This is a genomic window from Burkholderia sp. MSh2 (assembly GCF_000731655.1).
GTDB lineage: Bacteria > Pseudomonadota > Gammaproteobacteria > Burkholderiales > Burkholderiaceae > Burkholderia > Burkholderia paludis.
The window spans coordinates 114,144-171,626 of sequence record NZ_JPGM01000006.1 but is presented as its reverse complement, the minus strand read 5'-3'; the positions used below and the strand labels follow the sequence as shown (position 1 = coordinate 171,626).

49 protein-coding genes (2 of these 49 running past the window's edge) are annotated in these 57,483 nt (G+C 68.9%); 26 read left to right on the top strand and 23 right to left on the bottom strand.

The window, feature by feature from the left end; genetic code table 11:
- A protein-coding gene (locus GQ57_RS05360) for an MFS transporter (RefSeq protein ID WP_052001091.1) crosses the window boundary here: on the top strand, positions 1-993 show its 3' portion. It extends 219 nt beyond the left edge of the window; the window shows 993 of its 1,212 coding nt (coding positions 220-1,212); its start codon lies beyond the left edge, outside the window; the stop codon is at positions 991-993.
- Between the two features lie 345 nt (positions 994-1,338).
- Here GQ57_RS05360 and GQ57_RS05355 read toward each other — a convergent pair whose 3' ends face one another.
- The 7 genes from GQ57_RS05355 to cobA all read right to left on the bottom strand — a co-directional run bounded on the left by GQ57_RS05355 (position 1,339) and on the right by cobA (position 7,423).
- Positions 1,339-2,037, bottom strand: a complete 699-nt coding sequence (locus GQ57_RS05355; protein WP_031397620.1) for a fumarylacetoacetate hydrolase family protein — start codon at positions 2,035-2,037, stop codon at positions 1,339-1,341.
- A 126-nt stretch (positions 2,038-2,163) separates the two neighbouring features.
- Complete coding sequence (locus tag GQ57_RS05350) at positions 2,164-3,105, bottom strand: helix-turn-helix transcriptional regulator (protein ID WP_031397619.1); 942 nt, start codon at positions 3,103-3,105, stop codon at positions 2,164-2,166.
- Between the two features lie 204 nt (positions 3,106-3,309).
- Positions 3,310-4,095, bottom strand: coding sequence for a YkgJ family cysteine cluster protein (locus GQ57_RS05345; RefSeq protein WP_034197303.1), 786 nt, complete (start codon positions 4,093-4,095; stop codon positions 3,310-3,312).
- A 70-nt stretch (positions 4,096-4,165) separates the two neighbouring features.
- Positions 4,166-4,765 carry a uracil-DNA glycosylase family protein gene (locus GQ57_RS05340; RefSeq protein WP_031397617.1) on the bottom strand — a complete coding sequence of 200 codons (600 nt, stop codon included), beginning with the start codon at positions 4,763-4,765 and terminating at the stop codon, positions 4,166-4,168.
- Positions 4,766-4,886: 121 nt separating this feature from the next.
- Complete coding sequence (locus GQ57_RS05335) at positions 4,887-5,939, bottom strand: CmpA/NrtA family ABC transporter substrate-binding protein (RefSeq protein ID WP_031397616.1); 1,053 nt, start codon at positions 5,937-5,939, stop codon at positions 4,887-4,889.
- Between the two features lie 5 nt (positions 5,940-5,944).
- Positions 5,945-6,541, bottom strand: a complete 597-nt coding sequence (locus GQ57_RS05330) for an ANTAR domain-containing response regulator (RefSeq protein ID WP_031397615.1) — start codon at positions 6,539-6,541, stop codon at positions 5,945-5,947.
- Positions 6,542-6,661: 120 nt separating this feature from the next.
- Positions 6,662-7,423 carry a uroporphyrinogen-III C-methyltransferase gene (cobA, locus tag GQ57_RS05325; protein WP_034197302.1) on the bottom strand — a complete coding sequence of 254 codons (762 nt, stop codon included), beginning with the start codon at positions 7,421-7,423 and terminating at the stop codon, positions 6,662-6,664.
- Positions 7,424-8,067: 644 nt separating this feature from the next.
- On the opposite strand from cobA, the gene GQ57_RS05320 reads away from it, so the two are divergent.
- From GQ57_RS05320 to GQ57_RS05305, 4 genes are read left to right on the top strand one after another with little or no spacing between them, the layout of a single operon-like run.
- Positions 8,068-9,396 carry an MFS transporter gene (locus GQ57_RS05320; protein WP_034197301.1) on the top strand — a complete coding sequence of 443 codons (1,329 nt, stop codon included), beginning with the start codon at positions 8,068-8,070 and terminating at the stop codon, positions 9,394-9,396.
- 21 nt (positions 9,397-9,417) lie between these two features.
- The gene (gene nirB, locus GQ57_RS05315) at positions 9,418-12,021 is read left to right on the top strand and encodes a nitrite reductase large subunit NirB (RefSeq protein ID WP_034197300.1); all 2,604 of its coding nucleotides are present in this window, start codon (positions 9,418-9,420) and stop codon (positions 12,019-12,021) included.
- A gap of 38 nt (positions 12,022-12,059) precedes the next feature.
- Entirely contained in the window at positions 12,060-12,407 is a 348-nt protein-coding gene (nirD, locus tag GQ57_RS05310) for a nitrite reductase small subunit NirD (protein ID WP_034197299.1), read from the top strand.
- Between the two features lie 16 nt (positions 12,408-12,423).
- Complete coding sequence (locus GQ57_RS05305) at positions 12,424-16,611, top strand: bifunctional nitrate reductase/sulfite reductase flavoprotein subunit alpha (RefSeq protein ID WP_034197298.1); 4,188 nt, start codon at positions 12,424-12,426, stop codon at positions 16,609-16,611.
- A gap of 175 nt (positions 16,612-16,786) precedes the next feature.
- Here GQ57_RS05305 and GQ57_RS05300 read toward each other — a convergent pair whose 3' ends face one another.
- Together GQ57_RS05300 and GQ57_RS05295 are read right to left on the bottom strand one after the other, a co-directional pair.
- The gene (locus tag GQ57_RS05300) at positions 16,787-17,563 is read right to left on the bottom strand and encodes an SDR family oxidoreductase (RefSeq protein WP_034197297.1); all 777 of its coding nucleotides are present in this window, start codon (positions 17,561-17,563) and stop codon (positions 16,787-16,789) included.
- Positions 17,564-17,567: 4 nt separating this feature from the next.
- Positions 17,568-18,005 (bottom strand): GlcG/HbpS family heme-binding protein, encoded by a 438-nt coding sequence (locus tag GQ57_RS05295; RefSeq protein WP_034197296.1) that lies wholly within the window; start codon positions 18,003-18,005, stop codon positions 17,568-17,570.
- Between the two features lie 95 nt (positions 18,006-18,100).
- On the opposite strand from GQ57_RS05295, the gene GQ57_RS05290 reads away from it, so the two are divergent.
- From GQ57_RS05290 to GQ57_RS05260, 7 genes are all read left to right on the top strand, one after another.
- A complete protein-coding gene (locus tag GQ57_RS05290; protein ID WP_031397607.1) occupies positions 18,101-19,015 on the top strand; it encodes a LysR family transcriptional regulator in 915 nt (304 codons plus the stop codon).
- A 79-nt stretch (positions 19,016-19,094) separates the two neighbouring features.
- Positions 19,095-19,529 (top strand): hypothetical protein, encoded by a 435-nt coding sequence (locus tag GQ57_RS05285; RefSeq protein ID WP_031397606.1) that lies wholly within the window; start codon positions 19,095-19,097, stop codon positions 19,527-19,529.
- A 526-nt stretch (positions 19,530-20,055) separates the two neighbouring features.
- Positions 20,056-21,495, top strand: a complete 1,440-nt coding sequence (locus tag GQ57_RS05280; protein WP_034197295.1) for a UbiA family prenyltransferase — start codon at positions 20,056-20,058, stop codon at positions 21,493-21,495.
- 14 nt (positions 21,496-21,509) lie between these two features.
- Positions 21,510-22,697: a membrane protein gene (locus tag GQ57_RS05275; RefSeq protein ID WP_031397604.1), complete on the top strand. Its 1,188-nt coding sequence runs from the start codon at positions 21,510-21,512 to the stop codon at positions 22,695-22,697.
- Positions 22,697-23,035: a hypothetical protein gene (locus GQ57_RS05270; protein WP_031397603.1), complete on the top strand. Its 339-nt coding sequence runs from the start codon at positions 22,697-22,699 to the stop codon at positions 23,033-23,035. Before GQ57_RS05275 ends, GQ57_RS05270 begins: the two co-directional genes overlap by 1 nt.
- A gap of 468 nt (positions 23,036-23,503) precedes the next feature.
- Positions 23,504-26,098: a bifunctional lysylphosphatidylglycerol flippase/synthetase MprF gene (gene mprF, locus GQ57_RS05265; protein ID WP_031397602.1), complete on the top strand. Its 2,595-nt coding sequence runs from the start codon at positions 23,504-23,506 to the stop codon at positions 26,096-26,098.
- Positions 26,095-27,375: a virulence factor family protein gene (locus GQ57_RS05260; protein ID WP_031397601.1), complete on the top strand. Its 1,281-nt coding sequence runs from the start codon at positions 26,095-26,097 to the stop codon at positions 27,373-27,375. The genes mprF and GQ57_RS05260 overlap by 4 nt, the downstream gene beginning before the upstream one ends.
- A 45-nt stretch (positions 27,376-27,420) precedes the next feature.
- Here GQ57_RS05260 and GQ57_RS05255 read toward each other — a convergent pair whose 3' ends face one another.
- From GQ57_RS05255 to GQ57_RS05230, 6 genes are all read right to left on the bottom strand, one after another.
- Positions 27,421-28,320, bottom strand: a complete 900-nt coding sequence (locus tag GQ57_RS05255) for a hypothetical protein (RefSeq protein ID WP_152603198.1) — start codon at positions 28,318-28,320, stop codon at positions 27,421-27,423.
- Positions 28,321-28,350: 30 nt separating this feature from the next.
- Complete coding sequence (locus GQ57_RS05250; protein ID WP_034197330.1) at positions 28,351-29,823, bottom strand: hypothetical protein; 1,473 nt, start codon at positions 29,821-29,823, stop codon at positions 28,351-28,353.
- A gap of 559 nt (positions 29,824-30,382) precedes the next feature.
- Entirely contained in the window at positions 30,383-30,814 is a 432-nt protein-coding gene (locus tag GQ57_RS05245; protein ID WP_034197294.1) for a DUF934 domain-containing protein, read from the bottom strand.
- Positions 30,811-32,595 (bottom strand): nitrite/sulfite reductase, encoded by a 1,785-nt coding sequence (locus GQ57_RS05240; protein WP_034197293.1) that lies wholly within the window; start codon positions 32,593-32,595, stop codon positions 30,811-30,813. The genes GQ57_RS05245 and GQ57_RS05240 overlap by 4 nt, the downstream gene beginning before the upstream one ends.
- Positions 32,596-32,791: 196 nt before the next feature.
- Complete coding sequence (locus GQ57_RS05235) at positions 32,792-33,187, bottom strand: hypothetical protein (protein ID WP_034197292.1); 396 nt, start codon at positions 33,185-33,187, stop codon at positions 32,792-32,794.
- Positions 33,188-33,287: 100 nt separating this feature from the next.
- Entirely contained in the window at positions 33,288-34,721 is a 1,434-nt protein-coding gene (locus GQ57_RS05230) for an aminotransferase-like domain-containing protein (protein WP_034197291.1), read from the bottom strand.
- A 388-nt stretch (positions 34,722-35,109) separates the two neighbouring features.
- On the opposite strand from GQ57_RS05230, the gene GQ57_RS05225 reads away from it, so the two are divergent.
- Positions 35,110-36,141: an energy transducer TonB gene (locus tag GQ57_RS05225; protein WP_160257502.1), complete on the top strand. Its 1,032-nt coding sequence runs from the start codon at positions 35,110-35,112 to the stop codon at positions 36,139-36,141.
- A 69-nt stretch (positions 36,142-36,210) separates the two neighbouring features.
- On the opposite strand, the gene GQ57_RS05220 is transcribed toward GQ57_RS05225, so the two are convergent.
- Positions 36,211-37,521, bottom strand: a complete 1,311-nt coding sequence (locus GQ57_RS05220) for an MFS transporter (protein WP_034197289.1) — start codon at positions 37,519-37,521, stop codon at positions 36,211-36,213.
- Between the two features lie 70 nt (positions 37,522-37,591).
- Entirely contained in the window at positions 37,592-38,662 is a 1,071-nt protein-coding gene (uxuA, locus tag GQ57_RS05215; RefSeq protein ID WP_174923136.1) for a mannonate dehydratase, read from the bottom strand.
- Positions 38,663-38,921: 259 nt separating this feature from the next.
- Between uxuA and GQ57_RS05210 the strand changes: the two genes are divergently transcribed.
- The 3 genes from GQ57_RS05210 (at position 38,922) to GQ57_RS05200 (ending at position 42,707) form a co-directional block, all read left to right on the top strand.
- On the top strand, positions 38,922-39,644 hold the full coding sequence (locus tag GQ57_RS05210) for a FadR/GntR family transcriptional regulator (RefSeq protein WP_031397593.1): 723 nt from the start codon (positions 38,922-38,924) through the stop codon (positions 39,642-39,644).
- Between the two features lie 157 nt (positions 39,645-39,801).
- Positions 39,802-40,932, top strand: a complete 1,131-nt coding sequence (locus GQ57_RS05205) for an extracellular solute-binding protein (protein ID WP_034197288.1) — start codon at positions 39,802-39,804, stop codon at positions 40,930-40,932.
- On the top strand, positions 40,929-42,707 hold the full coding sequence (locus GQ57_RS05200) for a GGDEF domain-containing protein (protein ID WP_031397591.1): 1,779 nt from the start codon (positions 40,929-40,931) through the stop codon (positions 42,705-42,707). Before GQ57_RS05205 ends, GQ57_RS05200 begins: the two co-directional genes overlap by 4 nt.
- Positions 42,708-42,806: 99 nt before the next feature.
- On the opposite strand, the gene GQ57_RS05195 is transcribed toward GQ57_RS05200, so the two are convergent.
- From GQ57_RS05195 to GQ57_RS05185, 3 genes are all read right to left on the bottom strand, one after another.
- Entirely contained in the window at positions 42,807-43,106 is a 300-nt protein-coding gene (locus GQ57_RS05195; protein ID WP_031397590.1) for a DUF4148 domain-containing protein, read from the bottom strand.
- Positions 43,107-43,405: 299 nt separating this feature from the next.
- Positions 43,406-43,663 carry a hypothetical protein gene (locus GQ57_RS05190; RefSeq protein ID WP_031397589.1) on the bottom strand — a complete coding sequence of 86 codons (258 nt, stop codon included), beginning with the start codon at positions 43,661-43,663 and terminating at the stop codon, positions 43,406-43,408.
- A 53-nt stretch (positions 43,664-43,716) separates the two neighbouring features.
- Complete coding sequence (locus GQ57_RS05185) at positions 43,717-45,042, bottom strand: D-serine ammonia-lyase (protein WP_034197287.1); 1,326 nt, start codon at positions 45,040-45,042, stop codon at positions 43,717-43,719.
- 109 nt (positions 45,043-45,151) lie between these two features.
- Here GQ57_RS05185 and GQ57_RS05180 point away from each other — a divergent pair, with 109 nt between their 5' ends.
- Positions 45,152-46,102 (top strand): LysR substrate-binding domain-containing protein, encoded by a 951-nt coding sequence (locus tag GQ57_RS05180; RefSeq protein ID WP_034197286.1) that lies wholly within the window; start codon positions 45,152-45,154, stop codon positions 46,100-46,102.
- Between the two features lie 355 nt (positions 46,103-46,457).
- Here the strand turns inward: GQ57_RS05180 and GQ57_RS05175 are convergent, their stop codons facing one another.
- Complete coding sequence (locus GQ57_RS05175) at positions 46,458-47,300, bottom strand: sulfite exporter TauE/SafE family protein (RefSeq protein WP_034197285.1); 843 nt, start codon at positions 47,298-47,300, stop codon at positions 46,458-46,460.
- Between the two features lie 314 nt (positions 47,301-47,614).
- Here GQ57_RS05175 and GQ57_RS05170 point away from each other — a divergent pair, with 314 nt between their 5' ends.
- Together GQ57_RS05170 and GQ57_RS05165 are read left to right on the top strand one after the other, a co-directional pair.
- Positions 47,615-48,511, top strand: coding sequence for a LysR family transcriptional regulator (locus GQ57_RS05170; RefSeq protein WP_034197284.1), 897 nt, complete (start codon positions 47,615-47,617; stop codon positions 48,509-48,511).
- Positions 48,512-48,637: 126 nt separating this feature from the next.
- The gene (locus GQ57_RS05165) at positions 48,638-49,270 is read left to right on the top strand and encodes a LysE family translocator (protein WP_031397584.1); all 633 of its coding nucleotides are present in this window, start codon (positions 48,638-48,640) and stop codon (positions 49,268-49,270) included.
- Positions 49,271-49,324: 54 nt separating this feature from the next.
- Here GQ57_RS05165 and yddG read toward each other — a convergent pair whose 3' ends face one another.
- Complete coding sequence (gene yddG, locus GQ57_RS05160) at positions 49,325-50,269, bottom strand: aromatic amino acid DMT transporter YddG (protein WP_034197283.1); 945 nt, start codon at positions 50,267-50,269, stop codon at positions 49,325-49,327.
- Positions 50,270-50,544: 275 nt separating this feature from the next.
- Here yddG and GQ57_RS05155 point away from each other — a divergent pair, with 275 nt between their 5' ends.
- Positions 50,545-50,898: a TonB family protein gene (locus GQ57_RS05155; protein ID WP_152601635.1), complete on the top strand. Its 354-nt coding sequence runs from the start codon at positions 50,545-50,547 to the stop codon at positions 50,896-50,898.
- Between the two features lie 184 nt (positions 50,899-51,082).
- Here the strand turns inward: GQ57_RS05155 and GQ57_RS05150 are convergent, their stop codons facing one another.
- On the bottom strand, positions 51,083-52,774 hold the full coding sequence (locus GQ57_RS05150; RefSeq protein WP_031397581.1) for a purple acid phosphatase family protein: 1,692 nt from the start codon (positions 52,772-52,774) through the stop codon (positions 51,083-51,085).
- A gap of 320 nt (positions 52,775-53,094) precedes the next feature.
- On the opposite strand from GQ57_RS05150, the gene GQ57_RS05145 reads away from it, so the two are divergent.
- The 6 genes from GQ57_RS05145 to GQ57_RS05115 form a co-directional block, all read left to right on the top strand.
- Positions 53,095-53,394 (top strand): YXWGXW repeat-containing protein, encoded by a 300-nt coding sequence (locus GQ57_RS05145; protein WP_031397580.1) that lies wholly within the window; start codon positions 53,095-53,097, stop codon positions 53,392-53,394.
- A gap of 232 nt (positions 53,395-53,626) precedes the next feature.
- Complete coding sequence (locus tag GQ57_RS05135; RefSeq protein ID WP_081896594.1) at positions 53,627-54,391, top strand: RNA polymerase sigma factor; 765 nt, start codon at positions 53,627-53,629, stop codon at positions 54,389-54,391.
- The gene (locus GQ57_RS05130) at positions 54,388-54,810 is read left to right on the top strand and encodes a hypothetical protein (protein WP_034197282.1); all 423 of its coding nucleotides are present in this window, start codon (positions 54,388-54,390) and stop codon (positions 54,808-54,810) included. The genes GQ57_RS05135 and GQ57_RS05130 overlap by 4 nt, the downstream gene beginning before the upstream one ends.
- On the top strand, positions 54,807-55,310 hold the full coding sequence (locus GQ57_RS05125; protein WP_031397576.1) for a periplasmic heavy metal sensor: 504 nt from the start codon (positions 54,807-54,809) through the stop codon (positions 55,308-55,310). Before GQ57_RS05130 ends, GQ57_RS05125 begins: the two co-directional genes overlap by 4 nt.
- 469 nt (positions 55,311-55,779) lie before the next feature.
- Positions 55,780-57,183, top strand: coding sequence for a DUF1800 domain-containing protein (locus GQ57_RS05120; RefSeq protein ID WP_031397575.1), 1,404 nt, complete (start codon positions 55,780-55,782; stop codon positions 57,181-57,183).
- Between the two features lie 2 nt (positions 57,184-57,185).
- Positions 57,186-57,483 carry the beginning of a DUF1501 domain-containing protein gene (locus GQ57_RS05115; protein ID WP_034197281.1) on the top strand. It continues 860 nt past the right edge of the window, so 298 of the gene's 1,158 nt are visible here — the first part of the coding sequence; its start codon is at positions 57,186-57,188; its stop codon lies off the right edge, out of view.

The window sequence follows — 57,483 nt, the reverse complement described above, 5'->3', positions numbered from 1 at the left end:
GACCGGTTCGGGCGGCGGCCGATCGTGCTTGCGAGCGTCGCCGTGTTCACGCTCGGCTCGCTCGTCTGCGCGACGGCGACCGACGTTCGCGTGTTTCTGGCGGGCCGGCTGATGCAGGCGGCGATCACGTCGGTCTATCCGGTGTCGATGGCGACGATCCGGGACACCGACGGCGGTGCGGGCGCGGCGAGCCGGATCGGCTATGCGGCGATGGCGGCCGCATTCGCGCCGATGGCCGGCCCGACGCTCGGCGGCGTACTCGCGCAGACGGCCGGCTGGCGTGCGAGCTTCTGGTTGCTCGGCACGGTCGGCGTCGCGCTGTTCGCCTGGTGCGCGGTCGATCTCGTCGAAACCCATGCGAACCGGTCGTCGAGCCTCGTGCAGCAGCTTCGCGCGTACCCGGCGCTGCTCCGGGCGCGCCGGTTCTGGGCCTATGCGCTCTGCATGGCGTTTTCGACCGGTGCGTTCTATGCGTTCCTGGCCGGTGCGCCGCTGGCCGCGCAAACGGTATTCGACATCCCGCCGGCGGAGATCGGCATCTACATGGGGAGCGTCACGGCCGGTTTCGTGTGCGGCAGCTTCCTGGCCGCGCGTTGCGCAAGCCGCTACGCGCTGGCCACGACGATTCTGTGCGGACGCGTGGTCGCATGCGCGGGGCCGGCGATCGGCCTCGCGTTCGCGATCGGCGGGGCGACGCATCCGGTCGCGTGGTTCGGGCCATGCGTGCTGGTCGGCATCGGCAACGGGCTGACAAATCCCGGCGCGCATGCCGGTGCCGTATCGGTGCGCCCGGCGCTGGCGGGCAGCGCGTCGGGGCTGGCCGGCGCGATGACGATCGCCGGCGGCGCCGCGTTGTCGTCGTTGACGGGGGCGGTGCTGACCGCCGGCAACGCGGGCTATGCGCCGCTCGCGATGATGTTGCTGTCGGCCGCGCTCGCGCTGGCGGCGGCCCTCTGCGTGCGGATGTTCGACGCGCGGGAGGCCGCGGCGTGAAGGCCGGTGCGACGAATTTCCGTTTGGTGCGATCGGCGGAAAGGGGGCGACGGGAGGCCGAATCCGCCGCTCCCGATGCCGGGATTCGCGGAATCTTCTCGGCTACCGAGCGCGGCGCGATCGACGCGTTTCGCGTGCCTGGTCGCGACGGCCGGTTCGGCCCGGGCGGACCGTCATGCGGATCGTGTCGGGGGACGGCTGCAACGCGGGTCGAAGCACGTGAAAACGCATCGACGAACGCGTTGAAACCGCCCTGACTGTGGCGCATGCCGGCGCCGCCACGATCCGGCCGGTATCGGGAAATCGCAAGGCGGCCGCGGACGCGCCACCGCCTTGCGAATGCCGTTACGGCTTCGGGCCGACGACGAACTCGAAGGTCGCGACGCCGTCGACGCCGCCCGTGACGCGGTCGCCGGGCTGCAGCGCGCCGACGCCGGCCGGCGTGCCCGTGAAGATCAGGTCGCCGGCCTTCAGCTCGACCGAGCGCGACACGTAGGCGATGACGTCGGGCACGGGCCAGATCATGTCGGCGAGGTCGCCTTGCTGGCGCGTCTCGCCGTTGACCGCGAGCCAGATGCGGCCGCTGGCCGGATGGCCGGTGGCGGCGGCCGCGCGCAGCGCGGTCACGGGACCGGACGCGTCGAAGCTCTTGGCCCAGTCCCACGGACGGCTCAGCTTCTTCGCTTCGGCCTGCAGGTCGCGGCGCGTGAGGTCGACGCCGACGGCGTAGCCCCACACGTGGGACAGCGCGTCGGCCGGGTCGATCGACCGGCCGTCCTTGCCGATCGCGACGACCAGCTCGATTTCGTGATGAAGATCGCCGGTCAGCGGCGGATAGGGGACGGTGCCGGCGGCGGGGACGATCGCGTCGGCCGGCTTCGTGAAGAAGAACGGCGGTTCGCGGTCGGGATCGGCGCCCATTTCACGGGCGTGGTCGGCGTAGTTGCGGCCGACGCAGAAGACGCGGCGCAGCGGAAAGCGCGCGGACGACTGTTCGACCTCGACGGAAGGACGCTCGGCAGCGTCGATGACATAAGCGGACATCGGATGGCCTCGTTCGGTGGGAAGACGGATGCCGGCGCCCGGGCGGCGCACGGGCCGGCATGCATGCAACGATACCCGACGCGCGGCCGGCAGGATGCGACGCAAGTGCGTTTTACCGGGACAAAACTACGCGTCGGCCGCCGCCGGGGGATCGTCGCCGTCCGGCAGCGCGGCGTTCGCGTCGCGGTACGCCTTCGGCGACACGCCGACCCGCGCGCGGAAGCGCCGCGCGAAATACCCTTCGTCGCGGAAGCCGACCGAACGCGCGATGTCCGCGATGCGCCGGCTCGTGTGCGCCAGCAGCGACTGCGCGAGCGCGATCCGGCGCTCGGTCACGAGATCGGTGAAGGTGCTGCCGGTTTCCTTGCGCACCAGGTGCGCCAGGTAGTTGGGCGACAGGAACGCGGCCTCGGCGGTCGCGGCGAGCGTGAGGTCCTCGCGGGTCAGGTTCGCCCGCACGTGCCGCAGCACGCGCGCCAGCGCGTCGCGCCGGCCCGCGCGCTGGGCGCCGCGCTGCGCGAGCTTGTCGAGCGCGCCCGCGTACTGCGTGCAGACCAGCCCGATCAGCTGCAGCAGGTAGCCGCGCAGCAGCGTCGTGGAGCCGAAGGTGCGCACGCGATCGGTGTCGAGCATGCACAGCGCGAGGCGACGCGCCTCGTCGTAGGTGTCGCCGGTCAGGATGAAGTCGAGGTGCTCCTGGAAGCGGAACGGCGTCAGCTCGGGAAAGCGGTGCGCGGGCACGTCCTCGAGATCGAGCGGATCGACGTCGAGATCGGCGCGCAGGAACGCCTGGCTGAAGTTGATCACGATGAAGTGCGCGCCTTCCGGGTGCGGGATCAGGTGCTCGCGGTGCGGCAGCACGAACGCGAGCGCGCCGCGCGGAAACGGCCGCGTGACGCCGCCGATCCGCTGCTCGGTGTCGCCGCCGAGGTTGAACTGGATCTGGAAATACGCGTGCCGGTGCGGCTCGGTGATCGCCTGACGCGACGCCTGGTCGCGGATGTAGAAATCGAGCCGGTCGCTGCGTTCGGGCATCCCGTACAGGCGCGGCGGGGCGGTGGAGGGCATGAAGGATTCTGCTGTTCGTGACGCTGTCGAGTCGCGATGGTACAGCGAACCGGCCGTCACCGGAATGCGCGGGGCCATCGCCGGGCGATCCGGCACGGGGCGGGCAGCGAACGGGCGATCGCGAACCGGCACGCTCGGCGGCGGGCGGCAGCGGCAACGAACCGGTGCGCCGCCCGTGCCGCCCCCGGTGCAGACGGATGCCGCCTATGCGTCGGGATGGAAGCCGAGGTAGCGCTGGGGCGCATCGCCGCCATCGCTCGTCGTGAGCCGGGGCGACGCGCTGACCGAGGCGAGCGCATCGGCCGTCGCGCTCCGGTTGGTCAGCAGCGTCCACGTTGCGGTGTCGCTGCCGCCGGCCGCCTCCGGCTCGCGCAGGGCCGTCAGCGCGGCGAGCAGCGTGGCGGCCGGCGGCGCATGAATCGCGAATCCTTCGTTGGCGACGGCCGCGGCGTCGATCCCCAGCATCGCGCACAGTCGCGCGCGCAGCGGCGTTTCCGCCTCGCTCGCCGCGCGCGAGCGCGCGATGCTGTCGCGGGTGGCCGCATCGACGATCGTGCCGCCACGGACGAACGGCGCCTGCTGCCACACGTCGGGCGAGCATTGCTTGCCGCCCGGCGCCAGCGGCACGAACGGGTTCACTTCGGCCGGATAGATCCGGCACACGAGCGGGCGCTCGTCGTAGATCGCGCAGCGCAGGTCGTCCTGCAGGTTCGGGCACGGCCCGGCGTGGGCCGCGGTGAGCATGACGGTGACGCGGACGGGCAGCGAGCCGCTGAGCGCGGCGCTCGAGCGTGCGCGCTTGTACGCGGCGAACGCGTTGTCGGGCGCGGGCTCCTCGAGCCAGGGCATCGCATCGCACAGCAGTTCCACGTGGCCGCCGCGCTGCAGCCACGCGATCGCTTCGTCGATCGTCAGCGGAATGCGCAGGTCGCGGCAGCATCCGCCGCAGCCATTGCAGGAAAAATCGAGTTCGGTAGGGGTGTCGTTCATTCTGGGTCGATGGGGATGGCGGGTGTGGCGTGAAGTGTCGCGCCGCCGCCTGCGGTTTCGTTCAGCCCGTTCAGCCGGCGGCCAGCCGTGCCACGCGACGGCGCAGCTCCGGCACGACGTCCGCGTCGAACCAGGGATGGCGCTTGAACCACGCCTGGTTGCGCGGCGACGGATGCGGGAGCGGCAGCACGGCGGGGCCGTAGTCGCGCCATGCGTGCACGGTGTCGGTCAGCGTGGCCTTGCGCGTGTCGCGCAGGAAATGCCGCTGGGCATACTGGCCGATCAGCAGCGTCAGCCGGATCGACGGCAATTCGGCGAGCAGCCGGTCGAGCCACAGCGGCGCGCATTCGGGGCGCGGCGGGTTGTCGCCGCTCGCGCCGCGCCCCGGGTAGCAGAAGCCCATCGGCACGATCGCGAAACGCGTCTCGTCGTAGAAGGCGTCGGCGTCGACGCCGAGCCAGCCGCGCAGGCGCTTGCCGCTCGCGTCGTCCCACGGAATGCCGCTCGCGTGGACGCGTGCGCCCGGCGCCTGGCCGACGACCAGGATCCGCGCGTCGCGACGGGCGCGCACGACCGGGCGCGGGCCGAGCGGCAACGCGGCCTCGCAGGCACGGCATGCGCGGATTTCGGTGAGCAGCGCGTCGAGCGGCGCGTGCGTTCGTTTCTGCATCGATTCGTATCGGGGACGGATGGGGCGCGCGGCGCCGCCCGGGTGAGGCGTGCCGGCCGCCGGCTGGCGGCCCGGACAGGCGTGGCGCGGGGGCGCACCGCCGGTCGTCACGCGGCGCGCATCATGCCCGTGACGGGGCCGGCGCGCCGCCTTCGGCGACGGCAGCATCATACAACGCGGTCTGTGCAATTGCCGTGGCAATTCCCGCGTCGTCGTGCGATCCGTCGAGCATGCCCCAGCGCCGGTATTGGGACAGGAACCACCGGGCTTCATGCGGATCGGGCCGGTTCACCGCGCCGCCGTCGTGGAAACGGATCGGCAGCGGCGGCGCGGCGAACGGCCCCGCGCCGTAGTCGCCGAGCAGGCGCGGCGCGATCAGCCGGGCCGGCACGCCGAGCGCGTCGGGCGACGCGAGCCAGTCGGCCGCCTCGCGGCGGTGCGCGGCGCCGTCGAGCCACGCGCAGGCATCGACGAGCGTGCGGATCAGCGCGCGCGCGGCGGCCGGATACAGCGCGACGAAGTCGCGCCGCGCCGCGAGCACCTTCTCCGGATGATCGGGCCAGATCTCGCTGGTGACGGCGACGGTCCGGCCCGCGCCGCAGGCCTCGGCCACCGCGTGCCACGGCTCGCCGGCGCAGAAGCCGTCCAGTTCGCCGCCGGCGAGCGCGGCGACCATCTCGGGCGGCGGGATCACGACGCTGCGCACGTCGCGCAGCGGATCGACGCCGTGGGACGCGAGCCAGTGGTTCAGCCACATCGCATGCGTGCCGGTCGGGAAGGTCTGCGCGAGGAGCGGCTTGCGGCCGAGCGTCGCGAGGGCCGTGCGCACGCTGCCGCTGTCGCGATACGCGTCGGCGAGGCCGCGCGACAACGAGATCGCCTGGCCGTTGCGGTTCAGCACCATCAGCGCGGCCATGTCGGCCTGCGGGCCGCCGATCCCGAGCTGCAGTCCGCAGACGAGCCCGTACAGCGCATGCGCGGCGTCGAGCTCGCCGCTCAGCAGCTTGTCGCGCACGGCGGCCCACGACGGCTGGCGGCTGAGTTCGAGCGTGAGGCCGTGCGGCGCGCCGAGGTTCAGGCGCTGCGCGACGATCAGCGGGGCCGCGTCGCTCAGCGCGACGAACCCGAGGCGAAGATGCGCGCGTTCCGGCGCGGCGGGCGGGAGAGTGTTCATGGCGGTCATGGCTGGGGTGACGCGTCGAGCAGTTGCCGCGCGACGTCGACGATGCGCAGGCCCTGATCCATCGCGCGCTTGCGCAGCGCCGCATACGCGTCGTGCTCGGACAGCCGGCGCTGGTCCATCAGCATGCGCTTCGCGCGGTCGATCAGCTTGCGCTCGGCGAGCTCGCGCTCGACGTCGGCGAGGCGGCGGCGCAGCGCGTCGTCGTGCGAGAAGCGCGCGAGCGCGACTTCGAGGATCGGCGCGAGGCGCTCGGCCGACAACCCCTCGACGAGATACGCGCTGACGCCCGCGCCGACCGCCGCGCGGATCAGCGTCTGGTCGGCGTCGTGGCTGAACATCAGCACGGGGCGCGGCGCGGTGGCGTGCATCACCGCGAGTTGCTCGAGCGTGTCGCGCGACGGCGAATCGGTATCGATGATCACGACGTCGGGGCGCTGCTCCTCGACGGCCGCCGGCAGGCGCGCGGGCGTCGCGACGTCGTTCAGCATCTCGTAGCCGAGGCGCGCGAGCGCGTCGCCGAGATCGCCGATCGGCTTGTCGGTATCGGTGACGAGCAGCACGCGCAGGCGGGCGGACAGGGCGGGCGAACTCATGAGGCGGGCAACGGGGGCAGCGGCACGTCGAGGCTGCGTGCGAACGAGGGCAGCCGGCCGCGGGGGCGGCCGGCAGCGACGGGAAGGAGAGGCGGCCGACGCCGCGCGCCGTCGCGCATGTCAGGCCGCGCGCGACAGCGCCGCCGCGGGCACGGTCTCCGCGTGACGCACGGCCGCTTCGCCGATCGCGCCGCCGACGAGGATCACGGCCGGGCTGCCGAGCCCTGCCGCGGCGACGCCGCGGGCAAGCAGGCCGAGCGTGCCGGTCCAGCGGCGTTCGTCCGGCGTGCCGGCCCATTGCACGGCCGCCGCCGGCGTCGACGGCGGCAGCGCGGCGAGCAGGCCGGCCGCCAGGCTGTCGACGCGGCTCATCCCCATGTAGATCGCGAGCGTGGTGCCGGCGGCCGCGAGACGCGCCCAGTCGGGTTCGCCGTGATCCTGCCGGTGCGCGGTGACGAACGTGACGCCGTGGCAGTGCGCGCGGTGCGTCAGCGAAATGCCGAGGCTCGCGGCGGCCGCGAATCCCGACGAGATGCCGTTGACGATCTCGACCGGAATCGCGGCGGCGCGCAGGGCGGCGAGTTCCTCGCCGGCGCGGCCGAACAGCAGCGCGTCGCCGCCTTTCACGCGCACGACGTGCGCGCCGCGCAGCGCGTAGCGGTGCATCAGTTTCTCGATGAACGCCTGCGGCGTGGAGCGGCAGCCGCCGCGCTTGCCGACGCGGATCACGCGCGCGCGCGGTGCGAGTTCGGCGAGGCCGGGCGCGACGAGATCGTCGAGCAGCAGCACGTCGGCGGCGGCCAGCACCTTCGCGGCCTTCAGCGTCAGGAGATCGGGGTCGCCGGGCCCGGCGCCCAGCAGCGTGACTTTACCAGTCGTCATGTCGTGTTCCAGTGTCGCCCGCGAGGTGGCGGCGGTCGATAGCGCGCGGCCTGCGCGGCGGCGGGCGCTCGAAGCGCAACTGCCGCCGGGCCGTGCCGCGCACGGTGGGGACGCCGTTGTCCGGATCGGCCCGCCGTGGCCGGCGGGCAGGGTTTGCGGGGACTGCTCACCGGCGCCGTTGCCGGTGTGATGCAACGGATTCAGCAATATCCGGGCCAGCCGGCACGACGTGTGCGGAGCGGCGCGTCGCCCGTCGCCCCGCGCGCAGGCGGCCGAGACGGACGGGCCGCCGCCGCGCCGCGTCGGCATGCATCGTGCCCCGCCGGCGCGCACCGCGATGTCGCACGGCGGCGGTGCTGCAGTGCACCACCTCTGTGCCTCGCTGCATCACGACGCATCGTGCGCCGTGGGCCGCCGTGCGTCGCGCGCGGCCCGGCGAGCCTTGCGCGGCGCGGCTGGCGGGCCGGTCCGGGCCGACATGGCACGGCGCTTGCGTCAGCCGGTTCGGACGGATCAACGGCGATTCGTCCGCAGTACCGATTACCGACGCGCCCGGCAACGGGCTTCATGGGCAACGGCGTCCTACGCATCGGGTCTCGACGAGACCGGGTGCGCAGGACGCCGTTTTTCGTTTGGCGGATGACATGACCGACAAAGCTACCCGTATCGATCTCTTCAGCCTCCGCACCGCGCCGATGCGCGCGTTCCACCTGACGTGGATGGCGTTCTTCGTGTGCTTCTTCGCATGGTTCGCATGCGCGCCGCTGATGCCGCTGATCGCACGCGAATTTCACCTGACGGCGGCGCAGGTCGCCAACATCAACATCGCGGCGGTGGCCGCGACGATCGCCGTGCGGCTGCTGGTCGGCCCGCTGTGCGACCGCTTCGGCCCGCGCCGCGTGTACGTCGGCCTGCTGCTGCTGGGCGCGATCCCCGTGTTCGCGGTGTCGTTCACGCACGACTACCTGTCGTTCCTGATCTGCCGGCTCGGCATCGGCGCGATCGGCGCGGGCTTCGTGATCACGCAGTACCACACGTCGGTGATGTTCGCGCCGAACGTGGTCGGCACCGCGAACGCGACGACGGCCGGCTGGGGCAATGCCGGCGCGGGCGCGACGCAGGCGCTGATGCCGCTGCTCGTCGCGGCCGGCCTGATGCTCGGCTTCGGCGACGATGCGTCGTGGCGTGTCGCGCTGGTCGTACCGGGCGTCGCGATGCTCGCGATGGCCTGGGCGTACTGGCGCTTCACGCAGGATTGCCCGCAAGGCGACTTCGTCGCGCTGCGCAAGCAGGGGGTGACGGTCGACAGCGGCAAGAAGGGCGGCTGGGCGAGCTTCGTCGCGGCCTGCGGCAACTATCGCGTGTGGATGCTGTTCGTCACGTACGGCGCGTGCTTCGGCGTCGAGGTGTTCATCCACAACATCGCGGCGCTGTACTACGTCGATCACTTCAGCCTGTCGCTGAAGGACGCGGGTTTCGCGGTCGGCATGTTCGGGCTGCTCGCGCTGTTCGCCCGCGCGTTCGGCGGCTGGCTGTCCGACCGGATCGCCGCGCGCCGCAGCCTCGACGTGCGCGCGACGCTGCTGTGCGCGCTGATCGTCGGCGAAGGGCTCGGGCTGCTCTGGTTCTCGCATGCGCAAAGCGTCGGCGCGGCGCTCGTCGCGATGCTCGCGTTCGGCCTGTTCACGCACATGGCTTGCGGCGCGACCTACGCGCTGGTGCCCTTCATCGACCGCAAGGCGCTCGGCGGCGTGGCGGGAATCGTCGGCGCGGGCGGCAACGTCGGCGCGGTCGCCGCGAGCTTCCTGCTGAAGGGCGTCGGCGACGTGCAGTACACGCTGAGCCTGCTCGGCCTCGCCGTCACCGCGACCGCGCTGTGCGCGATGGCCGTGCGCTTCAGCGACGAACACAAGGCGCGCGAAGCCGAGCTGCGCGACCGCGCACTGGCCGCCGCCGCGAACGCCGCCAACTGATCGAGCGAAGGAATCGTCATCATGAAACTCATCGTCATCGGCCACGGCATGGTCGGCCACAAGTTCCTCGAATGCGTCGCGGCGGAAGCCGGCGAGGCGGGCGCGCCGCAGGTGACCGTGCTCGGCGAGGAACCGCGCCCGGCCTACGATCGCGTGCACCTGTCCGAATTCTTCGCCGGCAAGTCGGCGGACGACCTGTCGCTCGTCGAACCCGGCTTCTTCGCGCGTCATCCGCGGTTCGACCTGCGCCTGAATGCGCGCGTCGCGTCGATCGATCGCGTCGCGCATGCGGTCACGCTTGCGTCGGGCGAAACGCTCGGCTACGACAAGCTGGTGCTCGCGACCGGCTCGCGCCCGTTCGTGCCGCCGATGCCGGGCCACGATCGCGCGGGCTGCTTCGTGTACCGGACGATCGAGGATCTCGAGGCGATGCAGGCATGCGGCGCGCACGCGAAGCGCGGCGTCGTGGTCGGCGGCGGGCTGCTCGGCCTCGAATGCGCGAAGGCGCTGCGCGACATGGGGCTCGACACGCACGTCGTCGAATTCGCGCCTCGGCTGATGGCCGTGCAGGTCGACGACGGCGGCGGCAAGATGCTGCGCACGAGGATCGAGGCGCTCGGCGTGACCGTGCATACGGGCAAGAACACGCTCGGGATCGTCGACGGCGAAGACGGTGCGCACCGGATGACGTTCGCCGACGGCACGCACCTCGACGCCGACCTGATCGTGTTTTCCGCCGGCATCCGCGCACGCGACGAGCTGGCCCGCGCCTGCGGGCTCGAGATCGGCCCGCGCGGCGGCGTCGCGATCGACGACGCCTGCCGCACGAGCGATGCCGACATCTACGCGATCGGCGAATGCGCGGCATGGAACGGCATGGTGTACGGCCTCGTCGCCCCCGGCTACGACATGGCGCGGGTGGTCGCGAAGCAGCTCGGCGGCGATCCGGGCGGCGCGGCCCGCGCGGCGGCCGTGTTCGCGGGCGCCGACATGAGCACCAAGCTGAAGCTGATGGGCGTCGACGTCGCGAGCATCGGCGACGCGCACGGCGCGACGGCCGGCAGCCGCACCTACCAGTACGCGGACGAGCGCCGCCAGGTCTACAAGAAGCTCGTGGTGTCCGACTGCGGCAAGTTCCTGCACGGCGCGGTGATGGTCGGCGACGCGGCCGAGTACGGCACGCTGCTGCAGATGATGCTGAACCGCATCGAGCTGCCCGAATCGCCCGAATTCCTGATCTTGCCGTCGTCGGACGGGGCGGCGAAACCGGCGATCGGCGTCGACGCGCTGCCGGCGGCTGCGCAGATCTGCTCGTGCAACAACGTGTCGAAGTCGCAGATCTGCACGGCGGTTTCCGACGGCGCGACGAGCCTCGGCGCGCTGAAGTCGTGCACGGGCGCCGGCACGTCGTGCGGCGGCTGCGTGCCGCTCGTCACGCAGATCATGAAGGCCGAGATGAAGAAGCAGGGCCTCGCGGTCGACAACCATATCTGCGAGCACTTTCCGCATTCGCGCCAGGCGCTGTTCCACCTGATCCGCGTCGAGCGCATCACGACCTTCGACGCACTGCTCGCGAAGCATGGCCATGGCCTCGGCTGCGACGTGTGCAAGCCGGCCGTCGCGGGCATTCTCGCGTCGTGCTTCAACGAGTTCGTGCTGAAGAAGGAGCACGCGGGGCTGCAGGATTCGAACGACTACTACCTCGCGAACATCCAGCGCGACGGCACGTATTCGGTGGTGCCGCGCATGCCGGGCGGCGAGGTCACGCCCGAAGGGCTGATCGCGGTGGGCCAGGTCGCGCGGAAGTACGGGCTCTACACGAAGATCACCGGCGGCCAGCGCGTCGACCTGTTCGGCGCGCGCGTCGAGCAATTGCCGTCGATCTGGGAGGAGCTGATCGCGGCCGGTTTCGAATCGGGCCATGCGTACGGCAAGGCGCTGCGCACCGTGAAGTCGTGCGTCGGCTCGACGTGGTGCCGTTATGGCGTCGGCGATTCGGTCGGCCTCGCGATCGATCTGGAGAACCGCTACAAGGGGCTGCGTGCGCCGCACAAGATCAAGTTCGGCGTGTCGGGCTGCACGCGCGAGTGCGCGGAAGCGCAGGGCAAGGACGTCGGCATCATCGCGACCGAGAAGGGCTGGAACCTGTATGTGTGCGGCAACGGCGGGATGAAGCCGCGCCACGCGGAACTGCTCGCGTCCGATCTCGATCGCGCGACGCTGGTCCGCTACGTCGACCGTTTCCTGATGTTCTACGTGCGCACCGCCGACCGGCTGCAGCGCACGAGCGTGTGGCGCGACAACCTCGAAGGCGGGCTCGACTACCTGATCGACGTGGTCGTGCACGACCGGCTCGGGATCGGCGCCGAGCTCGAGGCCGACATGCAGCACGTGGTCGACACCTACGAATGCGAGTGGAAGAAGGCCGTCACCGATCCCGACACGCGCAAGCGCTTCCGCCACTTCGTGAACAGCGACGCGCCGGACACGACCATCGAATTCGTCGAGACGCGCGGCCAGATCCGGCCCGCGACGCCCGGCGAACGGACGGACGGCAAGCCCGTGTCGACGCCCGTCGCCGCCGGGGGCGCGACGCAGGTCCTGAGCGAACCCGCCACCGCCTGACCCTGACCGACACCAGCGTCTTTTCCAAGGAGCCTCTCATGAACGATCGTCTTCCTCTGTCCTGGACCCGCGTGTGCCAGCTCGACGACATCGTGCCGAACACCGGCGTGTGTGCACTCGTCAACGGCGAGCAGGTCGCCGTCTTTCACGTCGCGCATGCCGAAGACGGCGGCGTGTTCGCGATCGGCAACGTCGATCCCGTATCGCAGGCGGCCGTGCTGTCGCGCGGGTTGATCGGCAGCCTCGGCGAGCGCGTCGTCGTCGCGTCGCCGCTGTACAAGCAGCATTTCGACCTGCGCACCGGCGAATGCCTGGAGGCGCCCGGGCAGTCGGTGAGCGCGTATCCGTCGCGGGTCGAGGACGGCGTCGTGTGGGTCGCGGCCTGATCGCTCCGGAGCGCGCATGACCGCCACCCCCGTCAAGAGCGTGTGCCCGTACTGCGGCGTCGGCTGCGGAATGGTGCTGCACGTCGAGGACGGCGAAGTCGTCAAGGTGTCCGGCGACGCCGACCATCCGACCAACTTCGGGCGGCTGTGCACGAAGGGCGCATCGGCGCACGTCGCGCTGCGCCGCTCGGGGCGGCTCGACCGCGCGTTCGCGCGCCGCGCGCGGGAGGACGACCTGGTGCCGCTGCCGGCGCGCGACGCGATCGCCGAAACGGCGCGCCGCCTGCGCGCGGTGCTCGATGCGCACGGGCCCGACGCGCTGTCGTTCTACGTGTCGGGGCAGATGTCGATCGAGGCGCAATACCTCGTCAACAAGCTCGCGAAGGGCTTCGTCGGCACCAACAACATCGAGTCGAACTCGCGCCTTTGCATGGCGAGCGCAAGCACCGGCTACAAGCAGTCGCTCGGCGCGGACGGCCCGCCCGGGTCGTACCAGGACTTCGATCGCGCGAACCTGTTCTTCGTGATCGGCGCGAACATGGCCGACTGCCATCCGATCCTGTTCCTGCGGATGATGGATCGCGTGAAGGCCGGCGCGAAGCTGATCGTCGTCGATCCGCGCCGTACCGGCACGGCCGACAAGGCCGACCTGTTCCTGCAGATCCGGCCGGGCACCGACCTCGCGCTGACGAACGGGCTGCTGCACCTGCTGCATGCGAACGGCCGCACCGACGCCGCGTTCATCGATGCGTACACCGAAGGCTGGGACGCGATGCCCGCGTTCCTCGCCGAGTACACGCCCGAGCGCGTCGCGGCGATCACGGGGCTCGCGGAAGCCGACCTGCGCACCGCCGCGCAATGGATCGGCGATGCACCGGAATGGATGAGCTGCTGGACGATGGGCCTCAACCAGAGCACGCACGGCGTGTGGAACACCAATGCGATCTGCAACCTGCACCTCGCGACCGGGCGGATCTGCCGGCCCGGCAGCGGGCCGTTCTCGCTGACCGGCCAGCCGAACGCGATGGGCGGGCGCGAGATGGGCTACATGGGGGCGGGGCTGCCTGGCCAGCGCTCGGTGCTGTCCGACGACGACCGGCGCTTCGTCGAGCAGCTGTGGCGCGTGCCCGCCGGCACGCTGCGCAAGGAGACGGGGCAAGGCACGGTCGACCTGTTCGCGCGGATGGCGGCCGGCGACGTCAAGGCGTGCTGGATCGTCTGCACGAACCCGGTCGCGACCGTGCCGAACCGGCGGAACGTGATCGCCGGGCTGCAGGCCGCGGAGCTGGTGATCGCGCAGGATGCGTTCCTCGACACCGAGACCAACCGCTACGCGGACATCCTGCTGCCGGGCGCGCTGTGGGCCGAGGGCGACGGCGTGATGGTCAACTCCGAGCGCAACATGACGCTGATGCGCGCGGCGGTCGCGCCGCCGGGCGATGCGCTGCCCGACTGGCGCATCGTCGCGGAAGTCGCCCGCGCGATGGGCTTCGGCGAGGCATTCGATTACGCGTCGGCCGCCGACGTGTTCGACGAGATCGTCCGGTTCTCGAATCCGGCGACCGGATACGACCTGCGCGGCGCGAGCCATGCGACGCTGCGCGACGGGCCGGTGCAGTGGCCCGTCGCACCCGGCGCCGCGCGCGAGCGGCACCCGATCCGCTACCTGAACGACGGCGTGAGCCAGACGCCGCGTCCGGCGGCCGACGGGCGCGCCGCGCCGCGCATCGCGTTCCCGACGCCGTCGGGCAAGGCGCGCTTCCTCGCGCGTCCACATGCCGATCCGGCCGAGCGGCCCGACGACGCGTTCCCGGTCGTGCTGAACACCGGACGGCTGCAGCATCAATGGCACACGATGACGAAGACGGGCAAGGTCGCGATGCTGAACAAGCTCAACCCGCGCCCGTTCGTCGAACTGCACCCGGACGACGCGCGCGCGCTCGGCATCGTCGCGAAAGACAGCGTCGAGATTCGCTCGGCGCGCGGCCGCGCGGTGCTGCCGGCGGTTGTGACCGAGCGCGTGCTGCGCGGCAACTGCTTCGCGCCGATGCACTGGAACGACGTGTACGGCGACGACCTGTGCATCAACGCGGTGACGAACGACGCGATCGATCCCGAATCGCAGCAACCCGAACTGAAATACTGCGCGGTCGCGCTGCGGCGCGTCGAGACGGATGCGTTCGCGTCCGCCGGCGACGAGACGGCGCAACCCGATGCACGCGCCGACGACGCGCGGCCCGCGCCGGCGATGGTGCAGGCGACTGCTTCACAGGAATCCGACATGGCAGACCTCGACACTTTCGCGGCCGCGCTCGGCGTTGCCGACCTCGCGCCGCCGCCGCTGACGGACACCGAACGGCTGTACGTGGCCGGGCTCGTGAGCGGGCTGAAGGCAAGCGCCGGCCGGCGCGACGGCGGCGTGCCGGTGCTGCCGGCCGGCGCGCCGCTCACGCCGCCGGTGCGGTTCTGGCTCGACGGGATGCTCGCGGGCCTGTTCAGCCGCGCGTTGCCCGCCGGCACGCAGGGCGCCGCGGCGCCGGCGCCGCCGGCCGATGCCGGCGCGCCCGGCGGCGTGCGGATCGTGCGTGCGCGCCCGAAGGTCGTGCTGCTGTGGGCATCGCAGACCGGCAACATCGAATCGCTGACCGAGGATTACGCGACGCAGTTGATGAACGCGGGCTTCGAGATCCGCACCGCGTGCATGTCCGACTACCCGGCGGCGTCGCTCGCGGGCGCGCAATACGTGCTGCTGATGACGAGCACGTTCGGCGACGGCGACGCCCCCGACAACGGCAGCGAATTCTGGGAAGCGTTGCAGGCCGGCAGCGCCGCGCGCCTCGATGGCGTGCACTTCGCGGTGCTTGCGTTCGGCGATCGCAACTACGACCGGTTCTGCGGCCACGGCCGCCGGCTCGACGCGCGGCTCGCGGAACTCGGCGCGGCGCGTCTTTGCGCGCGCGTCGATTGCGACGTCGAATTCCAGCACGACGCCGACCAGTGGCTCGAACGCGTCGTCGCGCGGATCAAGGAGGCCGACGCCGCGCTGCACGCGGTGCCGTCAGACGGCCCGGGCCCGGCGGGGCTGCTGCCGTCGAAGGCGCATCCGGCGCCGTCGAAGCTCGTCGCGAACCTGCGGCTCAACCGTCCGGGCGCGGCCAAGGACACGCGCTGCGTGTCGCTGTCGACCGAAGGCGCGAACCTCGAATACGAAGCCGGCGATGCGCTCGGCGTGTGGCCGACCAACTGCCCGGAGCTGGTCGACGAACTGCTGTCCGTCACCGCGCTGAAGGCCGATGCGCCGGTGACGGTGGCGGGCGCCGGCGACATGCGCCTTGGCGATGCGCTCGCGCGCCACTTCGACATCACCCGCCCGCATCCGGACACGCTCGCGTTGATCGCGTCGCGCAGCGCGAACGGCGCGCTGAAGTCGCTGCTCGGCGACGACCGCAAGGGCGACCTGAAGCAATGGCTGTGGGGGCAGCAGCTCGCCGACGTGCTGCACGAGTTTCCGGTCGAGCTGTCGGGCGCGGAACTGGTCGGGATGCTGAAGCGGATGCAGCCGCGCCTGTATTCGATTGCGTCGAGCCCCAGCGCGCACCGGGGCGAGATCCACCTGACCGTGTCGGCGGTGCGCTATCACAACGGCCGGCGCGCGCGCAAAGGCGTCGCGTCGACCTTTCTGGCCGATCGCGCTGACGACGGCCGCGTGCCCGTGTTCGTGCAGAAGTCCGCGCATTTTCGGCCGCCGGTGAACGGCGACGTGCCGATCGTGATGGTCGGCCCCGGCACCGGCGTCGCGCCGTTCCGCGGCTTCCTGCACGAGCGGCAGGCGCGCGGCGCGCGCGGGCGCAACTGGTTGTTTTTCGGGGAGCAGCACGCGCAGACCGATTTCTACTACGGCGACGAGCTGGGCGCGATGCGCGACAGCGGCTTCCTGACGCGGCTCGATCTCGCGTTCTCGCGCGACCAGGCCGACAAGATCTACGTGCAGGACCGGATGCGCGAGCAGGGCGCCGAGCTGTTCGCGTGGCTGGAGGACGGCGCGCACTTCTACGTGTGCGGCGACGCCGCGCGCATGGCGAAGGATGTCGATGCGGCGCTGAAGGCCGTGGTCGCCGAGCATGGCCGCATGTCGGACGACGACGCGAACGACTACGTCGCGCGGCTCGCGAAGGCGCGCCGCTATATGCGGGACGTGTACTGAACGCGGGCGGCGCGGCTCGATGCGGCCCGCCGGCATGCGGGCCCGGCTTCGGCGACGAGCGGGCCTGCGACGGCCCGGGCCGTCGGGAGGGCCGTCGACGGCGAACGCCGCGCATGACAGTCCGGGCGGCGGGCATGGCGTTCCCGCGTGAACCTCCGGCCGCCGCCGGTTTGCATCACTGCTGGCGGTCCCACGCGCTTGCCTGCTCGGCACGGACGAAGGCTTCCGACGATTTCGGCAGCAGGTTGCGGAACGCGCCGCCGTCGCTTTCGATCACGTCGACCATTTTCGCGATCATCTCTTCCGGATCGTGCTGTTCGAGCGGGAACGTCAGCTGCTCGGGCGTCACGATGTGGACGGCCGGATCGCGCCAGCGCCGCGCCGTTTCCATCATCCGGTCGTTGAAGCCCGTGCTATACGGGCCGGGGTTCACGACCGCGACGCGGATCCCGTGCGGCGCCAGCTCCGCGTGCATCGCTTCGGCGATCGATTCGACCGCGTGTTTCGATGCGCAATAGGCGCCGGTAAACGGCCCCGTGATCAGGCCCGCGATCGACGACACGAACACGATCTTGCCGTGTCCGCGCGCAAGCATGCCGCGCGCGATTTGCTGCGTGAGTTCGAGCGGCCCGAACACGTTGACGTCGAACAGCGCGCGGACGATCCCGACCGGCAGGTCGACGAGCGCGCCGGCTTCGCCGACGCCCGCGTTGTTCACGAGCACGTCGGGGGCGAGTTCGGCCGCGCGGGCGCGATCGTGGGCCGACGTGACGTCGAGCTCGATGGCGCGCAGCGCGGCGCCGCGTTGCGCGGCGGCGGCCGTCAGTGCGTCGATCTCGGCGGCGACGCGTACGCCGGCCGTCACGTCGTGGCCGCCGGCGGCGAGGCGCAGCGCGACTTCGCGGCCGAAGCCGGTGCCTGCGCCGGTGATGAGGATGCGTTTTCGGGTCATATGCTTACCTGGTGGTGTGGAGGATGGCCTGCAAGCGGTCGCGACCATGCCGGGCGATCGCGGTGTCTTCGTCGACGCTGCCGCCCGACACGCCGATCGCGCCCACGCAGCGCCCGCTGCCGTCGAAGAGCGGTTCGCCGCCGCCGAACGTGACGAGCCCGCCGTGGCTGTGCTCGATCCCGCGCAACGGACCGTTGCCCGACAGCGCGCCGAGCGTGCCGGTCGACGTGCGGAAGCGGATCGCCGTCAACGCCTTGCGTTGCGCGAGGTCGATCGCCCCCAGAAAACAGTCGTCGGTGCGAACGAACGCGAGCAGGTTCGCGCCGCCATCGACGATCGCGACGGCGACGCCCTCGACCTGCAACGATGCGGCATGCGAGAGTACGGCGTCGATCGTGCGGCGGGCGGCCGCGAGCGGCAGCGCGGGGAGGGACGGGTTCATGCGACGTTCCGGTGATGCGACAGGGCCAGTGTAGGCGGTGGCGGTATATGGGAGAATCCGCATTCCACTCGAAAGAGTTTCAAGTTTTTCTAATGATGAGCCGACGCGATCCGATGGCCGGGCTGCACGTGTTCATGACGGTCGCGGCGACCGGCAATTTCACGCGGGCGGCCGCCGCGCTGGGTCTGACGCCGGCCGCCGTCAGTCTCTCGATCGGGCAGTTCGAGGGCGAGCTGAACGTGAAGCTGTTCAACCGCAGCACGCGCGGCGTGAGCCTGACGGAAGCCGGGCAGCGCTACTGGCGGCAGACGGAGCCGGCATACCGGCAGGTCGTGCAGGCCCGCGACGAGCTGAAGGACGGGCGCAGCGCGCCGAGCGGCGTGTTGCGCGTGACCGCGCTGCCGCTGGCGCGCTCGCTCGTGATCGCGCCGGTGCTCGCCGTATTCCGTGAGCGCTATCCGGACGTGCGGCTGGAGATTCGCTATGAGAACGAACTGGTCGATATCGCGAAGGACGGGTTCGATGCGGGGATCCGCCTTGCCGACCGGCTGCAGCCGGGGACCATCGGCGTGCGGATCGCGCCGGCGCTCTCGTGTGCGCTGGTCGCGTCGCCCGGTTATCTGGCGCGGTACGGCACGCCTGCGTCGATCGCGGCGCTCGGGGGGCACGCGTGTATCCGCTTCCGGTTTTCGGAGAGCGGGCGGCTGCACAAATGGCTGCTGCACGACGGGCGCCGCGACGTCGATCTCGATCCGGAAGGCGTATTCGTGACGAACGACGCCGATGCGGTGATCGACGCGGCGCGCGCCGGGGTCGGGATCGCGTTTGCGTTCATGCGCGAACGGATCGAGCAGGACCTGCGCGACGGCGCGCTCGTCGAGGTGTTGCCGGGCGCGTGCCGGACGCTGCCGCCGATGTGGCTGTATTACGTGAATCGCAAGCACGTGCCGGCCAAGCTGCGCGCGTTCATCGACGTGCTGCGCGAGCGCGACGGGGCAGGTGTGGCGTAATCCTTTCGCCGGCCGGCGGCGGCGATCTGTCCGGCGGCGCATGATGGCGGCTCCATCCACGAAACCATGGAGTCGCGTCATGACGGCATTTCCCCGTTTCCCGGTTCGTACCTTGATGATCGCCGCCACGCTGGCTGCCGCTGGGCTCTGCAGCGCACCGGCTGTCGGCCAGACGTCGACCGTACCCGCAGGTTCGGCCGAGGCGACGGCCGACAACGCGGTACTGCTGACCGTTTTCCTCAGGCACGACCAGTCGCGCCCGCTTGCCGAGCTGAATGCGCAATTGGCGAAGCAGGGCTTCTACAAGGCGTTTCCGCCGCCGGGCGTCGAAGTGGTGAGCTGGACCGTGACGATGGGGATCGGGCAGATCGTCGTGCTGCGGTTGCCGGCGTCGCGGCTGCGTGAAGTCAATCGGGTGCTCGAGGATACGGCGTGGGGCGCGTATCGGACGGAGTTTTATCCGACTTACGACTACAAGGCGATCGGGTTGGGGGAGCATGAGCGGGCGAAGTGAAGCTTGAGTCCCGGCGTTTCTGACTTGTAATAATGCCGTCATCGGTCAGGTGACCTGACAGGGCGCGGGACTCAACATGCTTTGACCGGGACGTTTTTCTCAATGTTGGCTGGTGCCGGGAATGCCAGCAATTCGACCGGAAAGTGAATGGGGGGAAATTAAAAATAAATATCGACTGATATTAGTCGGAAATTTGTCATCCTATTAATTTAAATTATTTCAATAGGAAATTTTAAACGACAAACGTTTGCCTTGTTTTCGCCTCCGAAAAATCTTGCGCCACATCTTGAGGGAATGGTTCTTTTCCTGTGTGATATCGCATCCGGCTCGCTACATTTTGATCAATAGTTGCCTTCATTGGCATGTTTTTCTGGTAGTATCCGCGCGCATCGGGCGAAGCGCGCACGGTGGTCGGGGGCGAATGTCGTCGAATTAACGCTGCTGTCGCCCTCGCGACGGCAGCAGTAGTGCATGTAATGGATTGACCAGTTTGACGTCAATGTCAAACGGAAACGACTCACGAATAATGCGAGAGACCAGAAAACTTCCGCTTGTCGTCGATCTCGACGGCACGCTGACGACGTCGGATACCTTGATGGAGTCCGTGATAAGTGTCGTCAAGCATCAACCCGCGAATCTGTTGCGACTGCCTTTCTGGCTCGCCGGCGGTCGCGCCGCATTCAAGGGCAAGGTCGCCGAGCAGGCCGATTTCCGGGCGGAGACGATTCCTTACCGAGAGTCGCTTGTCGATTACCTGGCTCACGAACGCAAAGGCGGCCGCAAGATCGTGCTGGCGACGGCCGCCCATCGCTCGATCGCCGAGCGGGTAGACGCCCATCTTGGCCTGTTCGATCTCGTCATCGCGACCAGCGGCGACACCAACCTGAAAAGCGAAACCAAACTCGCCGGCATTCGCGAGCAGGTCGGCGACGATTTCGTCTATGCCGGCGACAGCAAGGCCGACATGCCGATCTGGGCCGGTGCGAAGGGCGCCATTCTGGCCGGCGTCCCGCCCGGTATTGCTGCCGACATCCGGAGCAGCATTCCCGTCGAGCGGGAGTTTTCGAACGAGCGTGCCTGCTTCTCGACCTGGTGCAAGGCGCTGCGCGTCCATCAATGGTTGAAAAACCTGCTGTTGTTCGTGCCGCTGCTGACGGCTTTTGCGTTCTTCGACGCCGACAAGGTCACGACGCTCGTGCTCGCGTTTCTGGCGATGTCGCTGGGCGCGTCGGCAACCTACATCGGCAACGATCTCTGGGATCTGGACAGCGACCGGCGCCATCCCCGCAAGCGCAATCGCGCGTTCGCGAACGGGACGCTGTCGATTGCCCGGGGGCTGGGCGCCGCCGCGCTGCTGCTCGCGGCGGCGTTTGCGCTGGCATTCGCGGTGTCGGTCGAGTTTGCCGGCATGTTCGCGCTCTATCTGTTGCTGACGACCGCATACAGCTGGCGCCTGAAATCGGTCGTACTGCTCGATGTCGTCGTGTTGTCGCTGCTGTACACGCACCGGATCGTTGCGGGCGCCATTGCGGCGGACATCGCGGTCAGCCGCTGGCTTCTCGCATTTTCCGTGCTGGCCTTCCTGAGTCTTGCGCTCGTGAAGCGCTGCTCCGAGCTCGTGTTCCTGCGCCAGAACGACAAGCGTGTATCGGCGGGCCGGGATTACCGCGTGGGGGATCTCGAGGTGCTCTGGCCGTTCGGGATCGGCGCGTCGCTGGCCGCAGTGGTCGTGTTCGGCCTGTTCATCAATGCTCCCGAAACGGCCGCGCGCTACACCGTTCCGCATTTGTTATGGCTCGTGCAGGTTGGCCTGATCTACCTGTTCGGCCGGCTGTGGATCGCAACGGTCCGCGGCACGATGCACGACGATCCGATCGTCCATATTCTCGAAAATCGCGGTAGCTTCGGCATGCTTTGCGTGATGGTGGCGCTGGTGCTGGCCGCTCACTTCATGCCTGCGCTGTAAGCGGCACAAATCCCATGACGGAAAAGAACCGAAACCGCGTGCGGGCATTCTGCCGCTTCGCCATCGTCTACGTGCTGCTGTTCGTGTGCGCAGGAAACATCACCAACAGCGTGCTGTTGAAGTGGGGGTTCCGTGACGACCAGAAGGCCAGTTTCCCCACGACCTACAGCCTCGTCGGGATGATGAACGGCGACGCGCCGAAGCCGTTCGTCTACCGCTCGTCGTTTCCGAAGGCCGCGAAAGCGATGGCCGAGCGCCTCGACGGGGCGACGCGGGACAAGCTGTTCAAATCGATCACTCGGCATGATTCGCTGCGCAATACCTATTTCACGAGCGTGCCGGGCGAATACTGGACGCCGGTCGTGGCGATCGTCTATCACCTGACCTACATCGCGATCGTGCTGTCGATGCTGTTTTCGCTGTTGCTGGTCTACAAGCTGGCGAGGCTGCATGGCCTGAGCTTCGGGCATTCGGTCGGCTTTCTGGCGGCATTCAGCTTCGTCTATCCGCTCACGTTTCAGCAGGGCGGCTACTACTACGATTTCTTCGAACTGCTCGGCGTGCTCGGTGCGTGCTATTTCCTGCTGACGAAGCGGCTGCTGGCGTGCACGGTGACGATCGCCGTCTTTTCCCTGAACAAGGAGACGTTCTTCCTGGTTCCGCTCGCGTTGTTCTTCCTGCACGACCGCGACACTGCAATGCGCAAGCGCGTGATGTGGCTCGTGCTGCAACTGGGTATCTGCGTGGCGACCCGCCAGTTCATCATGAGCGGGTACGGCGCCAATGCCGGCGGATTCGTCGAATATCACGTGTGGGACAACCTGCGGTTCTGGCTGAATCCGGCGTCCTATCTGTCGTTCTACAACCTCATCGGTAAAGGCATCTATACCCCGAGCCTCGAGAACCCGTTGATGCTCGTGCCGCTTGCGGTGTTCTTCAGGGCGGCGTGGCAGGCGACGCCAACCCGGTACCGTGCCTACTTCGTCGCGGCGTTCATGCCGGTGCTGGTGCTGTTCTCCTTTTTCGGCTACCGGGACGAAGCGCGAAACTTCTCGGTCGCCTTTCCCGCGATCGTATTGGTCGCACTGCACGGTGCGAACCGCTTCAATGCGATTTTTGGCGGCGGCGCGGATGTGCCGGATGGGGCTCGTGTCCCGTCCGGTCGTCGATTCGACGCTGCAACGGCGAAGGAGGCCGCGTAATGAACTGGCTGATCGTGATTGCGAGTGGTGTGTTCGGCGGGCTTGCCAGCGTGTTGCTCAGGGTGGCTGCGCTCAAGGGAATCGCGCTCGGCGAATCGAGCGTCTTGCCGTGGATTGTACGTGGCGCGGCCATTGGCGCTTACGGCGTCGGGTTCGTGCTTTACGCGGTCGCGCTGCGCAAGACGTCGCTCGGCATTGCCTACCCGACGATGGTGGCGGTTTCGATGCTCGTCGTGCTGTCGTTCACGGCGGTGCACGAACATCTGTTGCGGCCCATGCAGGCCGTTGGCGCGCTCGTCATCCTGATCGGCGTCTGGATGGTTACGCGGGTGGCGTAATCCGGAAGGGCGCCAATACAGGGGAGGACCCCGTCCGGGGCGCCCCGGCAGTGTCGATTTTTCTGTTCTGCCGGAAATGGGCGCCACATCATCCCGCCTGTCCCCATTGCCTCCAATACCGCGCTCCCGCGAATTCGTGCTCGCCTGTTCGGCGCGGCCGGAAGAATTTCCCCTAAATGCAGGGCTCGTCATTCGTCCGACGAAAAACCCGCCCCGGTTCCCTGTATCATGCGCACCTTGCGTTTTCGGCCGCACGATTTTGATGCGATGTTTACGTGCCCGGGAAGCCACAAAACCGCACAATGCGAATCGGAAAGATTTTGTAATATAAAGCCCGTATACTTGTAAGTTCTGATTCAGGCGTTCCCTGCCTTTTCTTCCGGCCGACCGCCCACGCAGAACAACCAGATTCGTCGCCGCCTGGGCCGCTTGCGCCGCGACACGCTATGCATCGCCACTGAATAATCTATGTCTTCCCGCCACTCTGGTTCGCCCGGCCGCGCCGCGGCGGTGATCGCCCGTGCCCGGGCGTTGATCCGCAACGAACGCGTGCTGTCGCCGCTGCTCGCGCTCGGCATCGGCCTGCTGCTGATCGTGGTTTTCCAGCATCTGTCGGAATCGGTCGACTACCGGTCGGTGATCCGCCAGCTGCGTCACATGTCCGCCGGCGAGTGGAGTGCGTCGCTGGCCGCGACCGCGCTCAGCTATCTCGCGCTCGTCGCCCGCGATGCCGTCGGCCTGCGCTACGTTGCCGCGAAAGTGCCGCGCGCCGCGCTGTGGATCGGCGCGATCGCCGGGTCCGCGCTTGGTAACGCGACCGGCTTCGGTGCGCTGACGGGCGGCGCGGTCCGCGCGCGCGTGTACGGCGTGTCGGGCGTCACGCCCGCGCAGATCGGCCGGATGACGGTGTTTACGAGCGGCACGCTGGCGCTCGCGATGGTGCTGATGACCGCCGTCGGCATGGTTTGCGTGCCGGAGGCGCTGGCCGAGATGCTGCACGTCGTGCCGGGCGTGCTGACGTGGACCGGCGCCGCGCTGCTCGTCGCAATGGCCGCGCTGGTCGCGATGTGCGGCAACACCGCGCGTCCGGTCGTCACCCGCTTCAAGTGGCTGTCGTTCGACGTGCCGGCGCGGCGCGATCTCGTCGCGCAGGTCGTCTACGCGGTGCTGGACGTCGTCGCGGCGGGCCTGACGCTGTGGGTGCTGCTGCCGGCCGCGCCGGTCGGTTTCCCGACCTTCATCACCGTTTACGCGGCGGCGTTGCTGCTCGGGATGATCGGCCATACGCCGGGCGGGATCGGCGTGTTCGAGGCCGCGATGGTCTTCACGCTCGGCCGCGAAGTACCCGCGCACGTGATGGTGGCCGCGCTGATCGCGTATCGCGCGATCTATTTCGGCGTGCCGCTCGTGCTGTCGGCCGGCCTGCTGGCCGGTTTCGAGGGCCGCGCGCTGCGGCGCCGGCTGGTGACGCGGCAGGCCGTGCGCGTGTCGCAGCTCGCGCCGGTGTTCCTGAGCCTCGTGACGTTCGCGGTCGGCGGGATGCTGGTGATCTCGAGCGCGACGCCCGCGTTCTGGCACCGGATCGCGATCCTGCGCCATATCGTGCCGCTGTGGGTGCTCGAAGGCTCGCAGGTGATCTGCAGCGTGCTCGGCGTCGCGTTGCTGTTCGTCGCGCGCGGGCTGCTGCGCCGGCTCGACGGCGCGTGGTGGATGACCTTCGCGCTGACGCTGGCGAGCCTCGCGCTGTCGCTGGCAAAGGGCCTCGCGTTCGTCGAGGCCGGCGTGCTCGGCACGCTGCTGGTGCTGCTGATCGTGAGCCGCCGCCGCTTCAACCGTCATTCGTCGCTGCTCGCCGAGCGCTTCACGGTGAGCTGGTTCGTGTCGGTGACGATGGTGCTGATCCTGGCCGTGTGGGTGCTGTTCTTCGCGTTCCGCGACGTGCCGTACACGCGCGAGCTGTGGTCGCATTTCTCGTTCGACGCGCGCGCGCCGCGTGCGCTGCGCGCGACGCTCGCGTCCGGCGTGTTCGTCGCGCTGTTCGCGCTGTGGCAACTGCTGCGCCCGGCGCCCGGCCGCTTCGTGAAGCCCGCGCCGCAGGACCTGTCCGACGCCGAGCGGATCATTCGCGCGCAGGAATGCAGCGATGCGGGCCTCGCGCTGATGGGCGACAAGTCGTTCCTGTTCTCGGAATCGCGCCAGGCCTTCCTGATGTACGCGAAGTACGGCCGCACGTGGGCCGCGCTGCACGACCCGGTCGGGCCGCGCGAGGAGTGGCCGGCGCTGATCGGCAAGTTCATCGCGCTCGCGCACGCGCACAGCGGCCGCGCGGCGTTCTACCAGGTGCGTGCGAACGCGCTGCCGCTGTATCTCGACGCCGGGCTCACGCTGATGAAGCTGGGCGAGGAAGCGCATATCGCGCTCGACCAGTTCGACCTGAAGGGATCGAACCGGTCGCACCTGCGCTATGCGCTGCGCCGCGGCGACAAGGATGCGCTGACGGTCGAGGTGATCGCGCCGTGTGACGTGCCGGCCGCGCTGCCGGGGCTGCGCGACATCTCGGACGGCTGGCTCGACAGCCGCGACGCGCGCGAGAAGAGTTTCTCGGTCGCCGCATTCCACGACGGCTATCTCGCGACGCAGTCGGTGATGCTGGTGCGGCAGGCCGACAAGCCGATCGCGTTCGTCACGTTCATGACGACCGACCTCAACACCGAGGCGACGGTCGGCGTGATGCGCCATCTGCCGGACGCATCGCCGTACGCGATGGAGTATCTGTTCACGCAGCTCGCGCTGCATCTGAAGGAGGCGGGCTTCCGCAAGCTGAGCCTGGGCATCGCGCCGTTCTCGGGGATGGGGGCGGCCAAGATGCCGTCGCCGTGGCACCGGCTCGGCCTGATGGTCTGGCGCTTCGGCGGCCGCTTCTACAACTTCCGCGGCTTGCGCGCATTCAAGAGCAAGTTCGAACCGCACTGGGAGCCGCGTTACCTCGCGGCCTCGGGCACGGTCGGCGTGTTCGTCACGCTGGCGGATCTGTCATTGCTGGCTGGAGGTCGGCGTTCATGATGTTGAAGAAGGGAATCGCGCGGGCGGCAGCCGCCTGCGCGGGAATGATGCTGGCCGGCGCCGCGTGCGCCACGCAGCCGGTTGCAGTGAAGGCCGAAACCGTGTCGGGCGGCCGCTACGGGCCCGTGACCGTGACGCGTCCGAACGGGCCGCTGCGCGGCTTCGTCGTGCTGTTCTCCCGCGAGGCCGGCTGGAACGCGGCCGACCAGCAGGCCGCCGATGCGCTCGCCAAGGCTGGCGCGATGACGGTCGGCGTCGATTCGGAGCGCTACGCGATGAATCTCGCGCAGAAGCAGGAGGCCTGCCACCACCTCGACGGCGACGCCGAGGCGGTCAGCCACCAGCTTGAACGCCTCGTGCAATCGTCGCGCTATTTCACGCCGATCGTCGCGGGCGTGGGCCAGGGCGGTGCGATCGCGAAGCAGATCCTGTCGATGGCGCCGGAGAACACGATCGCCGGCGCGGTATCGGTCGATCCTGCCGCGAAGCTCGATCCGCGCTTCAAGCCGTGCGCGCCCGATCCGACGATCGTGCGCCGCGCGATGCCGGGCTTCGTCGAGACGGCCGCCTCGGGCGACACCGCGAAGCTCGTGTCGCTCGTCACGTCGCACCTGCGCGACAGCGGCAGCGGCGACGAGCTCGACGTGTCGGACCTGCCGCTCGTCGAGCTGCCGGCCAAGGGCGGCAGCGGCCAGCTCGCGATCGTGATCTCGGGCGACGGCGGCTGGCGCGATCTCGACAAGACGATCGGCGAGGCGCTGCAGCGCGACGGCGTGTCGGTGGTCGGCATCGACAGCCTGCGCTATTTCTGGAGCGAGAAGCCGCCGGCGCAGGTGAGCCGGGATCTCGCGCGCGTGATGCGCACCTACATGGCGCGCTGGCATGCGAACCGCGTGGCGCTGGTCGGCTACTCGTTCGGCGCCGACGTGATGCCGTTCGCCTACAACCGGCTGCCGGGCGACCTGCGCGACAAGGTCGCGGTGATGTCGCTGCTCGGCTTCGCGCCGGCCGCCGATTTCCAGATCCGCGTGACGGGTTGGCTCGGCATGCCCGCGAGCGACAAGGCGCTGAAGGTCGCGCCGGAAATCGCGAAGGTGCCGCCGCAGCTCGTGCAGTGCTTCTATGGCGCGGAAGAGAAGGACACGATGTGCCCGGCGCTCGCGAACACCGGCGCCGACGTGATCAAGACGCAGGGCGATCACCACTTCGGCCGCGATTACCTCGCGCTCGAGAAGAAGATTCTCGAAGGGTTCGGCAAGCCGGTGGCGGCGCGCTGAACAAGTACGTCGGGGCGGGAATGTTGCCGCCCCGACGCGCCGTCTTTACGTCAGCGTCACCTGGTTCTCGAATGCGATGCCGAGCTTCGCGTACCCCTGCGGTGACGGATGAATCTCGTTTTCCCAGTCGCCGGAGGGGCCTGTCGAATTGGCAGGGTCGGGGTTGAGCGTGCCGATCAGGTAGATCGGCCGGATATTGGGTTTGGCAATTCCGCGTGCAATGAGCCTGCCGTTGATTCCCGACAAGTACTGAGCCCATTGCTGAATAATGTACGTCGTCAAATCTAGCCAATCACCGGGCGGAATGGCGTATTCGGTGTACGCGCGTGACAGCCACGGGCCAATGCCGGGCCCGGCAGGCGCGTTGCGCGGTTGGGGGCAGTCGTAGGTGTGGATAAAGATGGGTACGCCGTTGGAACGACTGGTCGGTGCATCCCGTTTACTGACGACTGCGGCGAAACAGTCTTCGATCATTGCGAAGAAGGCTTGCCAACCGTCCGGACGCAGGTAGCGGTTGATCGGCCCGCTCGACGGAACGAGGGCGGTGTTTTGCAGTAACCGACGGGCAGCCTTGCCCGGATCGGTTTCAGTCGGGAGCGTCAGAATTGCGTCGAACAGGTCGTTGCCGCCTGCCGACAGCAGAATCGCATCCCATGAATAGGCAAGTGTTCCGCCAGCGAGATACGTGGCGAATTGCACTTCGCTCGTCCAGTCGACCATTTGCGTGAACGTCTTGCCGGGCGACGCCATCGAAACGGCCGCAGCGCTGTATGGCAAACGCAGGCTGAACAGCAGGTTGCTGGTTGCCCATGGCGGCAACTGCCCGATGGAGAACCATGAGTCGCCTTGCGCGAGAAACCGCCAGGTTGATGTGGTCAGGACGCTGCCGCGATCGCGGTTCAGGTCGCCCGGTTGCAGGACTGCCAGTGGATAGACGAATGACATGGAACCTCCGTCACAGGGTGTGGGGCAGCGCTATAGCGCGGGGTCGAGCGGCGTGATCCGAGCCAGCATCGTCGTGTACTCTTCCGCCGCAATCTGACGGAATTTCATTTTCACGATCAATGGTGCGTGCGTTGTTGTATCGGGGCCGGCCGGCGCATCGGAGAACAGGCATTTTGCAGCCGCCTCGACGATTTTCTCGAGATCGTTGGTAGTCAGTGCGTTGGCCGGGAAACCAGGTGGCAGGTTGCCGTCAAGCATGCGGATCAGCAGATAGATTGGCACCACGTCTGCGAGGCCGATCGGCAGTAGCTTCGATGCGTCAGATCCGAAATGCCGACGCACGATCGCTTGCGAACCCAGTCGCAGCATGAAGCGAAACGGAAATCCCGTTCGGATCGATAGCGTGACGGGATCGGCCGTGGCCATCTGCTCGATTGACGTGATGCCTTCCGCATGCAATGAAGCTGTCACGTACTTTGTCACTCCGTTTAACTGGATCAATTCGTCCGGAACGCTGTCGACCTTTTCGGACTGGTTCAGGTTGAACGCCGCCACTCGGCGAATTGCCTTGATGATTGCTTCAACGGGCATGGTTGTCAGCGCGAACGCGCCTAGAACATGCGTTGAGTCGTTGGACGTCGCCGCACCGGCTGCGACGACCGCTAGCGGCATGGCGAGAAACAGCCGTAACGAATACCAGTACACATCGGACGCATTGAGCGCTCGACGCCGGATGTTCAGCACGGAATCGCTCACGACGAACATCAGTGCGCCGGCAATCGCCGAGACGATCATCGACGTGCCGAGCCCGAAGATGCAGGTCGCCGTGCCTCCCGATGCGCAGGCCCCCACCGTGCATAACCACGCGGCGACGGCCGTGATGGCATAAGTCACGACAAGCAGGATCAGAAACGGCGGCACGAATACCCAGAGGCCGTATTGATCGTGATAGATATTCGCGAACAAGCGGTCACCCAGTGTTGGCCAGTGCGCCGGGAATTGGCTCAGGCGCTCCGTATCGCTGGTAAATACCGGGCCTCCTTGCTGTTCGGCGTACCGGATCGTCTTCAGCAGCGATTTCGACCAGAAGCGCTTCAGGTAGGCATCGAGCGCGTCGTTCTTGAGGCTGTTGCGGAATTCGTCATAACGCGCATACCAGCCGAGGCACAGGAATGCGATGAGCGGCGCACCGACGAGCACGGTGGCGATCCCGCTGATGAGGATGATGGTCCACGGCCATCGAATTGCGCAGAGCGATGAAAAGTCTCCATGAATCCAGGCCCCGACTATGTGGAGCCAGGCCAGGAACGAGCAGGGCCAATCTCCAGCGCCCGGTTGGTGAATTGGCCGGTTGGTCGCGCATGTTGCGATCACTGCTCCAGCCACATTGACGAGAATCAAACCTATGCTCAAGCGCCATGCGCGAACCGTTGCCGTCCAGTGATTCGTTCGAACGGGATTGACAGTGGGAGTCCAGGTTTTAAACGGATTCGAGGTAGCCATGATGTGCTCGCGAGTGATCACGCCCGCTTCCAGACACGATCACGCGTGCGGAAGAAAGGCTAATGTCGCGTCCCGCCGCCGAACGGCGAAACGATTCTCTTTGCTTCGATGAAGTGAATCAGGGAAGGGGCAGCGGGGTCAGCGCGGAGAGGCAAGGAGATGCTTCGACGCGCGCACGGGGGGAATGGTGGCTTCGCATGCCGGCGCGCGCGATGCGTTCGCGAACGGAACGATTGCGGTGGTGTTTGTTACGCCGCAAGACGATGACTTGTCCATGGCGAGTCCCCAGGTTGAAATTCTTTTGTATAACTTAATTATTGTGTCGAATCGTCGCGCGATTCATGCGTCCCGACATCGATCGAACAGAACGTGCCGCGCACTTGATCCGTAGAGTCAAGCTAGGTTATACGTTGAAAATGTCAAGCAATGACCGAATCAAATGCGGGATTTTGCTGATGTTGCCAGATCGTGCGAGGGTTGGCATGAGGAATGCAGATTGAATGATCCTATGAATGACTTTCCCATCGTGGCGAGTGTGACCACGCGCTTGCGAATCAAGTCAATCGTCTGACATTATCTCGCGCGGCGATGCCGGCGCTTCCGATCTCGCATCGCGTTGATAGAAACCCGGAAACCGGTCGAGCTGCCGCCGTGCGGCCGCGATGTCCGCGCCGTCGCCGAGCACGGCGCTCGAGAAACCCGTGCGCTCCATCAGCAGCAACTGGTCGATCAGCACATCGCCGGTCGCGCGCAGGTCGCCGGCGAAGCCGTAGCGCTTGCGCAGCAGGTACGCCTGGCTGTATGCGCGGCCATCGGTGAACGACGGAAACTTCAGGTCGATGCGCGCGGCCTGCGCGATTTGCGCGGCAAGCGGCGGCAGTTCCTCGTCGTTGCCGATCGTCAGCGTCGCGGCGTCGTGCCGTTGCGTGTCGCCGGCATGTTCGACCGGCGTCAGCAGCCGGATGCGTGCGGCTGGATGTTCTTGCGTCATGCGTGCTCCACCTGATGGCGCGCGTCGTTCGCGGCGGCCTTGAAGGGTTCGGGGCCGATGCGGCGCACCGTGTCGATGAAGGGTTCGCTGCGGCCGTCTGCATCGATCCGCGCGTCGAGATAGGTGTGGACGATCGCATCGACGACGTCGACGATTTCGTCCGCCGAAAACGACGGGCCGATCACCTTGCCGGGCCGTGCGGGGCCGCTCGCGCTGGAGCCGTCCGAGCCGCCGAGCGTGACCTGGTACCACTCCGCGCCGTCCTTGTCGACGCCGAGGATGCCGAGGTGGCCGCTGTGGTGATGGCCGCACGAGTTGATGCAGCCGCTGATGTGCAGGTCGATGTCGCCGACGTCGTGCAGCATGTCGAGATCCTGGAAGCGCTCGGCGATCGCATCGGCGATCGGGATCGAGCGCGCGTTCGCCAGCGCGCAGAAGTCGCCGCCCGGGCACGCGATCATGTCCGTCAGCAGTCCCACGTTCGCGCTGGCAAGCCCGATCTCGCGCGCGTTTTCCCACAGCGGGAACAGGTCGTCGACATGCACCCACGGCAGCACGACGTTCTGCGTGTGCGTGACGCGCGCCTCGCCGGCCGAGAAGCGCTCGGCGAGATCGGCGAGCGCGTCGAGCTGGTCCGGCGTCGCATCGCCCGGCGCCTGCAGGCGGCGCTTGAACGACAGCGTGACGATGCGCAGCGCCGGGTTGCGGTGCTCCGCGACGTTGCGTGCGAGCCAGCGCGCGAACGCCGGATGGCGGGCCGCGTGCGCCGACGCGCGCGCGCTTGCGTCGCGCAGGCCGGACGTGCGCGGCGCGACGCGCGGCGGGACGAACGACGCGGCGACGCGGTCGAACTCGACCTGCGGAATCGTATGCGGCCCGCCGTCGTGTTCGACGATCTGGCGGAACTCCTCCTCGACGTCGTCGATGTAGCGCTGCCCCTCGGTCTTCACGAGAATCTTGATCCGCGCCTTGTACTTGTTGTCGCGGCGTCCGTAGCGGTTGTACACGCGGACGATCGCCTCGATGTAGTTCATCACGTGGCGCCACGGCAGGAATGCGCGCAGCAGCGTCGCGATCGTCGGCGTGCGGCCCATCCCGCCGCCGACGCTGACGCGAAAGCCGAGCTCGCCGGCCGTGTCGCGCACGAGCTTCAGCCCGACGTCGTGCCAGTCGGTGGCCGCGCGGTCTTCCGTCGCGCCGGTGATTGCGATCTTGAACTTGCGCGGCAGGAACGCGAACTCGGGATGCAGCGTCGTCCACTGGCGCATCACTTCGGCGAACGGGCGCGGGTCGGCGATCTCGTCCGGCGCCACGCCGGCGCGCTCGTCGCACGAGATGTTGCGGATGCAGTTGCCGCTGGTCTGGATGCCGTGCATGTCGACGGTCGCGAGCAGGTCCATCACGTCGGCCGCCTTCGCGAGCGGAATCCAGTTGAACTGCACGTTGGTGCGCGTCGTGAAGTGCGCGCTGCGGGTCGGCAGGCGCAGCGTGCCGAGCGCGGCCTGCGCGTCGCACGCGGCGCGGTAGGTGGCGTCGTCGGGCACGTCGTAGTCGCGCGCGATGCGTGCGAGCACGCGCAACTGCGCGCTCGACAGCTCGCCGTACGGCACGGCGACGCGAAGCATCGGCGCGTGGCGCTGCACGTACCAGCCGTTCTGCAGGCGCAGCGGCCGGAACGCGTCCTCGCTCAGCGTGCCGTGCTGCCAGCGTTCGAGCTGGTCGCGAAACTGGGCGGCGCGGCTGTGCACGAGCGCCCGGTCGAAAACGGTATATCGATACATGACGTGATACGCAAGAGGCGCCGCGGCGCGAAGCGTGCGGCTCGGGAGAGACGTTGCGACGGGTGTCGGGCAACCGGAGACAGCGTAGGGAACGCCGGGCGGCGGGACAAGCAGCAGATCGGGACGAAAAGGGCGCAGCAGACGGCCGGCGCGAAGCCGGCGCGGGGACGGGCACGCGCGCATGCGCGCGGCGGGTTCAGGCGTCGGCGTCGACGACGAGCGCCGGATCGAGCGCGCGGATGCGCTGGTCGATGAAGTAGCCGCCGCCTTCCTGATAGCGCAGGAACAGGCGGCCGCACGTGCGGCAGCGGCTGACGGTGCAGCGGTTGTACGGGAAATGGCGCAGGGCGATCGGCGCATCGTCCGACGCGTAGTGCGTGCCGGCCGGGTGATGTTCGGCATAGGTCGGCTCGGGGTCGTCCGGCGGCGCGAGCGTGGCCACTTCGGTCAGTTGCGCCTCCTGCAGCGACAGCGGCAGCGTCGTCCATCCGGCGAGCGGCGTTTTCGTGCACGTGCACGGCTGCGTGACGTGCGCGGCTTCGGCGGTCAGTGTCAACAGCGCGTCGTGATCGAGGTAGGGCAGTGGGCTCATGGGCAATCGTGGCGGAGCGGCGGGATCAGCACTGTAACCCGCGCGCGCATCGCATGCACGGCCGCGGTGCGGGCGGCAGGCGCCGTGTACCGTGCGCGCTTCAACTGCCCTTGCGGAGCGACGGCTGCGCGACCAGCTCGCCCAGCACGCGGATCGCGCGTTCGATGTCGCGGCTCCACGGATGGCCGAAGTTCACGCGCACGCAGCGTTCGAAACCGTGCGTGGCGGAAAACAGCGGCCCCGGCGCGAAGCTGATCCCGCGTGCGATCGCCTGGCGGTGCAGTTCCATTGCGTCGATCGCGTCGGGGAACGCGAGCCACAGGAAGTAGCCGCCCTCGGGCCGCACCCATTCGACGCCGGCCGGCAGCCAGCGGCGCAGCGCGTCGTCCATCCGGTCGAGCTGCGTCTGCAACGCGCCGCGCAACTTGCGCAGGTGCCGGTCGTAGCCGCCGTGTTCGAGATAGTTTGCGACGCCGGCCTGCGCGGGAATGCTGGCCGACAGCGTCGTCATCAGCTTGAGCCGCTGCACCTTCTCGGCGTACCGGCCGGCGGCGGCCCAGCCGATCCGGTAGCCGGGCGCGAGCGTCTTCGAGAACGAGCTGCAGTGCATCACGAGGCCGTGCCGGTCGAACGCGCGCGCGGGCAGCGGGTAGTCGGGGCCGAAATGCAGTTCGCCGTAGACGTCGTCCTCGATCAGCGGCACGTCGCGCGCGGCGAGCATCTCGACGAGCGCGCGCTTCTTCCCGGCGGACAGCGTCACGCCGGTCGGATTCTGGAAATTGGTCATGAACCAGCACGCGCGGATGTCGTGCCGGTCGAGCGCTTGCGCGAGCGCATCGAGATCGAGGCCCGTGCGCGGATCGACGGGAATCTCGACCGCGCGCAGGTCGAGCCGCTCGATCGCCTGCAGCGCCGCGTAGAAGCCGGGCGCTTCGACGGCCACGACGTCGCCGGGCCGCGTGACGGCCATCAGGCACAGGTTCAGTGCCTCGAGCGCGCCGTTCGTGACGACGATCTCGTCGATCGGCTGCGAGATGCCCGTCGCGAGATAGCGCCGCGCGATCTGCTGGCGCAGCGCCTCGTTGCCGGGCGGCAGGTCGACGACCGTGCTCCACGGGCTGACGAGTCGCGTGGCCTGTGCGAGCGACTTCGCGAGACGCGGCAGCGGAAACAGGTGCGGCGACGGGAACGCGGAGCCGAGCGGCACGATGCCCGGTTGCGTGGCCGCGTCGAGCACGGAGAACACGAGGCTGCTGATGTCGACCTTGCGCTTGGCGCCCGCGCGGCTCGCGCGGCGTTTCGCGGCCGGGCCCGCCTCCGGCTTCGCGCCCGGCGCGACGTAGTAGCCCGAGCGTTCGCGCGCGCGGATCAGCCCCCACTGTTCGAGCAGGTAGTACGCGCGAAACACCGTCGACTGGCTCACGCCATGCTGCGCGATGAGCTGCCGCAGCGACGGCAGGCGCGTGCCGACGGCGAGGTTGCCGTTGCGGATTTCTTCGGCGATCGTGTGGGCGAGGGTTTCGTAGCGTTTCATCGGCGTGGGCGGGGCGCGTGGCGCGCGGCGGCTCATTGTCCGATGGACGCGGGTAAAAGGAAAGCCGGCGCCCGTGCGGGCGGTCATCCGGAACGCGGCGGTAGCGGCGCGCAAACGTTGTGCGCGATACCGATGGGCCAGCGCTTGGCCGATAGCGTCGCCTCGATCGGATGGGGCGGGGATTCAGCGTCGGCCTGCCTTCGTCTCCCTGCCGGGCGAACGACACGCGCGTGCGCGGAAGGCAGTTGCATTCGCGGCGGCCAGTCATTAGGCTGGCGGGGTTCTTGCGACCGGACAGTGCTTTCGATGGGCATGCGCGGGGAGCGCCATGCACGCCCGTCCGGTGCGCCGCTCGTCCCGATATCAAAACGATCAAAACCACACGCTGATGCCGTTGTCGAAACCGAACTGGCGGGTTGTCTGCATCCCGATGCTCGCGCTCTACGCAGCATGGCCTGTCGACGTCGCTGCATTGACGGAACCGGGGGCGGCCGCGACCGGCATGCCGACCCGGCCCACGGACGACACGGCCTATGCGGCAACGCTCGGCGCGCTGATTCGAGCCAACCTGGTTTTCACGAGCCCGGCGAGCCTGCCTGAATCGGCCGAAGCCAGGCTGGCGTTGCTGGTCGACGCGCACGGGAAGATCGTCGAAGCCAGCGTCCGGCAGTCGAGCGGATCGGAGATTTTCGACGCCGCGATGATCGCGGCGGTGCGCAAGAGCCTGCCGTTTCCGCCGCCGCCCGAGCATCGCGTGCGCTGGGTGAACCTGACGTTCCATCCCGGCGGCGCGTCCGCTTCCGCGGCGGCCAGCGCGCCGGCCGCGCTGCCGGAAATCGTCATCGCGCCGGCACCGTCGCCGAAGCGCGACGACGTCACGCGCGGCATCTTCCGGCAAAAGGGAGTCGGCCAGCTGGATGCCGACGGATGGACCGTCGCGCGCTCGACGGACGGCCATTTCATGCTCAGCGTGCCGGGCCGGTTCAGCGACAGGACACTCTGGTTCGCCCATCCCGGCCCGCAAGCGCCGAGATCGGCGGAGACGCTGCTGGCCCACGGCGGGATCGACACGTTGCTGGTCGCCAGCCGGCTGCAATACGGTGCGCCGGAAATCGCCACGCGCTGCTTCGAGTCGCTGGAAGCGGACTACCGCACGCTCGACGCGCGTGCGGTGCGCGGCACGTTTCTCGGCTATCCGTCGATCGACAGCCGGGTTGTCGACCCGAAGAAATCGGAGTTCGCGGTGGAGCGTATCGTGCTGGTCGGCGCCGACATCCTGTGGGTGCGTGTAACGGGCCCGATGACGCTCAGGGATGCCGTCGAACGCGATGCGTCCCGCATCGTCGGATCGCTGCGCATCGACGCCGCTGCAACGAACCTGGGCAGCCCGCCCGAAGACGCGTTCGCGCTGCCGAACTAGAACGAAAGCCGTTCACGCGAACGGGGCACCGGCACGCATGGCCGGCGCCCCGCACGCGGCACCGATGCATCACGCCGCGTTCGGCTCCGCGTTCCGCCCGCTCGCGCCGCTGCGCAGCGGCGGCAGCGGCTCGACCTTGCCGACGACGAACAGGTACGACAGCGCACCGACCACGCACAACGCGCCGGCCACCGCGAGCGGCACGACGAACGAGCCTTTCGTGAGCGACAGCATCACGCCGGTGAACGTCGTGATGAAGATGCCCGCGAGATTACCCGCGAAGTTCTGGATGCCGCCGAGCGACGCGACGTGCGCGGGCGTCGGCGCGACCTCGCCGACGAGCGTCCACACGTTGGCGCCCGCGAACGACAGGCTCGCGTAGGCGAGGGCGAACAGGCCGAGGCAGGCCCACGTGTTCTCGACGAACGCGGATAGCGCGATCGACGACGACAGCAGCATCCCGAGCACGAGGCAGGTCTTGCGCGCGGCGGTTGCGCTCCAGCCGCGACGGAACAGGCTGTCCGACACGTAGCCGCCGAGCCAGCCGCCGGGGATCGCGAGCAGCGCGGGCAGCATGCCCCAGGTGCCGAGCGACGCGAGCGAGAAGCCGCGCGACTGCAGCAGATAGCTCGGGAACCACGTGATGAAGAAGTAGATCGCGAAGTTCAGGCAGAACAGGCCGATCATCATGCCCCACACGGTGCGGTAGCGGAACAGGTCGAGCCACGACACCTTCGGCATATCGGTTGCGCCCGCAACGACCGGTGCGGCGCGCTGGGCGAGCAGCGCGTCGACGGCGTCCGGCGCGATCGCGCGATAGCGTTCCGGGTCGCGATAGAGGAACCACCACGCGAGCGCCCACACGATGCCGATGCCGCCCGTGATCACGAACGACCCGCGCCAGCCGACGATCGAGATCAGCCACGCGACGAGCGGCAGCGACAGTGCGGAGCCGACGCGCGAGCCGCTGTCGAAGATGCTGCTCGCGAGCCCGCGTTCGCTGCGCGGGAACCAGTTGAACGCGACCTTCGCGAACGACGGGATCGCGGCCGCCTCGCCGACGCCGAGCATCAGCCGCACGCCGACCAGTTGCCCGAGGCCGCGCGCGGCGCCCGTCGCGACGGTGAACACCGACCACCAGCCCACGGCGAGCGCGAGGCTCACGCGCACGCCGACCTTGTCGATGAACCAGCCGGCCGGCAGTTGCAGGAACGCATAGGTCCAGAAGAACGCGCTCAGCACGAGCCCCATGCCGACCGCGTCGAGGCCGAGGTCGGCGCGAATGCTGGGGGCGGCGATCGCGAGGTTGGCGCGGTCGATGAAGTTGATGACATTGGCCAGGAAGCACATCAGGATCATGGCCCATCGGATGCGTGGCATGCAGTGTCTCCGCGCGGAATGTCGTGGCGGACGACCGGCGATCCGCTGCGCCGGCCGTCTCGATGGGTGCTTATCGTGCGGCTTCGGACGTTTGCGCTGCGCGGTCGAATTTCGCGAGCGCTTCCCACAGGCCGTTCAGGTAGACCGCGCCGAGCGCGCGGTCGTACAGGCCGTAGCCGGGCTTGCCCGTCTCGCCCCAGATCATGCGGCCGTGGTCGGGGCGCACGTAGCCGGAGAAGCCGGTGTCGTGGTATGCCTTCACGATCGCCGCGATGTCGAGCGAACCGCAGCTCGACAGATGCGCGGTTTCCTCGAAATCGCCGTTCGCGTCGACCTTCACGTTGCGGATGTGCGCGAAGTGGATGCGGCCCATCGCGCCGAACTCGCGCACGAGCGCCTCGACGTCGTTCTGCGGGCCCGCGCCGAGCGAGCCCGAGCACAGCGTCAGACCGTTCGCGGGCGTATCGACGATCCGCACGATGCGCGCGAGATCGTCGCGGTTCTTCACGATGCGCGGCAACCCGAAGATCGGGCGCGGCGGATCGTCGGGGTGGATCGCCATCTTCACGCCGGCTTCCTCGGCAACGGGAATGATCGCCTTCAGGAAGTATTCGAGGTTCGCCCACAGCGCGGCCTCGTCGACGTCGCGATAGTCGGCGAGCAGTGCCTGCAGCTGCTCGGGCCGGTAGCTCGAATCCCAGCCGGGCAGTGCGATGCCGTCGTTCGGATCGATCCGGTCGACTTCTTCGGTGCTGAACGCGAGGCAGGTCGAACCGTCGTCGAGCGTCTTCGACAGCTCGGTGCGCGTCCAGTCGAACACGGGCATGAAGTTGTAGCAGATGACGCGAACGCCGGCCGCGCCGAGATGGCGGATCGTCTGGCGGTAGTTGTCGATCAGGCGGTCGCGGCCCGGCTTGCCGAGCTTGATGTCCTCGTGCACCGGCACCGATTCGACGACTTCGAACCGCAGGCCGGCGCGTTCGATCGTCGCCTTCAGCGCGTCGATCTTGTGCGCAGGCCAGACTTCGCCCACCGGTTCGTCGTAGATCGCGGACACGATGTGCGTGACGCCCGGGATCTGGCGGATGTATTGCAGCGAGACCGGATCGGACTCGCCGTACCAACGGAATGACATCTTCACTGGAGCGGCTCCTGGCTGGCGGTTCATGCAGCGGGCGAGCGGGCGGCGGCATGCCGGCCCGTCGACGGTGTGCGGATTATGAGTGGTATGCCAGTTTGACGGGATAGTGGTTTACCAGTTGTTCGGGCCGGACTCGGGCTTTCCGGGATGCTTGGCGGCTTCGTCTGATGCTGCGCACCGGATATCTCCCGAAATTGGTGTACCATTTTGGCGATCCGGCGCCGCGACGGCACCGGCCAGCCTGTTGCGAGCCTTTTCGATGACCGATCTTTCCAGCCTGCCAGCCGGGCGCGATACCGATGCCGCAGACCGCTCCTATATCGGCCTTGCGCGGCAGATTCACGCGATGGTGGCCGCCGGCGCGTTCGAGGCCGGCGCGCGGCTGCCGTCGGAGCGCAGCCTGGCCGACCAGTTCGGCGTGAGCCGTACGCAGGTGCGCGAGGCGATCATCGCGCTCGAGGTGCAGGGGATCGTCGAGGTGCGGATCGGTTCGGGCATCTACGTATCGGCGGCCGATGCCGCGCGGCCGGTGACGTTCGAGGTGCCGCGCGGCCCGGGCCCGATCGAGACGCTGCGCGCGCGCGGGCTGATCGAGGCGGAAGTGGCGGCGCTCGCGGCGACCGAGCGCAAGGATGCCGATCTCGACCGGCTGTTTGTCTCGCTGACGACGATGCGTGAACGGATGGACGACAAGGTCGCGTATGACGCGGCCGATCGCCAGTTCCACCTGCGCATCGCGGAGTCGACCGGCAACACGGTGCTGCTGCACATGGTCACCGCGATGTGGGACTGCGCGCGCAGCGATCCGCTGTGGGACAAGATCGAGGAGCACTTCCACTCGACCGCGCTGCGCGAGGCCTCGCAGGAGGATCACCAGCGGATCTTCGCGGCGATCATGGCGCGCGATGCGGCCGTGGCGCGCGAGGCGATGCGCGCGCACCTGTCGCGCGTGATAGCGGAGTTCTCGCAAGCCTGGCGCTGAGGTTCGTTCCGGCCGCCGGCAACGGCCCGGCGCAACCGCGCGGCGCGCACCGCTGCCGGCGGATGCGCGCGCCGTGTACGGCTTCTTCCGATTGCGCGACCGTACGTTTTATGGTGTCGTTGCGGGATATCGCATCGACTCGAAAAAGGACAGTCGAATGCAGCCGGGCGAATCAGACGGGGGCCGCTGGAACAGGGGTGTCGGCGCACGTACGCGCGCACGCATCGCCGTGCGCAGGCTGCTTATCATATTGACAGCGGGTTTACTGACGCCCGCGCCTTCGGCTTTCTCCGCATCCCCCGACACCCTCGACGACAACGTGCTGCGCGTGCTGGCATGGCCGGGCTACGCGGACGGCGATGTCGTCCGCGCGTTCGAGGCCGGGTTTCACGTGCGCGTCGAGGTGACGTTCGTCGACTCGGACGAAGCGTTGTGGGCGCGGATGCACAGCGCCGCGCCGCCGCCCTACGACGTGCTGGCCGCGAACACGGCCGAGATCCAGCGCTACGCGCACGAGCGGCTGCTCGCGCCGATCGACCTGTCGCGCATCCCGAACCGGCGGCGGCAGTTGCCGAACTTCCGGCAGCTCGCGACGATCGACGGGCTCGTGGAGGACGGCGCCGCGTATGCGATTCCATTCACGTATTCGTCGATGGGGCTCATTTACGACCGCAAGCAGGTTCCGGTCGCGCCGCGTTCGATGCGCGAGCTGTGGAATCCGCGCTACCGCGGCAAGGTGCTCGACTTCAACAGCGCCGAGCACAACTTCTCGTTCGCGGCGCTGGCGCTCGGCTATGCCGATCCGTTTCGGCTGTCGCCCGCGCAGACGCTCGCCGTCGCGCACAAGCTGATCGACCTGCGACGCAACCTGCTCACGTACTACACGCTTCCCGAAGAGGCGACCGCGCTGTTCGTCCGGCATCGCGCGGCGCTGATGTTCGGCAACTACGGCACGCAGCAGGTCGAACTGCTGCGGCGCGCGGGCGCGGACGTCGGCTACGTGATCCCGGACGAGGGCGCGCTCGCGTGGCTGGACTGCTGGGCCGTCACGCGCGCCGCGCCCCATCCCGAGCTGGCGTTCGCGTGGATCAACTACATGCTCGAACCGGCGGTCGGCGCGCGGCTGACCGAGCGCCAGGGGCTCGCGAACACGCTCGAACCGGCGCCGAGCCTCGACGCCGGCCGCGAGCATCTCGTCTGGCTCCAGCCGGTCGAGGACATCGGACGCCGCGAATCGCTGTGGCGTCGCATCGTGTCGGGCGACCGGCCGGAGCGGTTCGGAAAATGATCCGGCTCGGGCTCACGTCGAAGCTGTCGGTGCTGTTCGCGTGCATCGGCGTGATCGCATCCGGCACGACCGGCTATTACACCTATCGCGCGAACCGCGCGATGCTCGTGCAGGAAGCCCAGCACAGCCTGCTGATGTCGACGCAGCTGCTCGGGCAGCGCTTCACGAGTGCGCTGTCCGACGTCGCGGACGATGCGCTCGTGCTCGCGCAGTTGCCGTCGTCGGCGCTCGTCGCGGGCGCCGACAAGCCGGACGACGCGCCGCGCGCGCGGCTCGAGCAGGTGTTTTACAGCTTCATGAGCAATCACCCGGAATACCTGCAGATTCGCCTGATCGCGCGCGGGCACTTCGGGCTGGAACGCATTCGCGTCGATCGCGATGCGCACGGCGTCGTCGTGCTGCCCGAAAGCGCGTTCCAGGAGAAAGGACAGTTTTCCTACGTATTCGATACGCTCGCCACGGCGCCCGGCCATATCTACCTGTCGCCGATCGTGATCAACCACGAGACGGGCACGCACGCGGCCGAGGGCCAGCCGATCCTGCGCGTGGGCACGCCGGTCGTCGACGCGTCGGGCCGCACCGCCGGCGCGCTCGTCGTCGACGTCGAGCTGTCGCGCGTGTTCGCGCGGCTCGAGCGCGATTTGCCGCACGACTACGCGGTCTATCTCGCGAACGAGTGGGGCGATTTCCTCGTGCATCCCGATCCGTCGCAGGCGTTCGGCTTCGATCGCGGCCGGCGCGTGCTGATGCAGGAGCACTTCGGGGCCACGCGCGCGCTGTTCGACGGCGCGCGCGCAAACGTTACCCTCGACGGTCTCGCCGATCCCGCCGAGGCGCCGGGGCAGATGCTCGCATTCGCGCGCACGCCGTTCGGTCAGGACGAAGGCAACCGCTTCGTTGTGCTCGGCATGGCGCGTCCGCTTGCGGACGTGCTGGCGCCGGCGGGCATGCTCGGCGAGCGGATCGTCCGGATGGTGCTCGTGTCGAGCGTGCTGGCGGTGATCCTCGCGATCCTGTTCGCCCGTGCGATCACGCAGCCGCTGCAGGTACTCGCGCGCGCCGCGACGCACGTGTTCGACGATCAGGCCGCCGAGCGCCTGCCGGTCGGTCGCGCCGACGAGATCGGCGTGCTCGCGCGCTGCTTCGACAGCATGCGCGTCGAGATCCGCACTCAGGTCGCGATGCTGCACGCGAAGCAACAGGAGCTCACGCACCTGGCCGGCCACGATGCGCTGACCACGCTGCCGAATCGCCTGCTGTTCATGGAGCATCTCGACGCCGCGATCCGGCGGGCGGCGGCGCTGAGCGAAGGGTTGGCCGTGATGTTCGTCGATCTCGACCGCTTCAAGCAGATCAACGACCAGCACGGGCACTCGGCCGGCGATCGCGCGCTCGTTGCGGTCGCGAAACGGCTGAGTCACGTGCTGCGCAGCGGCGACATGGTGGCGCGGCTCGGCGGCGACGAATTCATCGTGCTGATCGCGGACGTGCGCTCGCCGGCCGTGATCGGCGACGTCGCCGCGCGCATCCAGCACGTGATGGCCGAGGAACTGGAGTTCGGCGACCGGCGCGTGGCCGTCGGCGCGAGCATCGGCGTCAGCGAGTTTCCGGCCGACGGCGCGTCGGCCGAGGAACTGCTCGTCAAGGCCGATGCGGCGATGTACGCGGCGAAGGCGTCCGCGCAGAGCGTGTGCGTGCGCTATCAGGAACTGGTCGGCGGCGCGGCCGGTGCGGATGGGGCGGCGGGCCGGGTTGCGTCGGGCGGCAGCCGCTGACGGCGGCCCGCGGGCCGTGCCATAGACGTGCAACGAGCCCGTCGCGGGACGGGCTCGTTGCAGGCGCGAACCGCGCGCAGGGGGCGCGCGGAGGCCGGCTTAGTGGCCGAAGTAGATCGAGTCGCGCGGGTTTTGCACCTTCGCGACCGGTGCGCCGCCCTGGACGGTCGCGGCCGGTTGCGCACCGTAGCCGCTGTTGTCGGCGGCTTGCACGCGGGCTTGCGCGGCCTGGATGTCGGCCGGGTAGTACGGGCTCGACTGGCCCGGCTTGTAGCCGGCGCTTTCGAGCTGGGCCAGCTCGCCGCGCACCTGTGCGCGGGTGACGGTGCTTTGGGCGAATGCGCCGAACGAGGCGGACAGGGCGACGGCGGCGACGACTGCGGAAACGAGCGATTTCATGATGACCTCCGATGTTTGTTGGCTTTCCGCGTTCGACACCTTGTCGTAAGCGGTTGATTACATCGTAGGCGCCGGCCGACCTAGGGTAAACGTGAGTTTCAGCGAAAGATCGTTGCAGGGGAGGCAATAATATCGAGATGAATCGATGCTGACCCCATCATGTGTTGCCGGATTTGCAAGGGCGCGGCGGCCGGTGCGTTCGACGCGGAGCGTGTGCTCGGAGCGGGGGATGGGGTACGGGCGGGTGCCCGGCGTCGAGGGCGCGGGCGAAGGGGCAAGTTGCGGGAGTTGGCGCGGGATCAGACGCCGTCGTCGTCGATTTCCTTGCGTTCCCGGCGTTCCTCGTTGCCGCGGCGTGCGCGCAGGCGCTGCCGCGACAGCACGGCGATCACCTGCTGGGTCGGCGCGCCGGACGGCAGTTCGTTGCGGATGCGGTCGGGCACCATCGGCAGGCCCGCGCGCTGCCGGCGCAGTGCCTTGGCGATGGCGCGGCGGCATTCGTCTCCGTGGCAATCCCATTCATCGCGGATTCTCAGGCAATAACGGCATGGTTCCATCCGGAGAGTCTAACCCGTCTTCGGGAACGGGGCAGGCGCGCCGCTGAACGCCGTCACGCGCCGGGCGCGGCGTTGGCGAGCGCGGTCGCATGCGCGTGGAAACGGCGGTGTTCCTCCGGCGGCACGAGCGAGCCGCCCGTCGCCCAGATGACGTGGGTCGACCGGCTGAGGTCGAGCGCGTGGCGGCGCACGTAGTCGCGGCCGGCCTGCGACCGGGTCAGCCAGCCGGGCCCGGCGACGGCCGCGGCGGCCGACGGTTCCAGTTCCACGCCCGTCGCGTGCCGAACCGCGAGCAACTGCGCGTAGAGCTGCGCATCGCTGACGGTGAAGACGCCCGACAGCAGGGACGCCATCAGCGGACTGACGAGGTGCGACGCCTGGGCGACGGCGAGGCCGTCGGCCTCGGTCCGGTTGTCGAGCCCGGCGTCGTAGACGGACACGGGCCGCCCGGGGCCGGCGGCCAGCTGGACCAGCATGCAGGGCGACGCGACGGGTTCGGCGAAAAAGCAGTGGACGTGCTCGCCGAACAGCGCCTTGAGGCCGTACGCGATACCGCCGGGCGCGCCGCCGACGCCGCACGGGAGATGGACGAAGAGCGGATGCGCCGCGTCCACGCGGCGGCCGGCCGCGGCGAGCTGCGCGGCGAGATGCCGGGCGCCGGCCGCGTAGCCGAGGAACAGCAGCGGCGAACCCTCGTCGTCGACGAAATGGCTGCGCGGCCCGTCGAGCGCCTGCGCTCGTCCGGCCGCGACGGCCTGTGCGTAGTCGCCGTCGTGTTCGATCACGCGGACGCCGCGCGTTCTCAGGCGCGCCTTCTTCCAAGGCTTCGCGTCGGTCGACATGTGAACGATCGACTCGAAGCCCAGCGCGGCGGCCATCACGCCGATGCTCAGGCCGAGATTGCCGGTGCTGCCCACGATGACGGTGTGCGCGGCAAACAGGTCGCGTGCGGCCGTGGACGCGAGAACGCGGCGGTCGCCGTCCGGTTCGAGCAGCCCGTGCCCGATCGCGAGCGACTCCGCGAGTGCGAGCACTTCATGAAAGCCGCCGCGCGCCTTGATCGAACCGGCGACCGGCAACGCGTCGTCGCGCTTGATGAACCAGGCGCCGTGCGGATCCGCCGGGTGCGACAGGTTGCGCTGCAGGGCGTCCGCCGGCATCAGCGGCGATTCGATTTTTCCGCCGCTCGCCGCGAGTTCGGGAAACAGTTCGGCCAGCAGCGGCTCGCAGCGCGCCAGCCGCGCCTCGGCCGTCGCAATGGCGGCGAGCGCCGGCGCGTCCGGCGGCAACGGGCTGCCGGCATGAGGATTCAGCCACAGCAGCGGGCGGAGCGATTGAAGGTCTGCTAATAGACCGGCGGGTTGGAGCGTGAAGGTCATGGATCGAATTTGCGTCGGAAAGTCCGGATAACTGGCTGGAATGCTACGATTTCCGCTGCTTGCGCGACAGCGCCGATTTCTAATCCATGTATTAGCCGGACTTATATTCATGCGACTCGACGGTTCGATCCTGGGGGCGTTGCTCTGCTTTGAAACGGCCGGCCGGCTGCTGAGCTTCACGAAGACGGCGCAGGCGTTCAACCTGACGCAAAGCGCCGTGAGCCAGCAGATCCGGCATCTGGAGGACCGGCTGGGTTATCCGCTGTTCGTGCGCCAGGCGCGCGGGCTGAAATTGACCGGGAAGGGCGCGATCCTGCTCGCGACGATGTCGAGCGCGTTCGTCGACATCCATCGCACGCTGCAGGCGCTCGACACGCCGGATGCGCCGCTGCAGGTCAGTTGCCTGCCGTCGTTCGCGCTGCAATGGCTGATGCCGCGCCTGTCCGAATTCCATCTGCGACAGCCGAACGTGCCGGTTCGCATGCAGGCCGAGTTCCAGGTGCTGGATCGTCAGTCGATGGAGACCGGCGACATCGACGTGGCGGTGCGCTACGACCCGGGGCAATACGACCGGCTGCATGCCGAGGCCATCCTCGACGAAACCCTGTTCCCGGTCGCCACGCCCGCCTATCTGGCGCGGCATCCGTCCTTTGCGGACGGGACCTCGCCGGACGGCGTCGTCCTGCTGCACGACGCCGCGCCGTGGGGCGGCGCACCCGAGTTCGTGGAGTGGCGCACGTGGCTGGCGGCTGTTCGCCCCGCATGGCTCGCGCATCTTGACGGCCCGCAATTCAATTTCTCCAGCCTGGCGATCACGGCCGCGCTGAATCATCAGGGCGTCGCGATGGGGCGCGCCGCGCTGGTGCACGACGAGATTGCGAGCGGACGCTTGGTGGATGTGTTCGGTACGCACGTGCGTGCGCCGGCGCGCTACATGCTGCTGTCGCGCAATCCCGACGATCCGCGCACCGCGGCCTTTTCGGCGTGGCTGAAGGACGCGTGCGCGCGTTTCGACGAAGCCCGATCGCGGCTGCATGTGGACCGCAGGCTGCGCGGGTAGCCTGTGCGGCAGGGGAGTTTAATCGGAGTGCGAAGCGATTCGGCTAAAGTCGCTCATGCTGCCTGCGCTTTCCTGTCCGTCTGCATACGGACGCCTTGCGCGTGGACGGCGCCGGCAAGCGTTACCTGAGCTGCCAGATGCCCCAGATCGCGATCAACAGGCCAAGGCCGAAGCCGCAGCCGAGCAACACATAGGTTTCCATTTCGTGCCTCTGAAAACGTGGCGGCGCCGATGAGGCGCCGCGTGCGAGCAGCAAAGTCGTTCGCGTATCGTCGCGCCGTCGGGCGGGGCGATACGCCGGGTTCGCGAATACTACGCTTTGCAGCTTTCAGAACGCATGCGGGACAGCGGGCGGTTATCCGGTGTGCGCGCTGCCCGCTTGGGGCGCGTGCGATCCGCCGTGCCGGAACACGCCCGACTTCCAGATCATCTGCGACGCCGCGATGAGCACGAACAGCAGGACGACCCTCCTGAAGAGGCGCGGCGACATCCTGTCCCGCAGCGGGCGAACGAGCCACATGCCCGCGATGGCCGGCAGGCTGGCGGCCGCCGAGATCGCGAGGTCGGCGCCGCTCGCATGCATGGCGCCGCTGAACGTCGTGATCAGCGTGACGATCGACACCACCAGGATGATCGCGATCTGCTTCGTGAACGCCCGCCCGGTCGCACCGGACGAGATCAGGTAGGTGGCGAGCAGCGGCCCGGGAACCGACGCGATGCTTTCCATCAGCGCCGCGCCGAAGCCGAGTACGAAGCCGACCGGCTTGCGCCATGCATCCGGCAGGTTCAACTTCGGTGCGGCGAGCATCAGCGCCGCCGCCAGGATCAGCAGCGCGCCGGATGCCGCTTGCGCGTGACCGGGATCGAGCGAGAGCAGGATCGCCACGCCGGCGATGTTGCCGATCACCGTGCCCGCGATCGGCGCGGCGATCTTGCGCGCCGTCGCCAGCACCTGGCCGCCTTCCAGCGCCTGCGGGATGTTGCCCAGGATGATCGGCATCGACAGCAGCAGCACCGCATGCCGAATCGGCAGGAACTGGCTGAGTATCGGCATCGCGATCAGCGGCACGCCGATGCCCGTGATGCCCTTCGCCATGCCGCCCAGCAACAGCGCGACGGCGATACCGGCCAGGTCGAGCGCCGTGAGACCCTGCAGGCTGGAGACCAGCACCCCTTCAGTCAGATTGAAATGAATCATGGCTTGTCGCGGCATATCCGGCGCCGGGCGCGCTCGACGGCGCCCGTTGCGCTCGCGTGCGTGACGCACGCATTCGTTGTGGTCCGGCTCGGGCCGGTCATCCGGTCGCATGGCGCGGCCCGTCGTGCGGCCGGGCGCGCATGCCGTCGACGCGGCGGTTCGAGGACGCATCTTACCTGAGCGTCGCGGCGGCATTCGATCCGGCTGCCGAGCGCGGTGAAGGTCGTCCGAACGATCGTCGCACCGGTTCAATATAATTCATGACGATCAGCCAGTTCATGCACGATGTAGATGCCATCAGACAAGGAGATGCAATGACGCTTGCCCAGTTGCAGGCACTGGCGGCCGTGGTCGAACTCGGGTCGCTCACGGCCGCGGCCGAGCGGCTCAGCCGCAGTCAATCCGCGATCAGCCATGCGCTGACCGAGCTGGAGGAGCTCACGCAGGTCAAGCTGCTCTGGCGCGACCGGCAGCCGGTCGTCCTGACGGCGGCGGGCGAACGCCTGTGGCCGTACGTCCAGAGCGTGGTGCGGGAGGCGCAGACGCTGCGCCAGCAGTTCAGCCTGTCGCGCGGCAAGCTCGAGGGAAAGCTGGTGGTCGCGTCGCTGCCGAGCGTGTCGCTGGCGTTCGTCGTGCCTGCGCTCGAGGCGCTGAAGGAGATGCACCAGGGCGTGTCGGCGGTGCTGCTCGAAGGCACGGACAGCGAAGTCGAAGGGTGGATCGAGGACGGTACGGCCGACATCGGCGTGGTGGCCGGCACGAAGACGTTCGCGCACGATCTGCCGCTGCTCGACGAGGATTTTGTCGCGGTGGCGGCCGACGGCCTGTTCGCCGGTCGCAAGCGCGTATCGGCGAAGCAGTTGTCCGCGGCGCCGTTCATTTTTTCGAAGGCGGGCTGCGGGCCGGTGATCGCGGATTACTTCGCGCGCTGCGGCGCGCCGCTGCGGGCCGCGTTCAACGTGGTCGAGATGCGCACCATCCTGTCGATGGCGGAGGCCGGCATGGGCGTGTCGATCGTGCCGCGCATCACGCTCACGTACACGCCGTTCGGCGGCCATGTACTGGAGCTGTCGCCAAGGCTGCAGCGCTCCGTGCGGCTGTCGTGGAATGCCGCCGGCAACGCGGTGACCGACGCGTTCGTCCGGCTCGTCGAGCTGCAGCGCGCGAACGCGGCGAAGGCGCTCCGGACGCGCGCGAAAAAGAGCCGGTAACGCACGGCCGCCGCGATGAACGGCATGCATGCGGGGCTTGCAGTTTATTCATGATGATGACGGTCGGGATGCAATATATTGTTCGCACCTCGCCCCGTTGACTGCGTTACCCCGAAGGAGATTCCCGTGCCGACACTATCCGCCTTGCTTGCGTTCGGGCTCGTATCGCTCGGCATGGTGCTGACGCCGGGGCCGAACATGATCTATCTGGTCTCGCGCTCGATCTGCCAGGGCCGCCGCGCCGGGCTGGTGTCGCTCGGCGGCGTCGCGCTGGGGTTCGTGTTCTACATGGTGTGCGCGGCACTGGGCATCACCGCGTTGTTGCTGACCGTGCCGTATGCATACGATGTCCTGCGCTTCGCCGGTGCGCTGTACCTGTCGTACCTCGCGTGGCAGGCGCTGAAGCCGGGCGGCCGCTCGGCGTTCCAGGTCCGGCAACTGCCGCCCGACAGCCGCGCGAAGCTTTTCGCGATGGGGTTCGTCACGAACCTCGCGAATCCGAAGATCGCCGTGATGTACCTGTCGCTGCTGCCGCAGTTCATTGCGCCGGGGCACGGCAGCGTGCTCGCGCAATCGCTGGCGCTCGGCTGCGTGCAGATCGCGGTGAGCGTCAGCGTGAACGCGCTGATTGCTTGCATGGCCGGCGCCGTCGCGGGTTTCCTCGCGGGCCGGCCGGCATGGGCGCTGGTCCAGCGCTGGTTGATGGGGACGGTGCTGGCCGGGCTCGCGGCGCGTATCGCGCTGGAATCGCGCAGCTAGCGCGGGCGCGGGCGGTGCTGTCGACCTGTGTTCCGTCGACGGCGCCCGGCCGCCTTACTCGGGGCAGTTGCCCTGCGCGCGCCCGGCGACCTGAACGGGCGCGGCTTTCTCGCGGCGCCGGCTGCGCGTCGAGAGCCAGCACAGGATCGAGCCGCCGCACACCATCGACGCGCCTTGCCAGAATTCGATCGACAGCGGCGCATGCAGCAGCGTGGCGGCGAGCAGGGCGGCGAGCACCGGAGTGAAGTACGACGCGCCGACGATCACCGTCACGTTGCCGTGCATGATGCCGGTATTCCAGGCCGCATAGCCGAACCCGAGCGCCGATGCCGCCAGCACGATGCAGACGACCGCATGCAGGCTGAACGTCATGCCGCCGCCGCCTTCGACCGCGAACTTGATCCAGAGCGCCAGCGCCACCAGCATGAAGAACGGCGTGACGCCGTTCTTGCCGTCGGCAAGGCGCGCGGTGATCGTGCAATAGCTGGCCCAGAGCAGCGCGCCGAAGAACGCGAGGCCGTAGCTCAGCGGATTGTCCGCGACGTTGTGCAGCATGCCGGCCGGATCGAGGCCCCGCTCGCCGCCGAGCACCCGGCAGATGCCGAGCATCGACAGCAGGACGCCCGGCACGACCAGCAGGCTGGCGCGCTGCCGGTTGAACACGATTGCCGCGACGAGCGTGAAGCTCGGCCACAGATAGTTGACCATCGAGACTTCGATCGCCTGCTGGCCGGTGTGCGCATAGCCGATGGCGAGGGACAGGCACAGTTCGTACGCGACGAACAGCAGCCCGCCCCAGATCAGATAGGGCTTCGGAAACCTGCTCAGGTCGGGGAAGCCGACGGTCAGCAGCAGAAGCGCGGAGGCCACCGTATAGATCATCGCCGCGCCGCCGGTTGCACCGAGGCTTTCGCTGACGCCGCGAACGAGCGCGACCACCGATGCCCACAACAACACGGCGCCGAGCCCGGTGAGCGTTGCCTTATTCCTGCGATTCATGCGTCCTGCCTGTTTCAAGTGCCGGTCCGATCCCGGATGGTTCGGTGCCGCCGCGCGGCGCCGCGATCGCGATGCGATACGGCAGGTGCCTGCGGAAACGCATAGTTTAACGGGGCGACGGCGACCGGGCCGCGACGGAGGCGGCGAACGGGCGTGCGAGGCCGCAGTCGGGCGCGAGTCGTCGCACTGCGCGTCGCGGTATAGTCACGCAGCTGCAATGACATGTCGCGCATCCAGTCGCGCGACACGAACCACAACGATCCGGAGGAGCCAGGGTGAATCGCCCGATGCTGATGGTGTCAGCCGCCGTCTTGACGATGCTTGCCGGCGCCGCGCGCGCCGATGCACCTTATGTCGATGCGCGGGAGGTCGCCCGCTGCACGCGGCTCGACTTGCGCAACCTCGCGTATCCCGCCGAAGCGCGTCGCGCGGGCCAGGGCGGGGAGGTGACGGTCGGCGGCGTCGTGCTGCCGGACGGCACGCTGTCGGACGTGACGGTGCTGAAGAGCAGCGGGCACGCGGTACTCGACGACGCGGTCACCGCCGCATTCAAGACTATCCACTGTGTCGCGGACGAGGGGGCGCAGCCGATTCGCATGAAGCTGGTGGCCAACTTCTCGTTGAGGTAGCAAGCCGGCGCGTATCGCGTTTTCAAGGGCAGGCAGCGAAGGCTGCGCCGTCAGCCGGCGCCGCGTTGCGGCGCGGCGCACGTCCGACCGTCGTTCGCCATTGCGCGCACCGTGTCATTCCGACCGCCCCGGCACGCCGCGCGTCCCGCGCGCGGTGCGGCCGAAGCAACGGGCGTCCGCCCGATCAGCGTTCCGACCGCTTCTTGCTCAGCTCGATCGTCTCGAACAGTTCATAGTCGGCGGTCGGCTGCTGGTCGGCGCCCGGCGCGTGGTAGTAGCGCATCGTGATCGTCGTGTTCCCGCCCGGCTTGCCCGGGTCGTGGTCGAACACGGCGATCCCGTAGCCGGTGCCCGTATCGCGGCGCGCGGACCAGATCGCATCCTCGAGCGCATCGGCCGGCTGACGCACGAACGTGTTCGGCGCCGTGCCGGGCACCGGCCGGTTCGGCTTCGTGAACACCTTCGCCTGCGCAAAGCCGGTCGCCGGATTCTCGCCGTACACGTCGAGCGGCGCGCTGGTGCCGCCGCCGCCGAGAATCAGGTGGATCGTGCCGTGGCTCGTGTCGAACTTCGTGCGGTCCGGATCGGTCGTGCCGACCGGGCGCGGCTGAAGCGTCTCGACGACTTCGCCGGTCGACGCGTCGACGCCCGCGCGGTGATTGCAGCCGCGCACCGGGTAGCTGCGCTCGTAGTCGTGATCGTGGCCGCACAGCACGAGGTCGACGCCGTAGCGGTCGAACAGCGGCAGCCACGCCTCGCGAATGCCCTTGTCGGAACCGTTGCCCGTCTTCGACGAACTGAGCGCGTCCTGGTGCATCTGCACGATGATCCAGTCGATGTCGTCGTCATGCGCGGCATGGCGCAGCGTGTGTTCGAGCCAGCGCGTCTGCTCGCCGTTGCTGTAGCCGCGCACGTAGAACGACGTGCCGGGCTCGATCGGCGGGCGGCCCGTGCTCGCGGCCGGCACCAGCGGCGCGGGGCCGCCGACGAAGGCGGCCGCGTCCTGGTACACGACGTCGTCGGCGTCGAGCGACACGAACAGCACCGAGCTCACGCGGAAGCTGTACCAGCGGCCCGGGAAACGCGTGCCGTTCTCCGGCAGCGTATAGCGCGCGAGATACGAGTCGAGCCCCTGCGGGCCGTTGTTGAATTCGATCTCGTGATTGCCGGGGCACGGCATCCACGGACGGTTCGCGGCCGACGTCTGGTTGTTGTTGCCGAAATCGCGCCACACCTCGGGCTGGTGCGCGGGGTTCAGGTTCGCGTAGCAGAGGTCGCCGTTCAGCAGGTGGAACAGCGGCTGGAACTGTTCGACGGCCTGCACCGCGAAGCGGCTCTGCGGCGACGACAGCACCCATGCGCCGTTCGGCGTCGCGAGGTCACCGTAGCTCGTGAAACGGAACGGCGCGCGGCCGCGCGGCGCGGTCGAGAAATTCGCGGAGAACGGCTGTGCGGCGTTGCTGTCGTTGTCGGCCGTGATCTCGTAGCGGTAGCGCGTGTTCGGCTTGAGCCCGTGCACGCGCGCGTGGTACGCGAACACGGTCTCGCCGTTCAGGCCGTCGGTGTACAGGCGCTGGACGCCGTGCACGGTGCGCGCCGGCTCGCCGTCGGCGACGATGCGTGCGCGCGGATTGACGGCGGAAGCGAGCGAGGCCCATGAAATCACGACTTCCGACGTCGGGTCGTTGCCCCACGTGAGATGGACCTGTTCGGGCGTGCCGTCCGGGTTCGACGCGGCGGCCCGCGCGGCCGCCAGGCCGCCGGCGGCGGTCGCGAGGCCGGATACGCCGGCGAGTTTCAGAAAGCCGCGGCGGGAGACGGACGCGGCAGGCTCGTTCGTCGGGTTCGGGTTGTGATTGTTGTCCTGGTTCGACATGGTCGGTGTTTTCGTTAGTGGAGACGCGAGATGTGGAACCGCCCGGCCATAGGCGCGCGGCCGGGGCGTGAGCCGGAAACGAGCGGGATCCCGGTGGCACGCATTGTCCGCAGGCAGTTTTGCCAAGTTGTGACAGCACGGCAACCCGGTGCGAGCGGCGGCACCTGCGCGCGCCGGCGCGTCGCGGCATCCGGTCCGTGGCGCGGCACATCGGGTCCGGTCGAATTTTTTTGCGGGCGCCGCGACGGATTTCGATCGGCCGCGACGTTTAACGCATGAACGGCCGCTTCCGGCCGATATCCGTGACTCTGGAGTCTTTCATGAAGCTTTCTGCTCCATTGCGGTTTGCCGCGGCATGCGTGGCCGCGCTGGCGGCGTCGGCCGCTTTCGCGCAGGCCGTCATCGTCGCGCCTTACGCGCCGCCGCCACCGCGCGTCGAAGTGATGCCGGCCCCGCGCGCGGGCTACGAATGGGACCCGGGCCACTGGCACTGGCGGCACGGCCGCTACGTCTGGATACCGGGGCACTGGCAACTGGTTCGCGTCGGCCATCACTGGGTGCCCGGACATTGGGACGCGCGCGGGCCGACGTGGCGCTGGGTGCCGGGCCACTGGGCCTGACGTGTATGCCGCCGCACGGCACGCAGTGCCCGTGCGGCGGGTTCTTCCCGCAACGTCATGAGTCGCAGCCATGCCATTTCGAATCGTCGCGATACGGGGCGCCGCAGCCGTCGTGCTGACCGGCTGCGTCGTGGTGCCGGCGCGTCCGGCCTATTACCGGCCCGCGCCGGTCGTCGTATATTGAGCGCGCCGGCCGCCGCTTGCGCGACCGGGGGGCCGGTGCACGATCGATATGCGACCTGAAACGGATGCCGATGAAACGGATCTTGCCGAAGCCGTGCGCGATGCGTGCTGCGATCCCGAACCGCCGGTACGGCAGGGTCGGGTGATGGCGCGACGCATGCAAGGAGAGCGTGACGATGAGCTTCAGTCTGCCGGCGGGCGCGTCAGCGATCGCGCCTCGGCACAGACGCGCGACGCGATGGCGCGCCCCGCGTTGAGCGAAGGCGATCCGGACGCGGTGCTGGTGGCGCGGGTCGGGGCGCGCGACGCGTCGGCCGTGCGGCTGCTCGTCGCGCGCAAGCTGCCGCGGCTGCTCGCGCTCGCGACGCGCATGCTCGGCGACCGCACGGAAGCCGAGGACGTCGCACAGGAGACGTTCTTGCGAATCTGGAAACAGGCGCCGGGCTGGCGCGAGGGCGAGGCGCGGTTCGACACGTGGCTGCATCGCGTCGTGCTGAATCTGTGCTACGACCGCTTGCGCGGCCGCCGCGAGGAGCCGGTCGACGTGTTGCCCGACGTGCCCGATCCGCAACCGGAGCCGGCCGCGCGCGCGGAGCACCGCTCGCGCGACGCGCGGGTGCGGCAGGCGCTCGCGGCGTTGCCGGCGCGACAGCGGGAAGCACTCGTGCTCCAGTACTATCAGGACCTGTCGAACGTGGAGGCGGCCAACCTGATGGGGATCACCGTCGACGCGCTGGAAAGCCTGCTCGCGCGCGCGCGGCGAAACCTGCGCGCGCAACTGGCCGGCGACTCACCTAGCGAGGACATCCGATGACACCCGAACGATTTCGCACCATCGTCGCCGCGTACGGCTCGGATGCGCGGCGCTGGCCGGACGACGAGCGCACGGCCGCCGAGGGATGGGCGCGCGCGCACCCCGGCGAAGCGCTGGCCGCGCTGGACGAAGCGGCCGAACTCGATGCGTGGCTCGCCAACGATACGGTCGCGCCGCCCGCGCCGGCCCTCGTCGAGCGTATCGTCGCGACCGCGCCCGCACCGCGCCGTGCGCGGCGGCGGGGCGCGGTGTGGTGGTCGGGCGCGGCGTTCGCGGGGGTGGGCTTGGCCGGCGCGCTCGCGGGCGCGGTGGCCGTGTCGATGCTGATGCTCGGCAGCGTACCGTCGTCGCAGCACGAGCCGGGTTATCTGACAACGACGTTCGGCGGTCCGAGCGTGGACTGGAGCGACAACGAATGAGCGAACGCGGCTGGAAATTCATCCTCGTCGGCTCGGTCGTGCTGAACGTATTCATGCTCGGCGCGATCGGCGGCGGCGCCTATCAGTGGTTTTCGACGCATCGCGATTCGCGGGTGGCGGGCGCGCCGGCGTCGCGCACCGCATTGCGTTTCGCCGCGGACGAATTGCCCGACGCGCGCCAGCAGGAATTCGCCGCCGCGCTGAAGGCGGCGCGCAAGGACGGCCGCGATTTCGCGCGGGAAGCGCGCGACGGACGGATCACCGTGCTGGACCTGCTCGCCGCGTCGCAGCTCGATCGCACGGCGATCGACGCCGCGCTCGACCGCACGCGCGCGGCCGATACCGCGCTGCGGGCGCAGGTCGAGCGCGGTGTCGTGGATTTCGCGGTGACGCTGACGCCGGACGAACGCGCGAAGTTCGTCGACGGGTTGCGGCGCAGCGGCAACTGGCGGCTGCCGCCGAAGGCGCAGAAGAAGCCGGGCGAAGCGGGCAGCCAGTAGGCGAGCGCCGCGCGATTGCGCGTGCGTGGCGCTTGCGTATCGTTCGAACCGGCGGCGCGTGCGGGCAACGCCGCGCCGGCCGTCGATCGTTGCCGGCACGCTTCATCGAAGCGTCGCAACGCAGCAGCCATCCGCGACGCAACCGGCACGCCCGGCGTGCGGGCATCCGGGCGGAGATCGCGTCGCGCACGCCATATTCGGGTCCATTGAAGTCGCGACAGGCAGATGCTTCGCAAGGATCGCCGCGCGACGTCCCGCCTGACATGCCCGTCGGGCCGGCTATCGGCTATCGGCGCTGACGCGCGTTGCGGTGTCGGCGAATCCGTGCCGGACCCCGGGCAATTTCCGGGCAATGCGTGCCGCCATCCTTCTCGCGGTGTACGACGGACGCCGAAATATTCGTGATGCCAGCGACGGATTTTCGCCCGGCCGACGTTAAACACGGGTACGCATCCTGAGAGCCTTCGCCATGGATCACCCGAACGACATCACCCCGGCCGCCATCGCGCTGAACCGCTTCGGTCTCGGCGCGCGGGCCGACGACACGCCGCCGGCCGACCCGAAGGCGGCGCTCGTCGCCCAGTTCGACCGTTACGACGCGCGGCCGGCCGCGTGGGCCGGCGAGCCCGACGCGGTGACGCTCGCGACGCGCTTCGCGAACGCGCGCAACGCGATGACGGGCGACGATCCGGCGACGAAACGCTCGACCGAGCAGTCGATCCGGCGCGACGGCAACGAGACGTACCGCAGCGCGGTCGCCGCGCGGCTGAACAGCGCGCTCGACACGCCTGCGCCCTTCGTCGAGCGCCTCGTCCATTTCTGGGCGAATCACTTCGCGGTATCGGTCGACAAGGGGCAGGTGGCCGCCTACGCGGGCGCGTTCGAACGCGACGCGATCCGCCCGCACGTGCTCGGCCGCTTCGAGGACATGCTGGTCGCCGTCGAGCAGCATCCCGCGATGCAGCTGTTCCTCGACCAGGCGCGCTCGGTGGGCCCCGACAGCATGGCCGCGCTGCGCGCCGAGGCACGCAATCCTTCGGCCCGGCGCGGGCTCAACGAGAATCTCGCGCGAGAAATCATGGAACTGCATACGCTCGGCGTGCGCACCGGCTACACGCAAGCCGACGTGACGGAATTCGCGCGTGCGCTGACCGGCTGGAGCATTGCCGGCGGCCGCGGGCCGCAGCCGGGCGATGCGGCGCCCGGCGCCTTCGTGTTCCGCCCGAACCTGCACGAGCCCGGCGTGCGTACCGTGATGGGGCGCAGCTACGACCAGCCCGGCGAGGCGCAGGCGCGCGCGATCCTGCACGACCTCGCGCGTTCGGAGGCGACCGGGCGGCACATCGCGTTCCAGCTCGCCCGTCACTTCGTCGCCGACAATCCGCCGCCCGCGCTGACCGACCGGCTGGCCCGCGCGTTCGACGCGAGCGGCGGCGACCTGCCGACCGTCTATCGCGCGCTCGTCGAGGCGCCCGACGCGTGGGCGCCGGTCAACCGCAAGTTCAAGACGCCGTGGGAATGGGCCGTGTCGTCGCTGCGCGGGCTTGGCTGGCGCACGACCGACGACCTGGGCAACCTGAAGGCCGCGCCGCTGCTCACGCAGCTCGGCCAGCCCGTGTGGCGGCCCGGCTCGCCGGCCGGCTACGACGACGTCGCCGCGAGCTGGGCCGCGCCCGACGCGCTCGTGCGTCGCGTCGAACTCGCACAGCGGCTGGCCGCGCGCACGGGCGACCGGCTCGACCCGCGCACGCTCGGCAACACGCTGCTCGCCGGCTCGTTGAGCGCGCCGACCGCGACCGCGCTGTCTCGCGCCGAAAGCGCGACCACGTCGCTCGCGCTGCTGCTCGTATCGCCCGACTTTCAACGGAGATGACCATGGCACTGTCCCGCCGCCAATTCCTGAGCGTTGCCGCCGCCGGTGCGGGCGCGATCCTCGTCGCGCCGCGGATCGTGTTCGCGAACGTCGAGACCGACCGGCGCTTCGTGTTTGTGATCCAGCGCGGCGCGGCCGACGGCCTGAACACCGTCGTGCCGTATGCCGAGCCCGCGTATGCGTCGCTGCGCGGCCCGCTCGCGATCGACACGGCCGCCGCGACGCGGCTCGACGGCACGTTCGCGCTGCATCCGTCGCTCGTGCGGACCGCGCAACTGTACCGCGACGGGCAGGCGCTGT

Coding starts and splice junctions, on each gene's coding strand:
- GQ57_RS05355 (WP_031397620.1), bottom strand. CDS start 2,037: ATGTCCGCTTATGTCATCGACGCTGCCGAGCGTCCTTCCGTCGAGGTC.
- GQ57_RS05350 (WP_031397619.1), bottom strand. CDS start 3,105: ATGCCCTCCACCGCCCCGCCGCGCCTGTACGGGATGCCCGAACGCAGC.
- GQ57_RS05345 (WP_034197303.1), bottom strand. CDS start 4,095: ATGAACGACACCCCTACCGAACTCGATTTTTCCTGCAATGGCTGCGGC.
- GQ57_RS05340 (WP_031397617.1), bottom strand. CDS start 4,765: ATGCAGAAACGAACGCACGCGCCGCTCGACGCGCTGCTCACCGAAATC.
- GQ57_RS05335 (WP_031397616.1), bottom strand. CDS start 5,939: ATGAACACTCTCCCGCCCGCCGCGCCGGAACGCGCGCATCTTCGCCTC.
- GQ57_RS05330 (WP_031397615.1), bottom strand. CDS start 6,541: ATGAGTTCGCCCGCCCTGTCCGCCCGCCTGCGCGTGCTGCTCGTCACC.
- cobA (WP_034197302.1), bottom strand. CDS start 7,423: ATGACGACTGGTAAAGTCACGCTGCTGGGCGCCGGGCCCGGCGACCCC.
- GQ57_RS05320 (WP_034197301.1), top strand. CDS start 8,068: ATGACCGACAAAGCTACCCGTATCGATCTCTTCAGCCTCCGCACCGCG.
- nirB (WP_034197300.1), top strand. CDS start 9,418: ATGAAACTCATCGTCATCGGCCACGGCATGGTCGGCCACAAGTTCCTC.
- nirD (WP_034197299.1), top strand. CDS start 12,060: ATGAACGATCGTCTTCCTCTGTCCTGGACCCGCGTGTGCCAGCTCGAC.
- GQ57_RS05305 (WP_034197298.1), top strand. CDS start 12,424: ATGACCGCCACCCCCGTCAAGAGCGTGTGCCCGTACTGCGGCGTCGGC.
- GQ57_RS05300 (WP_034197297.1), bottom strand. CDS start 17,563: ATGACCCGAAAACGCATCCTCATCACCGGCGCAGGCACCGGCTTCGGC.
- GQ57_RS05295 (WP_034197296.1), bottom strand. CDS start 18,005: ATGAACCCGTCCCTCCCCGCGCTGCCGCTCGCGGCCGCCCGCCGCACG.
- GQ57_RS05290 (WP_031397607.1), top strand. CDS start 18,101: ATGAGCCGACGCGATCCGATGGCCGGGCTGCACGTGTTCATGACGGTC.
- GQ57_RS05285 (WP_031397606.1), top strand. CDS start 19,095: ATGACGGCATTTCCCCGTTTCCCGGTTCGTACCTTGATGATCGCCGCC.
- GQ57_RS05280 (WP_034197295.1), top strand. CDS start 20,056: ATGCGAGAGACCAGAAAACTTCCGCTTGTCGTCGATCTCGACGGCACG.
- GQ57_RS05275 (WP_031397604.1), top strand. CDS start 21,510: ATGACGGAAAAGAACCGAAACCGCGTGCGGGCATTCTGCCGCTTCGCC.
- GQ57_RS05270 (WP_031397603.1), top strand. CDS start 22,697: ATGAACTGGCTGATCGTGATTGCGAGTGGTGTGTTCGGCGGGCTTGCC.
- mprF (WP_031397602.1), top strand. CDS start 23,504: ATGTCTTCCCGCCACTCTGGTTCGCCCGGCCGCGCCGCGGCGGTGATC.
- GQ57_RS05260 (WP_031397601.1), top strand. CDS start 26,095: ATGATGTTGAAGAAGGGAATCGCGCGGGCGGCAGCCGCCTGCGCGGGA.
- GQ57_RS05255 (WP_152603198.1), bottom strand. CDS start 28,320: ATGTCATTCGTCTATCCACTGGCAGTCCTGCAACCGGGCGACCTGAAC.
- GQ57_RS05250 (WP_034197330.1), bottom strand. CDS start 29,823: ATGGCTACCTCGAATCCGTTTAAAACCTGGACTCCCACTGTCAATCCC.
- GQ57_RS05245 (WP_034197294.1), bottom strand. CDS start 30,814: ATGACGCAAGAACATCCAGCCGCACGCATCCGGCTGCTGACGCCGGTC.
- GQ57_RS05240 (WP_034197293.1), bottom strand. CDS start 32,595: ATGTATCGATATACCGTTTTCGACCGGGCGCTCGTGCACAGCCGCGCC.
- GQ57_RS05235 (WP_034197292.1), bottom strand. CDS start 33,187: ATGAGCCCACTGCCCTACCTCGATCACGACGCGCTGTTGACACTGACC.
- GQ57_RS05230 (WP_034197291.1), bottom strand. CDS start 34,721: ATGAAACGCTACGAAACCCTCGCCCACACGATCGCCGAAGAAATCCGC.
- GQ57_RS05225 (WP_160257502.1), top strand. CDS start 35,110: ATGCCGTTGTCGAAACCGAACTGGCGGGTTGTCTGCATCCCGATGCTC.
- GQ57_RS05220 (WP_034197289.1), bottom strand. CDS start 37,521: ATGCCACGCATCCGATGGGCCATGATCCTGATGTGCTTCCTGGCCAAT.
- GQ57_RS05210 (WP_031397593.1), top strand. CDS start 38,922: ATGACCGATCTTTCCAGCCTGCCAGCCGGGCGCGATACCGATGCCGCA.
- GQ57_RS05205 (WP_034197288.1), top strand. CDS start 39,802: ATGCAGCCGGGCGAATCAGACGGGGGCCGCTGGAACAGGGGTGTCGGC.
- GQ57_RS05200 (WP_031397591.1), top strand. CDS start 40,929: ATGATCCGGCTCGGGCTCACGTCGAAGCTGTCGGTGCTGTTCGCGTGC.
- GQ57_RS05195 (WP_031397590.1), bottom strand. CDS start 43,106: ATGAAATCGCTCGTTTCCGCAGTCGTCGCCGCCGTCGCCCTGTCCGCC.
- GQ57_RS05190 (WP_031397589.1), bottom strand. CDS start 43,663: ATGGAACCATGCCGTTATTGCCTGAGAATCCGCGATGAATGGGATTGC.
- GQ57_RS05185 (WP_034197287.1), bottom strand. CDS start 45,042: ATGACCTTCACGCTCCAACCCGCCGGTCTATTAGCAGACCTTCAATCG.
- GQ57_RS05180 (WP_034197286.1), top strand. CDS start 45,152: ATGCGACTCGACGGTTCGATCCTGGGGGCGTTGCTCTGCTTTGAAACG.
- GQ57_RS05175 (WP_034197285.1), bottom strand. CDS start 47,300: ATGATTCATTTCAATCTGACTGAAGGGGTGCTGGTCTCCAGCCTGCAG.
- GQ57_RS05170 (WP_034197284.1), top strand. CDS start 47,615: ATGACGCTTGCCCAGTTGCAGGCACTGGCGGCCGTGGTCGAACTCGGG.
- yddG (WP_034197283.1), bottom strand. CDS start 50,269: ATGAATCGCAGGAATAAGGCAACGCTCACCGGGCTCGGCGCCGTGTTG.
- GQ57_RS05150 (WP_031397581.1), bottom strand. CDS start 52,774: ATGTCGAACCAGGACAACAATCACAACCCGAACCCGACGAACGAGCCT.
- GQ57_RS05145 (WP_031397580.1), top strand. CDS start 53,095: ATGAAGCTTTCTGCTCCATTGCGGTTTGCCGCGGCATGCGTGGCCGCG.
- GQ57_RS05135 (WP_081896594.1), top strand. CDS start 53,627: ATGCGACCTGAAACGGATGCCGATGAAACGGATCTTGCCGAAGCCGTG.
- GQ57_RS05130 (WP_034197282.1), top strand. CDS start 54,388: ATGACACCCGAACGATTTCGCACCATCGTCGCCGCGTACGGCTCGGAT.
- GQ57_RS05125 (WP_031397576.1), top strand. CDS start 54,807: ATGAGCGAACGCGGCTGGAAATTCATCCTCGTCGGCTCGGTCGTGCTG.
- GQ57_RS05120 (WP_031397575.1), top strand. CDS start 55,780: ATGGATCACCCGAACGACATCACCCCGGCCGCCATCGCGCTGAACCGC.